The sequence below is a fragment of the Holdemanella sp. MSK.7.32 genome (assembly GCF_024460475.1).
In the GTDB taxonomy this organism is placed as follows: domain Bacteria; phylum Bacillota_I; class Bacilli_A; order Erysipelotrichales; family Erysipelotrichaceae; genus Holdemanella.
This window is the reverse complement of record NZ_JANFYN010000013.1, coordinates 1-53,088: the sequence shown is the minus strand read 5'-3', so window position 1 is coordinate 53,088 and position 53,088 is coordinate 1. Positions and strand designations below refer to the sequence as shown.

46 protein-coding genes are annotated in these 53,088 nt (G+C 30.5%); 44 read left to right on the top strand and 2 right to left on the bottom strand.

Features of this window, described 5'->3' with window-relative positions:
• From NE544_RS04810 to NE544_RS04800, 3 genes are all read left to right on the top strand, one after another.
• The coding region (locus NE544_RS04810) for a hypothetical protein (protein ID WP_256268529.1) at positions 1-1,165 on the top strand (1,165 nt) is incomplete at its 5' end.
• Positions 1,158-1,442 (top strand): hypothetical protein, encoded by a 285-nt coding sequence (locus NE544_RS04805; protein ID WP_256268528.1) that lies wholly within the window; start codon positions 1,158-1,160, stop codon positions 1,440-1,442. The genes NE544_RS04810 and NE544_RS04805, both read left to right, overlap by 8 nt.
• A 14-nt stretch (positions 1,443-1,456) precedes the next feature.
• Entirely contained in the window at positions 1,457-2,014 is a 558-nt protein-coding gene (locus NE544_RS04800) for a hypothetical protein (protein WP_256268527.1), read from the top strand.
• 199 nt (positions 2,015-2,213) lie between these two features.
• Here NE544_RS04800 and NE544_RS04795 read toward each other — a convergent pair whose 3' ends face one another.
• Positions 2,214-3,701, bottom strand: a complete 1,488-nt coding sequence (locus tag NE544_RS04795) for a hypothetical protein (RefSeq protein WP_256268526.1) — start codon at positions 3,699-3,701, stop codon at positions 2,214-2,216.
• A gap of 126 nt (positions 3,702-3,827) precedes the next feature.
• Between NE544_RS04795 and rfbA the strand changes: the two genes are divergently transcribed.
• The 28 genes from rfbA to NE544_RS04655 all read left to right on the top strand — a co-directional run bounded on the left by rfbA (position 3,828) and on the right by NE544_RS04655 (position 38,622).
• The gene (rfbA, locus tag NE544_RS04790) at positions 3,828-4,706 is read left to right on the top strand and encodes a glucose-1-phosphate thymidylyltransferase RfbA (protein WP_256268525.1); all 879 of its coding nucleotides are present in this window, start codon (positions 3,828-3,830) and stop codon (positions 4,704-4,706) included.
• A 15-nt stretch (positions 4,707-4,721) separates the two neighbouring features.
• A complete protein-coding gene (rfbC, locus tag NE544_RS04785; protein ID WP_117924449.1) occupies positions 4,722-5,294 on the top strand; it encodes a dTDP-4-dehydrorhamnose 3,5-epimerase in 573 nt (190 codons plus the stop codon).
• A 4-nt stretch (positions 5,295-5,298) separates the two neighbouring features.
• Positions 5,299-6,333: a dTDP-glucose 4,6-dehydratase gene (gene rfbB / locus NE544_RS04780; RefSeq protein WP_117571150.1), complete on the top strand. Its 1,035-nt coding sequence runs from the start codon at positions 5,299-5,301 to the stop codon at positions 6,331-6,333.
• Positions 6,334-6,372: 39 nt separating this feature from the next.
• Complete coding sequence (gene rfbD / locus NE544_RS04775; RefSeq protein ID WP_256268524.1) at positions 6,373-7,287, top strand: dTDP-4-dehydrorhamnose reductase; 915 nt, start codon at positions 6,373-6,375, stop codon at positions 7,285-7,287.
• Between the two features lie 2 nt (positions 7,288-7,289).
• Entirely contained in the window at positions 7,290-8,366 is a 1,077-nt protein-coding gene (locus NE544_RS04770) for an acyltransferase (RefSeq protein WP_256268523.1), read from the top strand.
• A 69-nt stretch (positions 8,367-8,435) separates the two neighbouring features.
• A complete protein-coding gene (locus NE544_RS04765; RefSeq protein WP_256268522.1) occupies positions 8,436-9,950 on the top strand; it encodes an LTA synthase family protein in 1,515 nt (504 codons plus the stop codon).
• A gap of 2 nt (positions 9,951-9,952) precedes the next feature.
• The gene (locus tag NE544_RS04760) at positions 9,953-10,849 is read left to right on the top strand and encodes a diacylglycerol kinase family protein (RefSeq protein WP_256268521.1); all 897 of its coding nucleotides are present in this window, start codon (positions 9,953-9,955) and stop codon (positions 10,847-10,849) included.
• 88 nt (positions 10,850-10,937) lie between these two features.
• On the top strand, positions 10,938-13,943 hold the full coding sequence (locus NE544_RS04755; protein ID WP_256268520.1) for an RICIN domain-containing protein: 3,006 nt from the start codon (positions 10,938-10,940) through the stop codon (positions 13,941-13,943).
• A gap of 98 nt (positions 13,944-14,041) precedes the next feature.
• A complete protein-coding gene (locus tag NE544_RS04750; RefSeq protein ID WP_256268519.1) occupies positions 14,042-17,446 on the top strand; it encodes an RICIN domain-containing protein in 3,405 nt (1,134 codons plus the stop codon).
• Between the two features lie 222 nt (positions 17,447-17,668).
• Positions 17,669-18,790: a hypothetical protein gene (locus NE544_RS04745; protein WP_256268518.1), complete on the top strand. Its 1,122-nt coding sequence runs from the start codon at positions 17,669-17,671 to the stop codon at positions 18,788-18,790.
• Between the two features lie 950 nt (positions 18,791-19,740).
• A complete protein-coding gene (locus NE544_RS04740; protein ID WP_256268517.1) occupies positions 19,741-21,501 on the top strand; it encodes a phosphotransferase in 1,761 nt (586 codons plus the stop codon).
• Positions 21,489-22,220, top strand: a complete 732-nt coding sequence (locus NE544_RS04735; protein ID WP_256268516.1) for an NTP transferase domain-containing protein — start codon at positions 21,489-21,491, stop codon at positions 22,218-22,220. The genes NE544_RS04740 and NE544_RS04735 overlap by 13 nt, the downstream gene beginning before the upstream one ends.
• Positions 22,210-23,706 carry a BCCT family transporter gene (locus tag NE544_RS04730; RefSeq protein WP_256268515.1) on the top strand — a complete coding sequence of 499 codons (1,497 nt, stop codon included), beginning with the start codon at positions 22,210-22,212 and terminating at the stop codon, positions 23,704-23,706. Before NE544_RS04735 ends, NE544_RS04730 begins: the two co-directional genes overlap by 11 nt.
• A 690-nt stretch (positions 23,707-24,396) precedes the next feature.
• Complete coding sequence (locus NE544_RS04725; RefSeq protein ID WP_256268514.1) at positions 24,397-25,848, top strand: sugar transferase; 1,452 nt, start codon at positions 24,397-24,399, stop codon at positions 25,846-25,848.
• 24 nt (positions 25,849-25,872) lie between these two features.
• Positions 25,873-26,337 carry a PssD/Cps14F family polysaccharide biosynthesis glycosyltransferase gene (gene pssD / locus NE544_RS04720; RefSeq protein WP_256268513.1) on the top strand — a complete coding sequence of 155 codons (465 nt, stop codon included), beginning with the start codon at positions 25,873-25,875 and terminating at the stop codon, positions 26,335-26,337.
• Positions 26,338-26,348: 11 nt separating this feature from the next.
• Positions 26,349-26,843, top strand: a complete 495-nt coding sequence (locus NE544_RS04715; RefSeq protein WP_256268512.1) for a glycosyltransferase — start codon at positions 26,349-26,351, stop codon at positions 26,841-26,843.
• A gap of 9 nt (positions 26,844-26,852) precedes the next feature.
• A complete protein-coding gene (locus NE544_RS04710; RefSeq protein WP_256268511.1) occupies positions 26,853-27,938 on the top strand; it encodes a glycosyltransferase family 1 protein in 1,086 nt (361 codons plus the stop codon).
• A 4-nt stretch (positions 27,939-27,942) separates the two neighbouring features.
• Complete coding sequence (locus NE544_RS04705; RefSeq protein WP_256268510.1) at positions 27,943-29,049, top strand: glycosyltransferase family 4 protein; 1,107 nt, start codon at positions 27,943-27,945, stop codon at positions 29,047-29,049.
• A gap of 1 nt (position 29,050) precedes the next feature.
• Entirely contained in the window at positions 29,051-29,620 is a 570-nt protein-coding gene (locus NE544_RS04700) for a serine O-acetyltransferase (protein ID WP_256268509.1), read from the top strand.
• A gap of 18 nt (positions 29,621-29,638) precedes the next feature.
• Positions 29,639-30,823 (top strand): O-antigen ligase family protein, encoded by a 1,185-nt coding sequence (locus NE544_RS12305; RefSeq protein ID WP_256268508.1) that lies wholly within the window; start codon positions 29,639-29,641, stop codon positions 30,821-30,823.
• The gene (locus tag NE544_RS04690; RefSeq protein WP_256268507.1) at positions 30,823-31,650 is read left to right on the top strand and encodes a phosphorylcholine transferase LicD; all 828 of its coding nucleotides are present in this window, start codon (positions 30,823-30,825) and stop codon (positions 31,648-31,650) included. Before NE544_RS12305 ends, NE544_RS04690 begins: the two co-directional genes overlap by 1 nt.
• Positions 31,651-31,653: 3 nt before the next feature.
• Entirely contained in the window at positions 31,654-32,157 is a 504-nt protein-coding gene (locus NE544_RS04685; RefSeq protein WP_256268506.1) for an acyltransferase, read from the top strand.
• A 6-nt stretch (positions 32,158-32,163) separates the two neighbouring features.
• A complete protein-coding gene (locus NE544_RS04680; RefSeq protein ID WP_256268505.1) occupies positions 32,164-33,621 on the top strand; it encodes a lipopolysaccharide biosynthesis protein in 1,458 nt (485 codons plus the stop codon).
• Between the two features lie 27 nt (positions 33,622-33,648).
• On the top strand, positions 33,649-34,854 hold the full coding sequence (locus NE544_RS04675; RefSeq protein WP_256268504.1) for a CDP-glycerol glycerophosphotransferase family protein: 1,206 nt from the start codon (positions 33,649-33,651) through the stop codon (positions 34,852-34,854).
• A 103-nt stretch (positions 34,855-34,957) separates the two neighbouring features.
• Positions 34,958-36,031 (top strand): alanine--glyoxylate aminotransferase family protein, encoded by a 1,074-nt coding sequence (locus NE544_RS04670; RefSeq protein WP_256268503.1) that lies wholly within the window; start codon positions 34,958-34,960, stop codon positions 36,029-36,031.
• Between the two features lie 26 nt (positions 36,032-36,057).
• Entirely contained in the window at positions 36,058-37,344 is a 1,287-nt protein-coding gene (locus NE544_RS04665) for an adenylyltransferase/cytidyltransferase family protein (protein WP_256268502.1), read from the top strand.
• Positions 37,337-38,197, top strand: coding sequence for a phosphorylcholine transferase LicD (locus NE544_RS04660; RefSeq protein WP_256268501.1), 861 nt, complete (start codon positions 37,337-37,339; stop codon positions 38,195-38,197). Before NE544_RS04665 ends, NE544_RS04660 begins: the two co-directional genes overlap by 8 nt.
• Entirely contained in the window at positions 38,194-38,622 is a 429-nt protein-coding gene (locus NE544_RS04655) for a GNAT family N-acetyltransferase (RefSeq protein ID WP_256268500.1), read from the top strand. Before NE544_RS04660 ends, NE544_RS04655 begins: the two co-directional genes overlap by 4 nt.
• Before the next feature lie 290 nt (positions 38,623-38,912).
• On the opposite strand, the gene NE544_RS04650 is transcribed toward NE544_RS04655, so the two are convergent.
• The gene (locus NE544_RS04650) at positions 38,913-39,257 is read right to left on the bottom strand and encodes a hypothetical protein (protein ID WP_256268499.1); all 345 of its coding nucleotides are present in this window, start codon (positions 39,255-39,257) and stop codon (positions 38,913-38,915) included.
• A 307-nt stretch (positions 39,258-39,564) separates the two neighbouring features.
• Here NE544_RS04650 and NE544_RS12300 point away from each other — a divergent pair, with 307 nt between their 5' ends.
• From NE544_RS12300 to NE544_RS04590, 13 genes are all read left to right on the top strand, one after another.
• Positions 39,565-39,744, top strand: coding sequence for an RES family NAD+ phosphorylase (locus NE544_RS12300; protein ID WP_370866042.1), 180 nt, complete (start codon positions 39,565-39,567; stop codon positions 39,742-39,744).
• A gap of 141 nt (positions 39,745-39,885) precedes the next feature.
• A complete protein-coding gene (locus NE544_RS04645; RefSeq protein WP_256268498.1) occupies positions 39,886-40,593 on the top strand; it encodes a YveK family protein in 708 nt (235 codons plus the stop codon).
• Complete coding sequence (locus NE544_RS04640; RefSeq protein ID WP_256268497.1) at positions 40,593-41,369, top strand: tyrosine-protein phosphatase; 777 nt, start codon at positions 40,593-40,595, stop codon at positions 41,367-41,369. The genes NE544_RS04645 and NE544_RS04640 overlap by 1 nt, the downstream gene beginning before the upstream one ends.
• 2 nt (positions 41,370-41,371) lie before the next feature.
• Positions 41,372-42,079: a CpsD/CapB family tyrosine-protein kinase gene (locus NE544_RS04635; RefSeq protein ID WP_256268496.1), complete on the top strand. Its 708-nt coding sequence runs from the start codon at positions 41,372-41,374 to the stop codon at positions 42,077-42,079.
• A complete protein-coding gene (locus NE544_RS04630; protein ID WP_256268495.1) occupies positions 42,066-42,623 on the top strand; it encodes a hypothetical protein in 558 nt (185 codons plus the stop codon). The genes NE544_RS04635 and NE544_RS04630 overlap by 14 nt, the downstream gene beginning before the upstream one ends.
• Positions 42,624-42,698: 75 nt before the next feature.
• A complete protein-coding gene (locus tag NE544_RS04625) occupies positions 42,699-44,090 on the top strand; it encodes an exopolysaccharide biosynthesis polyprenyl glycosylphosphotransferase (protein ID WP_370866041.1) in 1,392 nt (463 codons plus the stop codon).
• A 14-nt stretch (positions 44,091-44,104) separates the two neighbouring features.
• Complete coding sequence (locus NE544_RS04620) at positions 44,105-44,743, top strand: YveK family protein (RefSeq protein WP_256268493.1); 639 nt, start codon at positions 44,105-44,107, stop codon at positions 44,741-44,743.
• Positions 44,744-44,752: 9 nt separating this feature from the next.
• A complete protein-coding gene (locus NE544_RS04615) occupies positions 44,753-45,373 on the top strand; it encodes a CpsD/CapB family tyrosine-protein kinase (RefSeq protein ID WP_256268492.1) in 621 nt (206 codons plus the stop codon).
• 74 nt (positions 45,374-45,447) lie between these two features.
• Positions 45,448-46,953: an LCP family protein gene (locus tag NE544_RS04610; RefSeq protein WP_256268491.1), complete on the top strand. Its 1,506-nt coding sequence runs from the start codon at positions 45,448-45,450 to the stop codon at positions 46,951-46,953.
• A 65-nt stretch (positions 46,954-47,018) separates the two neighbouring features.
• Positions 47,019-47,327: an intracellular growth attenuator family protein gene (locus NE544_RS04605; protein WP_256268490.1), complete on the top strand. Its 309-nt coding sequence runs from the start codon at positions 47,019-47,021 to the stop codon at positions 47,325-47,327.
• 163 nt (positions 47,328-47,490) lie between these two features.
• Positions 47,491-49,266, top strand: a complete 1,776-nt coding sequence (locus NE544_RS04600; RefSeq protein WP_256268489.1) for an LCP family protein — start codon at positions 47,491-47,493, stop codon at positions 49,264-49,266.
• A 9-nt stretch (positions 49,267-49,275) separates the two neighbouring features.
• On the top strand, positions 49,276-50,973 hold the full coding sequence (locus tag NE544_RS04595; protein WP_256268488.1) for an LCP family protein: 1,698 nt from the start codon (positions 49,276-49,278) through the stop codon (positions 50,971-50,973).
• Between the two features lie 78 nt (positions 50,974-51,051).
• Positions 51,052-52,896 (top strand): nucleoside-diphosphate sugar epimerase/dehydratase, encoded by a 1,845-nt coding sequence (locus NE544_RS04590; RefSeq protein WP_256268487.1) that lies wholly within the window; start codon positions 51,052-51,054, stop codon positions 52,894-52,896.
• Positions 52,897-53,088: the final 192 nt, after the last annotated feature.

Genomic DNA, 53,088 nt, shown 5'->3' with positions numbered 1-53,088 from the left:
TATCAACTGGACTTATTTTACCGTATTGGATGGGCTTGCCCATCCGTTATATTCAAAAAAGTACGGAAATCTATATAAAATAAAAATTAAAGGGGATTCTCTAGATGCACAGGCAATGAATGATTTAGCAATGCCTGTGAAGTATATTATTAGTCATGAAATAAATGGAAAAATAAGAATTGAAATAAAAGCAAAAATAATCAAAGATTTAGCAACTATTGTTGTTTTTGAATATATTATATATCTTCTTTTAAAATATAGTGATTGTTCAGTATCTATTAGATTTAGACCTAGTGTTATAAAATACTCTCAAAGTTATATAGATGGATCCATAGTTGGTGACTTTATAAATTCAAATCAAAGTTTTATTTTGAAACGTAAAGATTACATACATAATTTTGAATCAGAAGCTCCTTATACGAATCTTCATAGATATAGAAAGTTGATTAAAAATGATAAGAATGTAAATAAAAAAATAAACAATGTTTCAACTGATGCTTATAATTTTTTACAAAGTCAATTGAAAGATGAAGTGTATATAGAAGACTGTGTAGAAGTAATTGGAGAATTATGCTCTAATGCTACAGAACATACAAAAGAAGATTGCATTTTAACTATAGAATGTGGCTATGGACTAGATAAAAAAAGACAAAAGAAAAACATTTTATCAATTGTGGTTTCAAATGTATCTGTAAATTTGTTTTATCAGAATATTTTACAGGCTAGTCAGCAAGGAAGGATTAAAGTTAAATATTTGGATAAAGCAAAACAAAATCATAAAAACCATTTTGGGGAAATTGTATCTGACAAGTATTTTATAAGATATGATGAAGAATATTTTTATATGGTTTCTGCGTTTCAGAAGGGTGTATCATCAAGACTAGATCAATCGGATACAGGAGGAACTGGGCTGTTAAAAATAATTTATAACATTTTAGGTAAGACAGAAAATAATTTTTGTTATATACTAACAGGTAATAAAGTGTTGTTTTTAATAGAAAAATTTATTCAACCAAAAGACGAAACTTTTATCGGATTTAATGAAGAAAATGATTATTTATCTGCAATCCCTGCTGAAGAGTCGTTAGGAAAATCAGATATGTCGTTTGGAGGAACTATTTTTTCTTTGAATTTAATAACAAGCAAGGAGAAAAATGATGAATAAAATTAATTTATATTTTGATAAATCTCTTTCTCATATAGCAGGAAATCCCTATGGGCAAGAAGTATATTTAAAACAAATAAAAGATCAGTTAAAATTAGATGAAGAGAATGAAATATATTTTCCTATTCAGATAAAAGGCGTTTCAATTTCTTTTATTCAAGGATTGATAAAAGATTTGGTAAATAAATATGGAAAAGAAAAAGTTCTACAACTTATTACTTTGAAGTCTGATAACGAAATGTTACAAGAACGATTAAATAGAAATATTAAATTTTAGAGGATCATTATCGAATGAATTTAATTAAGTTTAAAACGATTGAATATGTGGTGAATACTATTGGCAATACTCAAAAATTTGGTTTAGATTCTATGATTGCTATTATGTCGTTTATTGTTTCTGTGTTTGCTTTGTATACTACAAGAAAAATTTATAGAGTTGATGAAACAAAAAATTTGTATAAGGAAGTATTTGAAGATGATTTATTAAAGCAATTCCCCGAAAAAATATACCATCTTTTAGAAGAATGCTCGTATGATAATTATGATGATTGCATAGATTCTTTATCTCAAGTAAAAGAAAAATTATATTTTTTCCAACTATATAATCCTTCGCTTTATATGGAATTGAAGAATGATATTATAGCTATAAATGAAAATATAGAATTATTAATGCAAAATTGTAATGCTCTAGATGAATTTAGTTACTATAAATCATGTGTTCAATATAAAGTGCATAAATTCTACAATTCAGTATATCAGTTGTCCTTTATTAAAATTTTGTATTATGACTTTTTAAATAAACACTCTTTAAGAAAAGAGAAGAAAAAAATGGAAAAATTAATTAGGTGATGCATGAAGTTTCACTGTTTATCAAAAAAGTGATATGTTGGTATAATCCAAAAGCTTTAGGGAGTCTATGACTTTTTTACTAGAAATCAAATCAATCATAAAATGGCCCTAGACAACAGTTGTCTGGGGCCATAAGCAATTATAAAGCAATCTGCCAAACACTTCACATCGATTTTTTAGAGAACGACTTTGTAAAACACTATTTATGTTTATTGCGTCTTTTTTTATTAAAAGTTTGAATAGGATGAGCTTTGTCATATAGTGTATTACATTTTAATACTAACTCATTCATTTCCCTGTTTTTTTCTGTTACTATCATTTCCATATCCACATAAGTTAGTGGTTGTACGAGGTACTTAATAGAAACATTGTTTGTAATTTTAGAATAAATTGTATAATTTGAATCACTAGTCAGAAAGTAGTCAAATGAGCTATCTTTATGGATACTATTACTAGTTACATTGGCTAAATTTAGTTTCTTGTCATCGACTATGATTTCTACCAGTTTACATTTACAAGGTTTCTTTGCTGGATCAAATCTAAAATATTCATTACTAGAAATATTGAAATGTCTTTCTATTGTGTAGCCATTTGTGATAGGCCAAGAGTAACTGTTATTTTCATTTAATTCATTTGTTTCGTCTGTGTAATAGAATTGTGATTCATTTAGATAGTCTGTATGAATATATGGAGTAAATGGCATCATTTCAGAATAAGTTTGAATTCGAATGTTTTCTAGTTCATTGTATGGCTTTAAAGATTTGAATTCATTACTTGTATGATTTGTAACGATTTGCAACATCGAATTGAATGTTTTGGTTAAAGAAAAGTTTTCTTGGGCATATTCATTCAAGTAAGATAAATTACTTAAATTATTTTCATAATTGTTTATGATATCTTGAAAGATTTCTTGTGTTTGTTTTTTATTAAATCCTCTGCCTGAGAAGTTAAAGTCTTGAGCTTTCTGGATGTTTTCTTTGGTAATATATCCGGGGCCACCAAAGTGATCATATACGTATACTGGAATTCTTGCGGCAAAGCATTGCTGTACAGTTCTACCAATAGTAATGACTAAATCAAATTTGGATAGGATTGTAGGTGTTACTAGCGTAGGTGTGTTACCAGCACCGATAATTTGAACAGTATATTCATTTAATTGTTCTTTTAATGCATATAGTTCTTCTGGAACGTGATTTGAAATAATTGCGATATTTTTTAAAGTATAAGTGTTTCTTTTTGGTAATGAAAAGAAGTTATCAGATACTGAGTTTTTAAAGACGTAGATATTATCCGTAAGATTTGAAATGGATTCTTTACATTCTTGACTGACTACAGAAATTAAGTCTGCTGTTTTATATTCGTCTGGCAGTGTTTCAAAACCGTTAAAAGAAGAAAGTTTTGAAATGATGAGATGTTTATATTGAATATGATAGTGAGTTTTCAAATAGTCTAATGTAGGGTAGTGTTGAATGAATAAAATATCGAATTTTGTATTATCTAGAGATTTGTCTGATAATTCAACAACTTTAAAGTTTTCGCATTCAGCTAATAAGGGATAGCTTTTAGAAAATACAGCTATAGTAACGTCATAATTGTTTTTTTTGAATTCATTGGCTATGTCTATAACGTGAAGTTCAGAACCTGTGTATTTTTGTAAATAAAGATTTGTGATTAGTACCGTTTTCATGTTGTATACCTCGTAATTACATTCTAGCTTAAAACAATTTTTTGTACAATTATTCTTGACCCTGACGTTATGTTAGGGTTTATTTTATATGTGTGATATAATTGATTTAATTATGGAGGATCTATTATGAAAGGTATTATTTTAGCTGGTGGTAGTGGTACTCGTTTGTATCCTTTGACTAAGGTGACTAGTAAACAATTACTTCCTATTTATGACAAGCCTATGATTTATTATCCTATGTCTATTTTAATGCAGGCTGGGATTCGTGAGATTTTAATTATTTCAACTCCGGATGATACACCTCGTTTTAAAGAGCTATTGGGTGATGGTCATCAATTTGGTATTGAGCTTTCTTATAAGGTTCAGCCAAGTCCAGATGGACTTGCCCAAGCGTTTATTTTGGGTGAAGAGTTCATTGGTAATGATAGTTGTGCGATGATTTTGGGTGATAATATTTTCCATGGTCATGGTTTGACGAAACGTCTTCGTGCAGCGGCTGAAAATGAAGTTGGGGCTACCGTATTTGGTTATTATGTAGAGGATCCTGAACGTTTTGGCGTTGTAGAATTTGATTCTGAGGGTAAGGCGATTAGTCTTGAAGAAAAACCTTTACATCCTAAGTCAAATTATGCGGTAACTGGATTGTATTTCTATGATAATAAAGTGGTTGAGTATGCGAAGAATTTAAAGCCGAGTGCTCGTGGTGAATTGGAAATCACAGATTTGAACCGTATTTATTTAGAGAATGGTGAATTGAATGTCACTTTACTTGGCGATGGATTTACTTGGTTGGATACGGGTACGCATGAGTCTTTAGTGGATGCGACAAATTTTGTGAAGACAATTGAGGAGCACCAGCATCGTAAGATTGCGTGTCTTGAAGAGATTGCGTATGACAATGGTTGGATTGGTGATGAAGAATTGGCAGCTACGTATGAAATTTATAAGAAGAATCAGTATGGTGCTTATTTGAAGAAGATCATGGATCGTAAGTATATTAAGTAATTGGGGGGTATAGTGATGAAGGTAACTGAAACAAAGATTCCTGGAGTATTGATTATTGATACGGATGTATTTGGTGATCATAGAGGGTATTTTACGGAGACGTATTCGAAGCCTAAATATGAGAAGATGGGTATTACAGTAGATTTTGTACAGGACAATATGTCTTTTAGTGCTCAAAAGGGTACGCTTCGTGGTTTGCACTGGCAAAATCCGCCTTATGCACAGAGTAAATTGGTTTCTTGTACGAAGGGTACAGTCATTGATGTGGCTGTGGATATTCGTAAGGGAAGTCCAACATTTGGTCAATGGGTAAGTGTTGAATTGAGTGAAGAGAATCATAGACAGTTCTTTATTCCTCAGGGATTTGCGCATGGATTCTTAACTTTAACGGATAATGTTGAGTTTAGATATAAGGTCGATAATGTATACAACAAGGAATCTGAGGGTGGTATGCGTTATGATGATCCGACTTGTAATGTAGATTGGGGTTCATTGTTAAATGGTATTGAGCCTGTATTGAGTGAAAAAGATCAGATTGGTCCTACTTTAGAGGAATCGAATAATCAATTTGTATATGAAGGAGAATAAAAGAATGAAAATTTTAGTAACGGGTGGTGCTGGTTTCATTGGTGGAAACTTTGTACATTATATGGTAAATAAATATCCTGAGGATATGATTGTAAACTTGGATAAATTGACGTATGCAGGTAACTTAGAGACTTGTAAGCCTGTAGAAGATAAGCCTAACTATAAGTTTATCAAGGGTGATATTGCAGATCGTGAATTTATCATGGATTTGTTTGAAAAAGAAAAGTTTGATGTCGTTGTCAACTTTGCGGCTGAAAGTCATGTTGACCGTAGTATTGAAGATCCTGAAATCTTTGTAAAAACGAATGTTATGGGTACAACAACATTATTAGATGCTTGTGTTAAGTATGGTATTCAAAGATATCACCAAGTATCTACAGACGAAGTATATGGTGATTTACCATTAGACCGTCCTGACTTGTTCTTTACTGAAAACACTCCACTTCACACTTCAAGTCCTTATTCAAGTGCGAAGGCAAGTGCTGACTTGTTTGTACTTGCATACCACAGAACGTATGGTTTGCCAGTAACAATTAGTCGTTGTTCAAATAACTATGGTCCTTATCATTTCCCAGAAAAATTAATTCCATTAATTATTTCTCGTGCATTAAATGATGAAACAATTCCAGTATATGGAACTGGTGAAAACGTACGTGACTGGTTACATGTATATGATCACTGTGTAGCTATCGACTTAATTGTTCGTAAGGGACGTGTTGGTGAAGTTTATAATGTAGGTGGCCACAACGAAAGAACAAACTTAGAAGTTGTGAAGACTGTATTACATGCATTAAACAAACCTGAAAGCTTAATTACTTATGTTACAGATAGAAAAGGTCATGACATGCGTTATGCGATTGATCCTACGAAGTTGGAAACAGAACTTGGATGGAAACCAAAATATACATTTGATACAGGTATTCCAATGACAATCCAATGGTATTTAGACAATAAAGAATGGTGGGAAAACATCATTAGTGGTGAATACCAAAACTATTTTGAAAAGATGTATGTAGAAAAAGGAAGAGCTAAGGAATAATCTTTAGCTTTTCTTCTTAAATGAAAGGAAGGTTTTCTTATGAAGATTTTTGTGACAGGTGTGGCTGGACAATTAGGTCATGATGTAATGAATGAATTGGCTTCTAGAGGATATGTTGGTGTAGGTACAGACTTAGCTGAAAGCTATAGTGGTATTCAGGATGGTTCTTATGTAACTACAGCTGAATATGTATCTTTGGATATCACAAACAAAGAAGCTGTAATGAATACAATTAAAACAGTGAATCCAGATGTCGTTGTGCACTGTGCAGCATGGACTGCGGTAGATTTAGCAGAGGATGAAGATAAACAGGCTAAGGTAAAAGCTATTAATGTGGATGGAACACAAAATATTGCGGATGCTTGTAAAGAAGTAGATGCGAAGATGGTCTATATTTCTACTGATTATGTATTTGATGGACAAGGAACAGAGCCTTGGCAACCGGATTGTAAGGATTATAAACCGTTGAATGTATATGGTCAGACTAAGCTTGGTGGAGAACTAGCTGTTTCAAATACGTTATCTAAGTATTTTATTGTTCGTATTGCGTGGGTATTTGGAAAGAATGGAAATAACTTTATTAAGACCATGTTAAATGTGGGAAAGAAATTTGATACATTACGAGTTGTAAATGATCAAATTGGAACTCCAACTTATACATTTGACTTAGCCAGATTATTAGTAGACATGATTGAAACCGATAAATATGGCTACTATCATGCGACTAATGAAGGTGGATATATAAGCTGGTATGATTTTGCGTGTGAAATCTTTAAACAAGCTGGATATACAACGAAAGTAAATCCTGTAACGACAGAAGAGTATGGTTTATCAAAGGCTGCAAGACCATTTAATTCTCGTTTGGAGAAATCTAAACTCGTAGAAAATGGATTTAAAGCATTACCTACTTGGCAGGATGCATTGGCACGTTATTTGAAAGAAATTGATGGATAACAATGAACAAACAATTTTTGTCTAGAGATGATGTGACTTTTTTAAAAGCAGTTGCGATTGTTTTAATGGTGTTTCATCATTTCTGGGCTTTCCCTATATGGTTTGCAGGAAAGAGCGACATTCATTATTGGATAATAAATAATTGGAATGTTTGTGAATCTTTTGGGCAATTTGCCAAAATTTGTGTTTCAATTTTTGCGTTTATTACAGGTTATACTATGTATTACAACTCAGATAAATATAAGAGTATAAAGTATCGTTTTGATAAAGTAAAAAATTTGTTTATAAACTATTGGATCATAGCATTGTTGTTTTTAATTGTTGGATTTGTATTAAATGAGTTACCTCCATACAGACAAATATTATTTAACATGTTTGGCCTACATTTGACTATGATGGATGGTAAAGTTTGCGTTAGTTTTGCATGGTATGTATTTTTCTATTTTATCATTATGGCACTAGCGGGTTTGATTATTAAAATAAAAAAATCAAAATTATGGCTTTTTCAAATTATATTCATTTTTTTAGTTTCAGGTTATTTATATAATAAAAATTTAGATTTGCTTCTACGAACAGGAAGAGAAATATTTATTATTATTAACAACTGTGATTTATTTTTCTATGTTGGTGTTGTATTAGTTGGTTACATTATTGCAGTAAATCATGTGTTTGAAAAACTAGAAACAAGTTTATCTGCATATAATAAATACATAATTAATTTTATAGTAGCTTTAGTATTAGTCTTAATAATCATTATTCGTTCTAAATATGGATGGTATAGAGGATATTTCCTTGAAACATTAATGATTTCAGTGTTTATATTCAGTTTGATTTATATAACACGAAAAGTAAATAAAAAAGCAAAGACAATTTCAATACTTTCAAAACACAGTATGAACATTTGGTTTTTACATTCTATGTTTTTTACTGGAGAATGTCGATTACAATGGATAGCGTGTTTACCAAAGAATGCTTTATTGATTGTTATATGGACTTTATGCCTTTGTACAATCTTAAGCGTGCTTTTTGAAAAAGCTAAATTAATTTTTATACAAAAAATAAATTTTGTTCAAAAGTAAGCCTTATTTTAAGGCTTTTTTATGTTATACTTTACAAGTGTAAAATTTAAGTTAAAGGATGGTCAAACTATGAAAAGACGAAGAATAATTTCCGTATTAACAGTTTTACTAGTGTTTCTAGGCTTATTGTTAGTTAAAGTTGCTGAATGGGTACCTTTAACTTTTGGGGATATTCCTTTTGAACAAGTATTATTCCATATGATGGTGCCTATGCAAGGCACAGACACTTCTTTTTTGTCTAGTTTTATAGATTATTGTTTACCTATTCCGAGTATTGTATCAGGCATTTTATTAATTTGTTGCATTATTAAAGATTGGAAAATTAGTAGTGATATAAAACATGGAGAATTTAAACATGTACGTAATAACGTTTTAATAATTATTACGACAGTAGCTTGTTTATTTATATATGGATTTGGAATAACAGATTGTATCTATGCTGTTGGTATAGATCAATATTGGTATAATGTTTCCCACCCATCTAAATTATATGAAGAATATTATGTGAATCCAGAAAATGTTAAGTATACATTTCCTGAACAAAAAAGAAATTTAATTTATATTTTCATGGAATCCATGGAAACAACTTATGAAGATTTGGAACATGGTGGAGCGTTTGAAGAATCAAGGATTCCTGAGCTTACAGAATTAGCTGACAATAATTTAACGTTCGCAAATGGAAACAATGATAACAATGGCTTCTTGGTACCTTCAATGTCTGGATGGACAGTTGCAGCTATGGTTGGACAAACAAGTGGTGTGCCATTAAATATTCCAGTGGAAGGTAATGAATATATTAGTGATAAAAGTTTTTTACCGGGAACTTACTCTATAGGTCAAATACTTGAAAAAAATGGATATAAGAATGAGTTGTTACTTGGCTCAGATGCTGCTTTTGGTGGTAGAAAGTATTATTTTGAACAGCATGGTAATTACAATATTGTCGATTACAATACGGCTATTGAAAAAGGCTGGATTGATAAAGATTATAGAGAATGGTGGGGTTTTGAAGACATTAAGCTGTTTGAATACGCTAAGAATGAGTTAACTGAACTTGCATCATCCAATCAACCATTTAATTTCACTATGTTGACTGCTGATACGCATTTTATTGCAGGATATGAATGTAGTGAATGCATAGATTTATATGGAGATAGATATTCTAATGTAATCCGTTGTTCTAGTAAACATGTTACTGAATTAGTACAATGGATACAAGAACAGCCTTGGTATGAAAATACGACAATAGTATTGGCTGGAGATCATAAGAGTATGGATCCAGATTGGTTTAAGGATATTGAAGAGTCTGGATATAATCGTAAGTGTTATTATGCAATTATTAATTCGGCTGCAACGCCAACAACACAAAATTCACGTAAAATTACGACATATGATTTATTCCCAACTACATTGGCAAGTCTTGGTGTTACGTTTAACTCGGATAGACTTGGATTAGGTACAAATCTATATACTGAAACTCCAACTTTAGTTGAAAAGCTTGGTTTCAAAAAGTTTGATAAGGAATTGACTCGTCATTCGAATTATTATGATAAATATATTTTATATGGAAAGGGGAAGGATTAGTGGTGAGAAAGAAAGTATTGCTATTAATCAATCCAAATTCTGGCAAGAAAAACTCGAAGGGTCAATTGTTAGATGTGTTAAATGAATTCTCATCTCATAATTATCAAATGGAAGTATATGTATCTCAAAAACAGATGGATATTTGTCACTTTATTGAAGAGTATGGTGAAAAGTATGATGTTGTAGCTGTATTTGGTGGGGATGGTACATTGAATGAGGCTACAAATGGTTTGATGAAGTTAGAACATAAGCCAATCATTTCTTACTTTCCCACGGGTACTATGAATGATTTTGGAACAAACTTTGGTCTTACTAATGATATGTTGCAATGCGCAAAGATTGCTTGTAAAGAAAATGTAGAGTCTTTTGATGTGGGTAAGATGAATTCTCGTTACTTTAATTATGTGGCTGGTTTTGGAGCGTTTTGTAATGTGAGTTATGAAACAAAGCAGGAATTAAAGAAGCAATTAGGGAATATGGCTTATATAATTAAGGCTTTGCATGAAATACCGAACTTACATCCGTATCATGTAAAGATGAATATGGATGGCAAGAAATTTGAAAAGGATTTAATGTTTGGATTGATCATTAATGGGAATCGTGTTGCTGGATTTGAAATGGTTCAGCAAGATGATAATACATTTAAGGATGGTGTATTTGATATTATATTGGTAGAACATACGCCTAATTTATTAGAGTTATATAATTATCCTTTAGGAGTATTGCATCCTGAATTAAACATGAAGTATGTAGAGAGATATAGAGCTAAATCCATTACGATTGAATCCACTGAAAAATTGGCTTGGACGTTAGATGGTGAAGAAGGAGAGTCAACATTAGTTGCTCATATAGACAATTATCCAAGAACTTTACAGATATATGCAAACGAAAGAGACTGATTTCTCTTTCTTTTTATTTTTGTAACAAAAGATAATTGTAACGCTTCCAATATCGGTATAAAATATAACTCATGGAGGGTTATACATAATGAATAATAGAGATATTGCTAAGGTTGGTTTTGCCGTTCTTGCAGCGGTTATGAGTTATAATTTTGCAGATACTATCGTTCATGCTGAAGAAACAAGTGTTGAGCCTGTAAAAGAGACTGCACCTGTAGAAAATCAGGATGGTTTAACAAATGTTATTGATGCAGTAGTTGAAGATACAAATGTTCCTGAAAACACTGAAGAAACAAATGTTCCTGAAAACACGGAAGAAACAGATGTTCCAAAAGAAGATGAAAATGAAACTACGACAGTTGGTGGTGGTAGTGATACCAGTGCTAAATTAACTGAGGGTTGGTCAAGTGATTCTTTACAGTATGTTAAAGATGGGGCTTATGTTACGAATAGTTTTGCAGAGATTGATGGTCAAAAATATTATTTTGATGAGAATGGTAATAAGGTAACTGGTTTTAAAACAATTGGTACAGATTCTTATTACTTTAATGAATCTGGTATGATGCAGACGGGTTTACAAGTTCTTCATGATCAAGAAACGGGTATTGCCGTATATTCTTTAAGAAAAGAAGATGGTAAATTACACTACTACTTAGAGAATGGGGCTGCCTATAGTGGAATGATAAATTTAAAAGGGAAAGTTTATTATTTCGATAAAGGATTGCAGAGTGTTGGCGAAAAGCAGGCAAATGGATATTGGTACAACTTCAAAGAAGATGGTAGTTTATCTGTTGGTTTTGTGAATATGGGGAATAGTGCTAAGTACTATGATAATCTTGGAAGAAGACAAACAGGTACTTTCAAAATTGATAAAGTAACTTATAACACAGATAGCAATGGCTTTATTACTAAAGCGAGTTGGGAAGGTGTTTCTTACTATTGTCAAAATGATGGCAGATGGGCTTGGAATGTCGTTGGTAATTATTATTTTGGTGGTTCAGGATGTGTTCCTACTACAGTGACTATGATTGTAAATACAATCAATGGTACAAACTATACGCCTAATCAAGTGGGTCAAATTTTACATAATGCTGGTTACTTCAACACAAGTTCCATTGGTACTGGTGGAGAGTCTTGGCAGTTTGTTGCGAATAAATTTGGCTTGAGTTATAAGAATAATTTAAATGTAGAATCAGCTAAACAAGAATTATTAAAGGGGAATATGATTGCGGCTGCTGTTGGTGGCGGAAAATTCTGTCCATGGAATGGTGTAACGCATGAAATATTATTATTCGGTTTAGATGCACAGGGCTATACAACAGTATATGATCCATATACAAGTTCACGTAATGGTCGTGTACATATTAGTGAGGTCTTCAATCATCCATCATGGGATAGTAGTGATAGAAAGAATGGTGGTCCATTCTTCTCGTTAGGTAAACTTAGAGATCAAAATTTATATCTAGATGTATCTAAGGGAAATGCTCATGTAGGAAATGTATATTATACAGGTAAGAACGTTGAACCAGAAGTAAATCTTTCATTGAAAAATACAGCGTTGGTTCAAGGTAGAGATTATAAAGTTGTTTATTCAAATAATGTAAAACTTGGTAAAGGTACAGCTACGATTATTGGTATTAATGCCTTTACTGGTAAATTGAATGTTTCTTTTGACATTATTAAGGATGAAATGGTAAATGGAACTTATGAAATTATTTCATCTAAAAACAACAATAAAGTATTAGATGTAAAAGATGGTTCTAAATCAAATGGCGCTGGTATTCAAATTTGGGATTGGAATGCGACTGCTGCTCAACAATATGAAATTACTAAAAATCAAAATGGATACTATACAATTAAAAATGTAGGTTCTGGTTTATATTTAGGTATTACAACAAATTGGAATTCAATGTCAAACTTTAATCGCTTAGTCCAAGGTGTAAGTTCAAATTCAAAAGCAGGGCAATTTATTTTCACAAAAAACAAGAATGGTAATTGGGTGATTTCATCTGCGTGGGATCATAATTTTGTAGTTGATATGAACAATGCATCAACTGATAATGGTACTCCTATTCAAATTTTTACAAATAACGGTTCAGCAGCTCAGTCTTGGAAGTTATTAAAAATTAAGAATACTCGTGCAGAAATGGATCAAATGGCAAAAGATTATGCTGGCCTATTATCTGATGGTACATATTATATTAGTTCTTCATTGAATTCATCTTATGTATTGGATGTTAGTAATGCTGCCAAGAATGATTTTGCTAATATTCAACTATATCAATATAATGGTACAAGTGCACAAGGTTGGAAAGTCAGTCATGATTCTAAGGGATATGTAACATTTATGAATGTTGGTTCAAATAAAGTGATTGATTTATATAATGGGGTTGCCCAAAGTGGACAAAACATCAGTCAATATAGTTCTAATAATTCATATGCACAAAAATGGATTGTTTTAAAAACAAGCAATGGATTTAAAATTATGTCTGCTTTAAATACGAATTATGTATTGGATCTAAGTGGAGGTACAGTTCGTAATAGTTCTAATATTCAGGCTTATATTTCTAATGATACAAAAGCACAACGTTGGAATTTTACAAAATATGAATCTCCAAGACAAAAATTAGATAACATGGCCAAACAATATAATGCAAGTATTGAAGAAACAACGTATGTCATTTCTAATTATAAGAGTCCAAGTTATACAATTGATGTAAGTTATGGTTCTAAATCAAATGGAGCTAATGTATGGACACATCAATCAAACAACACAAATGCTCAAAAATGGAAAGTAAAGAAAGATTCAGTAGGTTATATTACGTTTATTAATATTGGATCTAACAAAGCACTTGACGTTTCAAATGCGAGTGTGAATAATGGTGCTAATATTTGGCAATATGAAGTTAACAATACATATGCCCAGAAATGGATTGCGAAAAAGAATACAGATGGTTGTTTAACTTTTATTTCTGCATTGAATTCAAACTATGTATTAGATATTAGTACTGGTGTTGTAAAAAATACACAAAATATACAGTTATACCAAAGCAACGGCACAAATGCTCAGAAATTTAAACTAACAAAAATCTAATTTTATAACCAGGCACAAAAGTGTCTGGTTATTTTTTGGTTAGATTGAAATATTTTAAATATTCATTTAAAATAGATTTATTAGAAGAGGGATAGAAAATGGATAAAAGATTAAAACCACTTTTGGCTCTCGTATTAAGTGTATTTATGTCTGTATCAACTATGACTAATATATATACAGTTCGTGCAGATGATGAAGTAACTCAAGAAGAGCCTATTGCAGAAGAAACGCAAACAGAAGAAAATGAAGATATAACTGATGATTACACAGATGAAACTTCAAATGTAGAAAACATTACTTCAGATGAAGTGCCTGCAGAAGAGGAGAAAGTTCCTGTTGAAAAGGAAGAGCCAGTTGTGGAAGAGGAGCAATTGGGTGATTCTAATATGATGGAATATTTCTTAGTCGATAATCCCGTATTATCGAATGGAGAAACAGAAAACTTTGTTCTTCCATTAAATAATGCAGAGGGGTATTCTGATTTTAGATTGACAATTCAAAAAGAGGATGGAACGACTTTTGATTTAGAAAGTACAGAACAAGTTGATAATTTAGTTAAATTTTCTAGAGTGTTTAGTGAAGAAGAAAAAGGACAATATAGTGTTACCACACTTCATTATGTATATAATGGACAAGCTTATTATTTAAACTTTAGTGATTTAGAAATGGATGTTAAATTTGGTGTGGATCAAGAATATGATGGATATGATGCTACACTACCGGATTTAACAGAGGATTCAATTAGTTCAGAAGGTATTATTGAAGTAACGGATGTAAATAAAGCTGAAGAAGAGATTGTGAATGGCGTTGCGAGTCAACCGGCTACAATGTCAGTAGATGAGTTTTCAAGACATGCGACTGGTGGAATGACAATTTGTTTGGATCCAGGACATGGTGGTAGTGATTCGGGTGCCACTGCATTTGGGGCAAAGGAATCGGATTTAACTTTAAAGATTGCTCAATATTGTAAGGAAGAATTATCTAAATATGATGTAAATGTAGTTATGACAAGAACTACAGATACTCGTTTGAGTGAAGAAGCTGCCATGGATTTGAAAAATCGTGTGGAAGTAGCTAAAAAAGCAGGTGCTTCTTACTTTATTAGTATTCATATTAATTCGGCTACAAATAGTGCTGCAAAAGGTGCAGAAGTTTATTATCCAAATACGAGTGGGAATAAGAACCTTTCTAGTAATGGACAGAATCTAGCTAAGGCGATTCAAAGTCAATTAGCTGCATTAGGTTTATATGATCGTGGTATTAAGATTCGTAACTATACGGATGGTACTACTTCTTATGATCCGACTAGTAGTGATAAGGACTATTATGGTGTTATTCGTTATGCCAAAGAAGCTGGTATTACAGGTTTGATTGTTGAACATTGTTTTATTAGTAATAAAGAAGAGTTTGATAAGTATTTAGGTTCAAATGCTAAGTTACAACAACTTGGTATTGCGGATGCGAAAGGTATTGTAAGTGCTCTTGGTTTACAACTTAAAAATCAGTCATTAGATACATTAGCTAAAGATAATCGTAATGTTTTAGTAGATGGTACATATAACATTTCATCTTTAGTTAATTCAAATCATGTTTTAGATGTAAGTAATGCTTCTACTAGCAGCGGTGCAAATGTTCAATTATGGACAAACAATAATACGCAAGCACAACAATTCAAAGTAAGTCATGACTCTCAAGGGTATGTTACTTTTACAAACACAAAATCTGGCAAGGTTTTAGATGTAAGTAATGGTATTGCAAAAAACGGAGGTAATGTTTGGCAATATACATCTAATGGTTCACGAGCTCAGAAGTGGATTGTTAAAAAAGATGGAAATGGCTATGTGATTATCTCTGCTTTAAATGAGAATTATGTGTTAGATTTAGCAAATGCTTCTACAAAGGATGGAAGCAATATTCAGGTGTATTCTTATAGAGGAACTAATTCACAGAAGTGGAAGTTCAGTAAGTTTGTTACAAAAGAACAAAAATTAGATGAATTGGCAAGTAATAATACATCTACTTTAAAAGATGGAATATATGAAATTCGTACATCAAAGAATTCGAATTATACATTAGATATTAGTAATGCTGCAACTCATAGTGGAGCTAATGTTCAGCTATGGGCATCTAATGGTACACAAGCTCAGGTATTCAAGGTTAGTCATGATTCAAAAGGGTATGTTACATTTACAAATGTTAAATCAGGAAAAGTATTAGACGTTAGTAACGGAACGGTGCGTTCAGGCCAAAATGTATGGCAATATGCTTCTAATGGAACACGAGCGCAGAAATGGATTGTTCAAAAGAGTGGTTCAGCTTATATAATAACTTCAGCATTAAATTCAAATTATGTATTGGATTTAAGTAATGGTACCGTTCGATCAGGCGGAAACATTCAAATCTATCAAAGTAATGGAACAAATGCACAAAAATGGTATTTTGAGAAACAAGTAAGTGATCGTGAAAAATGTGATTCTCTTGCGAGTACATATAAAAATTTATTGAGTGATGGTACATATTATATAAAAAATAAGAATGTAAATTATGCGGTAGACGTTTCTAATGGAAGTTTATATTCAGGTGCAAATGTTCAATTGTATTCTTTAAATCGAACAAATGCTCAAAAATGGATTGTAACTCATGATTCCCAAGGCTATGTTTCGTTTAAGAATGCTGGTTCTGGAATGTATTTAACGGCAACTGGAAGTGGAAATGGAGCAAATATCAATCAACAGAAACAATCAAGTAACTATAATCAAAAATGGATAATAGCCTATGATTCGTATGGAAATTTAAAGATTGTATCTGCATTAAATTCACGTTCAGCATTAGATGTTAGCGGTGGACATATACGTAACAGTTCAAATTTACAAGTCTATGAATCCAATAATACAAATGCACAAAAATGGGTGTTTGAATATATTAAGACAAATGCAACTGGTAGTTTAATGCAGATCATGGGTACAAGTCAGACTACAGTGGCTCAAATGGTTCGTTACTATAATGCAAATGCGAATGGTTATGACAAGTTTAATGCAAAATATAAGAATAAATATGATGGCTGTTTAGCTAAAGGTGGAGCTAGTACAATCAACCAATTTGCACAAATTTTCTATGAAGAAGCCACAGCAGAAGGTGTAAGAGCAGAAGTAGCATTTACTCAATGTATGAAAGAAACAGGTTTCTTGAAATATGGTGGAGATGTACTTCCAAACCAATATAATTTTGCGGGTATTGGTGCCACTGGTGCTGTACATGGAGCAAGTTTTAGTAATGTCAGAATGGGTATTCGTGCTCAGATTCAACATTTAAAAGCCTATGGTTCAGTATCCCCATTAACAAACCAATGTGTGGATCCAAGATTCAATCTAGTGAAACGTGGTAGTGCTCAATATGTTGAATGGTTAGGAATAAAAGAAAATCCTAATGGATATGGTTGGGCTACTTTAAAAAGCTATGGTCATGATATTGTGAACATGGTAAATGTATTATTGAAGAAATAGTAAGTTAGAGTTCAGTGATTGCTGAACTCTAATTTTGGTTATAGAAATACTTGAAAAAGAAATATTAAAATACTGTATATAAAACATAATATGATCATACAGTTATAAAAAGTTTGCACAAATCAATCGTTTGTTTGCATTTATTAACAATTTGAATCAATTACCAAATGTTCCATGATATAGTAAGTATAAAGTATTACCTATAGAAAGGAACAAAAGGGTATGAAAAAATTATTAGGTGTATTATTGGCGTTTTTTATGTGTTGTGTACCAATTGGTATACAAGCAGACGAGGAGGTGTTATCGTTTGAATATACGGGTCAAAGGATAGAGATTAAGGGAGCGTTTGTATATTACCTACTTGATGATGGTATATATGTATCTGAAGCTCCAATGGATTGTGGAAGGTATCGAGCTATTTATTCGGATGGAAGTTATATTGATTATGAAATAACTCCAAAAATAGTTCACGTGAATGTGCGATATAACAAGGATTGGAGACAGGGTGATCCAGAATTAAATCGATATTTATGTGAGTATGATGGTGACTATGAATTCATATTAAATTCTTATGTAAATGGTGACTTTAAAACAGATTATAATGATAACTACGAATTTGAATTCGAGCCAAAGAATAAGAAGGATGTAGAAATAGTTAAAACAACAATAACTCATCCAGATGTTGAATATGTTTATACAGGTTCTGATATCGTGATTGATAGTAAAGTGGATTCTATTAGTCCAATTGTATTAAAGAATGCTGGAGAATATATTGTTAGTTTTAGTGTAGATTCTAATTATTATGAATCCATTCCATTTAAAGTAACAATTCTTCCTAAAACAGTACAACTTAGATTAAATAAGTATCAAAAGTATTTTGGAGAAAAGAATCCAGTATTGGAAACAGATGATTACATATTAACAAGAGAAGTTGGCGAAGATGTTGGCAATTATAAACTTACCGCAAAAAGTAAATCAAGAAATTATAAGTATGAAATTATTGAGAATGATATGTTCACTATTTTAGAAAACAAGGCACAACAAATAAAACCAGAAGCAACTAATCATCCAAGCAATGATGAAAAGAAAGAACCATTACAATCAGTTAATGCTTCGAATAAAGATAAAAACAAATATGCAGAAGCCTCTGATAAGAATATAAATATAAACACTGAAACAAAAGTAGATAAAGAATCTGCGAAAACAGAAACAAAAGTTGTAACAGGTGTATCGAATCTTACACCAATGTATTTGTCTTTTATGACTATAAGTTTAGTAGTGATTATTAATATGTTAATTAAGAAAATAAATAAGTATATAGGAGGAGCAAACTATACAATTTAAATGCTTATAATACATATGACGAAAAAATGGGTGCTCTAAAATAATATAGGGTTATATGAAAAAACCGCTTTAATTTATTGTAGGGTTTCCGTATTAAGAAAAAAAGAATTAAATTTATGCAATGTCATTAAATTAAGTAATATCTAAAATTTATGAGTCTTACCAATAATAGGTGAGGCTCTTTTTTGTAAACGTCAAATTTGAAGGTGGCACAAAGTTAACTACAAAACAGCATGTCTTCTACAAACAAAAGCAAGAATATTAATGAAGAACTTGAATTCAAAGAAGTCTCTGGATTCGAGCATTTTACGAATCGGATGTAGCCTACACTGGTGCACCATCTCATAATGAAAAAAGAGGATTAGGTACAGATAAGCAACAGAGCAAGAAAATAAATATCCACTTTATATCAAACTACATGAAGTATCTTCTGATTCAGAAAATATAATTCAAGCATTTTTCGATCAATATGTAAAATTGTCTAACGAAAGAAAATTGAATACGTACGGAAAGACAACTTATAATATCCTTAAAACCAGACTACAAGTGATAAATGAGAAAATCGATTATGCCAAAGAAGATCATCGTTTGTATTTTTTGAATAAGATTATATCTAATTTGAATCAGTATTTATTACATGTATATCATGGAGTATCAAAAAGAATGTTGACTCTGTATTATTGCGAATACAAGTAGAGATTTAATCACAGAAAGTACAGATCCATCATGGATAAAATCAAGAATAATATTACACAGTCAGGAGTAGTCACTCGAATAATGATTCGTGATTCCATGGACCAATATGCCATGGCTAGAGGACTTGAAATTTCCTAGACGTTATCAGATGGGTACTTACAATATTTATTAGTTATACAAATTCTGCAAAGTTAAGGTTGCATAAATAAAATGAACCATCTATAATGTTCACGTAACAGAAAAGAGATAATTATATGAACATTATAGATAAACGAGTTTTAAAGAAAATAAAACAGTATGGAAAGATAAGTCAAAGACAATTGTCTGATGTTTGTGGCTTTTCATTGGGTAAAGTAAATCAGTCGATTCAGTTTCTTCAGAAAGAAGAATATATGGATGAAGAATGGAATTTAACAGAGAAGAGTACGAAATTAATCGACTTATATAAACCGAAAAAGGCAATCATCTTAGCTGCTGGTTTAGGAATGCGAATGGTTCCCATCAATACTGAGGTACCAAAGGCCTTATTAACAGTAAAAGGTGAGACATTAATTGAACGATTGATTCATCAGCTTCATGAAGTCAATGTGTATGATATTACGGTTGTGGTTGGGTTTATGAAAGAAGAATTTGAATTCTTAATTGATGAATATAAAGTGAAATTGGTTTGTAATATGGACTATGCGAAAAAGAATAATTTGCATTCTTTGGCAAAAGTTGGGTCGGATTTAATTAATACTTATATTATTCCTTGTGATATTTGGTGTGAAACCAATCCTTTTAATGCATGTGAATTATATTCTTGGTATATGGTTAAGAATCAGGAAACAGATAATACTTCAGTTCGTTTAAATAAAAAGTATGAATTAGTTAAGACAAAGCTAAATGAAGTGGGGGATACAATGATTGGTATTTCTTACATATCATTAGATGATGCTGGTTTTGTTGCTAAACGAATCTATAGTATGTCTTCACAAAGAGAGTATGAACATTGTTTCTGGGAAGATGTGTTATATGTAAAAGATAAAATGATTGTTTCTCCATATGTATTTAATGATGCGTATGAAATTAATACGTATGAACAATTAAGAGATTTGGATGAGGATAATGAAATTTTAAATTCAGATCTTATGAATATTATTAAAGATACAATTGGTTGTGAGATTTCAAAGATTGTGAATATTCAACCATTAAAAAAAGGAATGACAAACCGTTCTTTTAGTTTTGAAGTGAATTCAAAACGATATATTATGCGTGTTCCTGGTGAGGGAACAGAGAAGTTGATCAATCGTAAACATGAATATGATGTGTATCAAGCTATTAAAGATGAAAATATTTGTGATCCTGTAATCTATATGAATCCAGAAAATGGATATAAGATTACAGAATATATTCATAATGCACATGCATGTGATTCAACGGATTTTAATGATGTATCAAAGTGTATGAATAAACTTCATGCATTTCATGATAAAAAATTAAAAGTAAATCATACGTTTGAAGTGTTTGAGGAATTAGAAAAGTATGAATCATATTGGCAGGGAATACCTAGTATTTATCGGGATTATAAAACTACAAAAGCTCATATTTATGAATTAAAAGAATTTGTGGATGCACAACCAAAAGAATGGGGTTTATCTCATATTGATTCAGTTCCTGATAATTTCTTATTCTCTGATGATGAACTGTATTTAATTGATTGGGAATATGCCGGTATGCAAGATCAGCATATTGATATTGCGATGTTTGCGATTTATTCACTATATGACAGAGAAGATGTTGAAAAACTAATTGATGCATACTTTGATGGTCAATGTAAAGATTTAGTTCGTATTAAAATTTATGCTTATATTGCTATCTGCGGCTTATTGTGGAGCAATTGGTGTGAATATAAGCGTAATTTAGGAGTTGAATTTGGAGAATATTCATTAAAACAGTATCGTTATGCCAAAGAGTATTATCGTATTGTAAAAGAAGCGTTAGAAGAAAGAGGAATGAAGTTATGTACAAAGTAGAAAGAGCGATTATTATGGCAGCTGGATTTGGCTCTCGAATGAGTCCATTGACTTTAGAAACGCCAAAGCCACTAGTCAAAGTAAATGGTACGCGAATGATTGATACCGTGATTCGTGGTTTACATGAGAATGGCATTTGTGAAATCTATGTGGTTGCAGGATATTTAAAAGAACAGTTTTATAGTTTGGAGAAGGAGTATGAAGGTTTAAAAGTTATTGAGAATCCATATTATGATACATGTAATAACATTTCTTCTTTGTATGTCGCAAGAGAATATTTGGATAACACAATTATTTTAGATGGGGATCAAATGATTTTTAATACCGATATCTTGAAACCAGAGTTTGAGCGTTCGGGCTACAACAGTGTGTATGTTGAAAATGGAACGAATGAATGGCTTCAACAAGTAGAAAATGGGATTGTGACTTCTTGTAGTCGTACGGGAGGTCAAAAAGGTTGGCAACTTTATAGTATTTCTAGATGGAATACAGAAGATGGCCAACAATTGAAAAAGGATTTGGAAGAAGAATTTGATGTGAAACAAAATCGACAAATCTATTGGGATGATGTGGCAATGTTCTGTCATCCAGATCACTACCAATTGGGTGTTATGCCCATGAAGGCGAGTGATGTTGTAGAAATTGATGGATTGGATGAATTAGTTCAGATGGATCCTTCATATAGTAAGTATTTGAAAGGAGTTCAAAATGAAAAATAAAATCGATTGGATGATTACATTATTACCACTATGTATTATTGTTGCATTGTGTGTTGTATTCTTTATTGCTCCAGAACAGTCAAATGTTGTATTAAGTCAAATTCGATTCTTCTTTGGAGATACATTTGGAAGTTACTATTTAGTTATTGGACTAGGCATTTTTATTCTATCCATCTATATTGCCTTTTCTAAATATGGTGATATTGTTTTAGGAAATAAAGGCGAAAAGCCAAAATATTCATTCTTTGCCTGGGGATCTATGATGTTTACTTGTGGATTGGCTGCAGACATTCTTTTCTATTCATTTTCTGAATGGGTGATGTATGCATCAGATCCACATATTAAAGAAATGGGTTCAATTCAAGAATGGGCTGGGGTATACCCATTATTTCACTGGAGTTTAATTCCATGGAGTTTCTATTTGGTATTAGCTGTAGCCTTTGGATTTATGCTTCATGTTCGTAAGAGAAATCGTCAAAAGTATTCTGAGGCATGTCGACCAATTCTTGGAAAATATACAGACAAATGGCCAGGAAGAATCATTGACTTATTAGCCGTATTTGCACTTCTTGCAGGAACTGCCACAACATTTAGTGTTGCGACACCATTAATGGCTACAATTATTCAAGATCTATTTCATTTAACAATTAGTCGTACAGCTATCAATATTGTGATTTTAATCATTACTTGTATTGTGTATACATATTCATTATTACATGGATTTAAAGGAATTAGTCGTTTGGCAAACCTATGTATCTATCTTTTCTTTGGACTATTAGCCTTTGTCTTATTATTCGGTGGACAGACCCGTTATATTATTGAATCTGGATTGACTTCTTTGGGTACAATGGTTGAAAACTTTATTGGCTTATGTACATTTACAGATCCATTACGCTCAACAAATTTCCCACAAAACTGGACAATTTACTATTGGGCATATTGGATGGTATGGTGTGTTGCTGCTCCATTCTTTATTGGAAGTATTTCTAGAGGAAGAACTGTAAGACAAACGATTCTAGGTGGTTATGTATTTGGTGTTGGCTCTACATTGATTAGTTTTATTGTATTAGGTAACTATTCTATGGGACTACAAATGCAAGGTATGGCCGATTTTATGGCGCAATATGCACAAAATGGTGACTTATACGGCATGATTGTCAATATTATTAAAACACTACCTTGCGCACCAGTCGTTATGGTTGTAGTTTTACTTACAATGATTGCCTTCTATGCCACTTCATTTGATTCTATCGCATTAACAGCTTCTTGCTATTGCTATCACGAATTAGAAGAAGATGCACAACCAAATTGGATCATTCAATTAATGTGGTGTATCCTATTAATTCTACTTCCAATCGCGTTGTTGTTTGCACAAAGTTCGATGAACAATCTTCAAAGTGTGAGTATTATTGCAGCCTTCCCGATTGGTATTGTTATTGTAATGATTGCACTTAGCTTCTTAAAGGATGCAAAGCCAAAAGAATAATGTAATAAAAAAACATAGTTAAATGAATATGCATTGTTATTGTTGTATGACATAGATAACTTTTTATATTAATGTATTGACAAAGATAGATTGTTAAATTAAAAAATAATTTTGTAAATACATAGTCTTACATTTAAAATATAGTGTACATATGACGGAAAAGGAGCTGAACGCCATAAGTAATAAAATTTACTTATTCGTTACAACCCCTTTTGTATTATAAAGAAGTCATTAAGATGTCTGTATGCGTTTATATTTAGTTGGTTATAAAAATAGTGATCTGTATTTTCTAAAATATTCTATATGTAAAGCAAATTTTATACAATTTATTTTGTTTCTTAATATTTTTAATATTTGGCTTAAGTAAAGTATATCTTTGATTTTTTAAGCTTATTGTTTCAAATTTTAATTGTTAAATGGTAATTGACATATTATATATATAGGATAAAATTATTAAGCAATAGTTTTATTGTGGAATAAGTATGACTGTTGTAAGGTAATAGGAATAAAAATGATATATTTAGATGATATTAGAAATAGCTGGCTTACCGCATTTTTGATTGATTCGTTCATCTTCTACTAATTTATGGGTAGGGAGTAGTGTATCTAAAATTTAATATTTCATTGCTTATTAAGACTTGTTAAATTCGAATAAGCTTTTTTTTATGTTTATAGGAATGGGAGAGTATTATGTATAGAAAGAATGCAAATGGGTGGTTGAAGCATATCGATTTTATCATTCTGGATATGATATGTTTACAAATTGCATTTATGATGGCATATTTTATTAAGAATGGAAATATACATCTATATAATAATTTCTTATATAGGAATATGGCTATCATATTAGAAGTAGCTGATTTAATGGTTTTACTGATTTTTGGTACATTAAAGGGTGTATTAAAAAGAGGGCATTATCAAGAGTTTGTAAAAACATTAAAACATGGTTTTATTGTTTGCTTATTGGCTGTTTTATATTTATTTACTGTTCAAAAAGGAGTTTTCTTTTCGAGATTTATTTTATTCTTAACAATTGGTATTTATTTTATATTGATTTATATAGTAAGAGAACTGTGGAAGAGTCATATAAAAAAAGGTGTTAATAGTGGTAAAAGAAGAAAATTATTAATGGTTACATCTACTACTATTGCTGATAAAGTAATTGAGAATGTTGAGAAGAATAATTATTCTCGTTATTACATTGTTGGTGTTGCTTTATTGGATAAGGATTTAATTGGAAATCAAATTAATAATGTTTCTGTCGTAGCTAATAATGAAACAGTAGCTATGTATGCTTGTAAAGAATGGGTAGATGAAGTATTAATTGTTTTACCTAAAGAGATTGCATATCCAAATACTTTGATTGAACAATTAACATTGGCTGGTATTACAGTCCATATGAATTTAGCTAAGGTTGTGAATTCACCTGGTAAGAAACAGTTTGTTGAAAAAATCGGTGATTACACGGTTCTTACTACAAGTATAAATTATGCTTCTTTGAATGAATTATTCTTAAAAAGGGTATTTGACATTATCTGTGGTTTATTAGGATGTATATTAACACTAGGTATCTGTATCTTTATTGGACCTGCAATCTATATTGCTAGTCCAGGACCCATCTTCTTTTCACAAGAAAGAGTTGGTAAGAATGGTAAGAAATTTAAGATGTATAAATTTCGAAGTATGTATTTAGATGCAGAAGAAAGAAAAGCAGAATTAATGAAAGACAATAAGCTTGGAGATGGGAAAATGTTTAAACTTGATTTTGATCCTCGAGTTATTGGAAATAAAGTAATGCCTGATGGATCACATAAAACAGGTATTGGTGAATTCATTCGTAAAACGAGTTTGGATGAATTTCCACAATTTTTTAATGTATTAAAAGGAGATATGTCTATAGTAGGAACTAGACCTCCTCTAATATCAGAAACAAATCTATATGAATATCAACACTTTGCAAGACTTGCTATAAAACCAGGAATCACAGGTATGTGGCAAGTGAGTGGAAGAAGTGAAATTATAGATTTTGATGAAGTAGTTAAACTAGATAAATATTATATAGAGAATTGGAATCTTGGTTTAGATATTAAGATTCTATTAAAAACAGTACTAGTTGTAGTATGTAAAAAGGGTGCTGTTTAAATTTATGATTGAAAGGAATATAAAATGGAACAAAAAGAAATGAAGGTTTGTCTTGTTGGGTCTTCAGGTGGTCACTTGACACATTTATATATGTTGAAACCATTTTGGAAGGATAAGAATCGTTTTTGGGTTACATTTGATAAAGAGGATGCTAAAAGTGTATTAGAAGGTGAAAAGATGTATCCTTGTTATTATCCAACAAATAGAAGTATAAAAGCTTTAATTAAAAATACACGTATTGCGTGGAAGGTATTACGTAAAGAAAAACCAGATTTAATTATCTCTTCAGGTGCTGCCGTAGCCGTACCGTTTTTTTATTTAGGTAAAATGATGGGAGCTAAGTTAATTTATATAGAAGTGTTCGACAGAATTGATAAACCAACAATGACAGGTAAGATGGTATATCCAATTGTAGATAAGTTTATTGTTCAATGGGATGAACAAAAAAAGGTATATCCAAAAGCAATAAACCTTGGAAGTATTTTCTAGTGAGGTAAATCATGATATTTGTAACAGTAGGAACGCATGAGCAACCATTTAATAGACTTGTGCAAGAAATAGATAATCTAAAAAGAGATGGTGTGATTACTGAGAATGTTATTATACAAACTGGTTATAGCACATATGAACCAAAGTATTGTCAATGGGATAAATTTATTCCATATAAACAAATGATTAAAAATGTAGAGGATGCTCGTATTGTGATAACTCATGGAGGACCAGCAAGTTTTATAATGCCTCTTCAGATAGGTAAAACACCAATTGTTGTGCCAAGACAAAAGAAATTTGATGAACATGTTAATGATCATCAAGTTGAATTTGCTAGAAACGTGGCTCAAAGAATGGGAACTATTATTCCAGTAGAAGATATTAATGAATTGGGTGGAATAATTAAGAATTATGATGAAATTTGTGCAAACATGGGGAACAGTATGTTCAATAACAATGAATTGTTTTGTGAGAATTTAAAAAAAATAGTTGATAGTATGTTTTAGAGGGATATATTGAAAAAGAATATGAAAAAAATACTAATTATTAGTACAGTTGGATTAATATATGATGGAATAACTAGTGTGATTACATCTTACCTTGAAGCAATGGATAAATCTGGATTGGATATATATGTTGTTTCAACTATTAAATCTGAAGCTAAAATAGAAGAAAAGTTGAATTGCATGGGTTGTAAAGTAGTTTATATGCCATCTAGAAAAGAAAATACAATCAAATATTTTTTGTCTCTTATAGCGTTTATACGTAAAAATAACATTGATGTAGTACATGCGCATGGTAATAGTGGAACATTAGCTGTTGAAATGGTTGCAGCATGGTTGGGTGGATCTAAAAAGCGAATCGCTCATTCACATAACACTAAATGTAACCAGGTAAAAGCAGATAAAATTTTAAGACCCATATTTAATATGTTTTACACAGATGGCTTGGCATGTGGAGAAGATGCGGGTAAATGGTTATTTGGAAATAAAAAGTTCGAAGTTTTAACAAATGGACGTGATATTGATGTATATAGATTTAATGTAAATAAAAGAAATTGCATACGTTCTTTATATAACATTGATAAAGAGATTGTTATTGGGCATGTTGGTGGTTTTTTTGAACAAAAAAATCATAAGTTTTTAACTGCAATTTATAAAGAAATCAGAAAAATTGAACCAACATGTAAATTATTTATGATTGGCGACGGTCCTTTAAAAAATGAAATTGAAACAGAATGCAAAGGCTTAAATGTTATATTTACTGGGGCTATTGATAATGTTGCAGATTATTTAAATGCTATGGATGGTATGCTGTTACCTTCACTATTCGAGGGATTACCATTAGTAGCAATAGAATGGCAGATTAATGGATTGCCCTGTATTTTTTCTGATGCAATCACAAAAGAATGTATTTTAACAAATAATGTTGAAAGTTATTCTTTGGATTGTTCTCCAAAAATTTGGGCTCAACATATAATTGAAATGTGTAAGTCGAATAATAGAGAAAAAGCTTCAAATACTTCTTATGCAAAATTAATTGATTCAAAATACAATTTAAACAAGAATGTAGGTAGATTAAAACAAATATATATAGGGTGATAGAATGAAAGTATTAAATTTATTATCTGCTGGTGGTGTTGGTGGAATTGAACAGTTGTGTACAAATATAGCTAAGTATGCTAAATATGAAAATATATTTTGTTTTTTATTTGAAGAAGGCGAAATATATAATGAAATGAAGGATAAAGGATATAGTGTCATTTCGTTGGTAGATTGTTCAGCGAATAAATATTCAAAAAAACGATGGGATAAGTTATGTGAATTAGTGCATGAGGCAGATATTATTGTTACCCACCATTGTACGATTGCATTGCATGCGTATTATATAGCTTTGGCAAAGAAATTTCATACAAAAAAATTTGTTATGACGATACATTCTTGTTTCGATAAAGAAACTAATTATAGTTATGGATCTAATCTTAAAAATTTATTTGCAAAAATATGTATAAAATATTCTTTAAAAGAATCGGATAAAGTTATTTTTGTTTCGGAAGCTGGAAGAAATTCTTATTTAGAAGAATTTGATATTGATGTTTATAAAACTACTGTAGTTTATAACGGTGTTGAGTTAATAGATACTGGTATTAATACCAAGATATTTGAAAATAATGATTGTATACAAATCACTTATATTGGTAGATTAGAAAAAATAAAAGGCGTCGATTTATTAATTCACGCTGCACAAAAATTAAAAGATAATAATATAAAATTTAAAATTTGGATTATTGGTGATGGCAGCTATAGAGATGATCTCGAAAAGGTGAGCAAAAAACTGAATTTAGTAAATGAGATTGAATTTATGGGAATCAAAAGAAATATTGGTGATTATTTAATAGATACCGATATATTTGTTTATCCTTCAGTATGTCAAGAAGTCTTCGGAATATCAATTGTAGAGGCAATGTCTTACGGTGTTCCTTGTATAGCTAATAACGTAGGAGGTATTCCTGAAATTATAAAAAACGACATTAATGGATATGTATCTGATGAAAAAAATTCAGAGCAAATCTATAAATGTATATGTAAATACATTGATCTTAGTAGGGATTCTAAAGTTAGAATGAAAAATAATTGTATTGAAACAGCAAATAGATTTAGTATTCAAAATACTATTTATAATTTAGAAAGGGAACTAAAAGAATTGATGTAATATGATTAAAAGTAAGTATGAGTTAAAAGAATACATGGATCAAGATAAATTACAACTTGGTATTACTAGAAAGTATCCACGACCATTCACTGATGAAATTTGGAAATATGAGCGAGCGTTAAGAAAATATGAGTATTGGTTAAATAATTCAAATCATAATATTTGTGTAAAAATAATAGGATTATTTTTTTCTAAATTAAAGTGGCACAGACTAGGAGTAAAGTTGGGAATATCCATTGGACCAAATGTTTGTGGAAAAGGATTGAGTATAGCTCATATTAATTGTATTAATATTAATCAAAATGCTGTTATAGGTGAGAATTGTCGAATACATGAAGGTGTTACAATAGGTGCATCAGGTGGAAGTGAAGCACCTAAAATAGGAGATAATGTTTTTTTTGCTTCTGGTTGTAAAGTCATGGGTGATGTAGTTATTGCGAATAAATGTGTTGTTGGTGCAAATGCTGTTGTGGTTAAATCCGTATATGAAGAAGGTATAACACTTGGTGGAATACCAGCAAAAAAAATTAGTAACAATAATTCAGAAAAATTTGTTTATTGGTATAAGTAAAAAATAGGAGGATTTGGTGTGAAAAAATTAAAAATTAATTTAAAAGATTGTTTAATATATTTTCTAATTATACCATTTGTTTATCCTAAGGGTTTTTCTGAATACTTTCATATATATAAAACATTTTTTACTATATGGTTATATATTTCTATAATAATAATTTATTTAATTTGTATAGTCGAATGTATAAAATTTAAAAAGAAAATATATAATTATACTTTTTTAGGAAGTTTTATCTTATATTTTCTTGTATTGTTTGTTATTACGCTTTTTTGTAGAAATACATTTACTGATACGTTACAAAAGATATTTGTTCCACCAGCATTATGCTTTTTATGTTATAAATATTTTACTTCAAGCCCATATAGATTAATAAAAATTACAAACAATGTTTTGTCGTTATTGTTTTTTTTGAATTTAACCTTTTTTAATCCTTTATTTTGTAGAAATTATTTTGCTCCAATTACTAATCATTTAACTTTTTTAGGACATGTACAAACAGGTGCACAACTTGGAATGTTACTTATTATATTATCATATATAGAATATAAGTATTTTAATAAATGTAGAAGTAAATTTATAAGGCAAATACTACTGTCATTCGGTACTATGTTATTATCATTTACGAGTGCATCTTATATTTCTATTATTTTAATTGTAATATTTTTTATTATATATAAGTTTAAATTATATGATTTATTAAATATTAATAGTATTATTTACATTATTATATATCTATTAATTAATTTCGTCATGTTGTTTTACATTAAAAATAATGTTAGTGCTTTCGAAATATTTGGTTTTTCTTTAAATGGTAGAGGTTTTATATGGAAAGAGGCTATGAATACTATTTCCAATAATTTCATTTATGGTTATGGTTCTCACGGAGTACTAATAAAAGTTTTTTGGAGTGCATGGACCGGAGATGGTTTAGGAATGAATTATATGCACAACCAGATACTCCAGGTTTTATTAGATGGCGGTATGATTTTATTTATACCTTTTATTTTTCTTTTATGTAGTTCATTTAATAGCGTTAATAAAGTTAAAGATAGAAAAAATCGTTATTGGCTTACATGCTTTATTTTAGTAAATTTATTAGTAATGACATTTGAAAGCACAATGGAATATTTTTATATTTTTTATATTTTTTGCATTTATGCTTACATGCCATATATAGTGAAATTGCGAGGTAATAATTAATGAATAATTTTGATAAGAATAAAGTAAAATTACAGAATGTAATTCTAATGATTGCAAAAGAAATTGTAAAATTGTGTGATGAAAATAATATTCCTTATTTTATAAATGGTGGCACACAATTAGGGGCAATCCGGCATAAAGGCTTTATTCCTTGGGACGATGATTTTGATATTGGAATGCTTAGAGCAGATTATGAAAAGTTTTTAAAAGTCTGTGAAGAACAATTAGATTATAATAAATATTTTTTACAAACAGAAGATACAGAAAAGTATTATGCTTTTAATTTTGCTAAAATACAATTAAAAGGGACTTGTATAATTGAGGATTTTTCAAAGAATGTACAAATAGAACATGGAATATTCGTCGACATTTTTCCGTATGATAATATACCAGATAAGGCGATGAAAAGACGTTTTTTCTTTATGTATAATCATATCTTAAAAAATTTGTTATGGATTAAATGTGGATATGGAGATGATACACAAAAAAATGCTATTTCTTATAAATGTATGTTATTTATTTCTCATTTCTTTTCTATAGAAAGATTAAAAAAAAGGCGTAAACAATTAATGAATCAGTATAATAATCAAATAACAAAGAATTGTATAACAAGTGATTATCCAGGCGATATTTTAAAAAATGAATGGTTCGAAGATTTTGTTAAATACAAATTTGAAGATGTAGAATTTTTAGGCTTTAAAAAATATGATGAATATCTAAAAAATCTTTATGGAGATTACATGAAAATACCCAAAGAGTCTGATAGAGTGACACATTCGAATTATGATATTGATTTTGGTGTTTATGATTCGTTATTGGAGGAATAATTTATGGGTTTAGTATCAAATTTAAAGAATAAGTTTTGTCAAAAGTATTATCATCTAAAAATTAAAAAAAAAGCTGCAGCCTGTGGTGAACGTTTATATGTAGGTGGTAAATCTTTTGTAAATTCGAAAACATATTTAGGTGAACATGTATGTTTTAATGGAATGTCTATATTAGGAAACGGAAAAGTTGAAATAGGAAATTATTTTCATTCAGGATCTGGATGTGAAATTATTACATCATTTCACAATTATGAAGGTAATAAAATACCTTACGATGATACATTTATTGATAAAGACGTAATAATTGGAGATTGTGTTTGGCTAGGAAATAATGTAACTATATTAGGTGGCGTTAAAATTGGGCAAGGCGCAATTATTCAAGCTGGATCTGTAGTATGTAAGGACATTCCTGCTTATTCAATAGCTGGTGGACATCCTGCTCTGCCTTTTAAAACAAGAAATATTGAACACTATTTGTCACTAAAGAAAGAAGGAAGTTTTCATTAGTTGCTTATGAATAATCTTTTAAAAAAATATAATGAGTTGTCTGAACCAGTAAAGGCTTCATTTTGGTATACAATATGTAATATTATAAACAAAGGAATAGCATTACTATCAACACCTATTTTTACTAGAGTAATGACGGAAAGCCAGTATGGTACATTTGCCATTTTCCAATCATGGTATAGTATTATAATTATTTTTACATCGTTAAATATATTTATGAGTAGTTATCAAAAGGGCTTACTTCTTTATAAGAATGATAAAGCAAGTTTCACATCTACACAGCTAGGTTTAACTACTACAATAACTTTATTTTTTATTTTAATTTATATGTTCAATCCACAGTTGTGGTCTTCAATATTTGAATTGCAACCTGTTTTAATGTTTGCTATGGGGTTAGAACTATTATTTATGCCAGCCTTAGAGTTTTGGTCAACTAAACAAAGATTTGACTTTAAATACAAGAAATATGTTGCCGTTTCTATTTTGATGACAATAATTAGCTTGGGTGGTGGAGTTTTAGCTGTTTTAAGTACTAGCTATAAAGTTGAAGCACGTGTATATACTGATGTATTATCTAAGGTGTTGTTTTCTGCTTTTTTCTTTTGTTTAATATTTAAAAGCGGTAAAAAGTTTTATTCGTTAGAATATTGGAAATACGCATTAGCTTTTAACTTGCCATTAATTCCACATTATTTATCAAATTATGTTTTAAGTCAATCAGATCGAATTATGATTGGGAAAATGATTGGAACTGATAAGGCCGCTTTTTATAGTGTAGCATATACTATTTCTATGATGATGATTTTAATTGTTAATGCAATTAATGGTTCGTTGGTTCCTTATTTATATAAAAAAATCGATGAATTTGAAAATGATTCAAATTATAATTTTGCAACTAAGAATGATGTAAAAAAAGTAACAACTTCTTTGATTTTAATTATTGCAGCACTTTGTTTTATAGCAATGTTATTTGCACCAGAAGTTATTCGAATTTTTGCTGGGAATAATTACTATGAGTCAATCTATGTTGTTCCGCCTGTTGCATTATCAGTGTTTTTTATTTTTATTTATAGCCTGTTTAGTAATGTTGAATACTATTTTCAAGAAACTAAATTAATTGCACTGGCAACGTTCATATGTGCCTTATTAAATCTTGTCTTAAATTTTATCTTTATAAAGATATTTGGATATATGGCTGCTGGTTATACAACATTGGTAAGCTATGTAGCTTTATCAATTTTACATTATTTATTTTATAAGAAAATATTAATGGATAAAAAAATTAATGTTTTATACAACGACAAATTGATATTGTTAATTTCAATCGCTTTAATTGTTCTAATGGTAATTGTGGCTGTTTCGTACAAATTAACTATGATAAGATACATAATGATTGTATGTATTGTTTTAGCCATTATATATTTTAGAAAGAATATTGTACTAGCTATTAAAAATTTAAAATAGTTTTATAGAAAGGTTGTGTCTAAATATATGAATTTGATTGGATATTTACGAGAAAAAGGAATTAGGCATGCATTTGACACCCTTGTTAATTACAAGCTAAATGATGCAATAGAAAATGTTTTGTTATGTTTTTACAAAAACAAACCATTGAAGGACATTATTATCATTGAAAGTCATAATGATTTTGACTCTAATGGCGGAGCGTTATATGACTATTTGATAAGTAATGAGTATAATAAAAAATATAGAATTATTTGGTTTTTAAGAAATAAGTGTCCTAAAGATTTACCTGAAAATGTTGAAGGTTATGAGTACACAGGTTTAAACTTAAAAAGAGCAAAGTATCATTGTACAGCAAAATATATTTTTAGTGAACATCATGTAATTCCAGCTGTAAGAGATGATCAAATTGCTGTATTTATGCGTCATGGCGCGGGTGGATTAAAAAATGCTGCAAATGTAATGACACTACCTCATGGATTTAAATATATACTTGGAATGTCTAAATCATATGCTCACATTGAGAAATTAGAGAGACTATTTTCTGATGATGATTATAAAATTTTATATTTAGGATTTCCGTCACATGATAGTCTATTTAAAAATAATTCGAGTGAACTAAAAAAAGTTACATCTCAAGAGTTTAACAAAGTACTATTATGGATGCCAACATTTAGAAAAAATGTATCTGGTCGAAATGATAGTACTCTTGAATCTCCTTTGGGAATTCCATTAATAAATACGATGGAAGAATATGAAAAACTAAACCTTCTTCTTAAAGATAAGAATTGTTTATTAGTAATAAAAATTCATCCTATGCAGGATTTAGAATGTTTGAAAATCAGTGATCAAAGCAATATTAGAGTATTGACTGGTCCGAATGTAAAAGAATTAAATGTTGATAATTATAGATTAATGTCGTGTTGTGATGCGATGATTAGTGACTATTCCGGAGCAGCTTATGATTTTTTGCAGTTAGATAGACCAATCGCATACGTTTTATCTGATATGGATCAATATAAAGTTGGATTTGTAGTTGATAATATACATGAATTAATTGCGGGTAAAGAAATTTATAGTCTTACTGATTTTTTTGATTTTATTAACTCGGTTGCTTCAAATAAAGATGAATTTAAAGAAAAAAGAGAAAAAATTAGAGATTTTATATATAATTATCATGATGGTGATAATTCTAGTCGATTAATTAGTTATTTGGGAATTACTAAGAATTAATTACAAAACCGATATGGACAAATAAGTATATCAAATGGTCGTAGATATACTTTTTAATTCGATTTATAAAGAATACTCTAAAAAAAGAGTGGGAGGAAAATATATGTTAAATTTTACAGTAGGTCCAGTAATGTCATCAAAGGAAGTATGTTCTATTGGTGCAGAGCAAGTTCCTTATTTTAGAACAGAAGAATTTTCATCTGTAATGTTAGAGAATGAGAAGTATATGTTGGAATATACTAAAGCTTCTGCTAACTCAAGAGCTATATTTATGACATGTTCAAGTACAGGTTCTATGGAAGCTGTTGTGATGAATTGTTTTACAAAGAATGATAAAGTACTTGTTATTAATGGTGGTAGTTTTGGAAAGAGATTTGTGGATCTTTGTATCATTCATGAAATACCTCATGTCTCATTAAATCTTGAACATGGAAAAAAATTAACTAAAGAAAGATTATATGAGTATGATAATCAAGGGTTTACAGGCTTACTTGTTAATGTAGATGAAACTTCAACTGCAGTATTATATGATGTTATGATGATTGGTGAATTCTGCAAAAAGAATAATTTATTCTTTGTTTGTGACTGTGTTTCTTCATTTTTAGCTGATCCATTTAATATGAGTGAATGTGGAGCTGATGTTATGATTACTGGATCACAAAAAGTTTTAGCATGTCCTCCAGGTATATCTATTATTGTTTTAGCTCCAAAGGGAATTGAGAGAATTGAATCTTCTGAAGCAAAAACTATGTATTTTGATTTGAAGAATGCTTTAAAAAATCAAGAGAGAGGACAAACTCCATTTACACCAGCTGTAGGTATACTTTTACAAATCCACGAAAGATTAAAAGAAATTGAGAATAAAGGAGGAGCCGATGCTGAAGTTGCTAGAGTGGCTGCTCAAGCTAAAGATTTTAGGGAAAAAATTAAAGATATGCCTTTTGAATTGGTTTCTGAAAGTCCAGCAAATGGAGTAACTTCTGTTCATCCTACAACAGCTAATGCTTATGAGATTTTCCTAAAATTAAAAGATGAATATGGTATTTGGATTTGTCCTAATGGTGGTGACATGAAGGATACTATTTTTAGAGTAGGACATATTGGAGCATTAACTCATGAAGATAATACAACTTTAGTAAATGCATTTAAAGATTTACAAGCTCGTGGTATTTTATAATTAATAGGGAGGATTGTAATAAGCCAATGATTAAAGTAATTACTTATGGAACGTATGATCTTTTACATTATGGTCATATTCGATTGTTAGAAAGAGCAAAAGCATTAGGTGATTATCTTATAGTAGGTGTTACAGCTGATGATTTTGATAAGACTCGTGGAAAGATAAACGTACAACAAACCTTGATGGAACGTATCGAAGCTGTAAGAGCAACAGGCATCGCAGATGAGATAATTGTTGAAGAGTATGAAGGACAAAAGATTGATGATATCATAAAATATAATGTCGATATTTTTACAGTTGGATCTGACTGGAAAGGAAAGTTTGATTACCTTAATGAATACTGTAAAGTAGTTTATTTAGATAGAACAGAAGGAATTTCTAGTACTGAAATTAGAGCAAAAAATAGAAAATTACGTATTGGAACGATTGGTAATGAAGGTTTATGCGAAAAGTTTCGTAAGGAAATAGCTTTTGTTAATGGTGTTGAATATTCTGAATTTAGTGGTGACATGTCAAACGTTGATGCTCTTTACATAGCGTCTTTACCAGAGAATCATTACAATGATGTAAAGAATGCTATTTTACATAAAAAACATGTCATTTGTGAGTCTCCAATTGCTACAAAAAAAGAACAATGTGAAGAACTTATAAAACTTGCAGAAGATAACAACATTATTTTAATTGATGGGATAAAAACGGCCTATTCAACAGCTTATAAAAGATTAATAATGTTGGCTAAAAGTGGATCAATTGGAGAAATTGTATCCATTGATTCAGTTTGTACTAGTAAACGTATAAATCCTGGTGATAATTTGGATAATGAGCAAAATAGTATATGTGCTTGGGGACCAACGGCCATGCTTCCAATTTTTCAACTTGCAGGTGTAAATCTAGAAAATATAGAAATAACGACTAAATTGATTGATTCAAATAAAAATTTTGATGGTTTCACAAGAATATCTTTTAGATTTTTAGATTCAGTGGCTTCTATTAAAATTGCTAAGGCTGCTAAATCCGAAGGGGAATTGATTATTACAGGAACAAAAGGATATATATACGTTCCAGCTCCATGGTGGAAGACTGATTATTTTGAGATTCGTTATGAGAATCAAAATGAAAATAAGAAATACTTCTATCAACTTGATGGAGAAGGTATACGATATGAAATTGTAGCTTTTGCTCGAGCAGTTGAACATAAAAAGAAAAATTATTATATAAGTGATGATATATCAATCGCTATCGCAGGTGTTATTGGAAAATTCAATAATAAAGAATATATACGACTAGGAAAAGGTGATATTAATGAATAAAGCGAAGGAACTTACACCTACGCAATTTAGAAAAATGCAATTGACAGAATTAGATATGTTAATTGAATTTGACCGTGTTTGTCGAGAAAATAATATTAATTATGTGTTGTTTGGAGGAAGCTTGTTAGGTGCAGTCAGACACAAAGGATATATACCATGGGATGATGATGCAGATATAGGTATGCTAAGAGAAGATTATAATGCATTTAAAAAAGTTGCACATCAAATGGATCAGTCCATATGTTATTTTCAAGATCATGATACAGACTCTGAATATAGATGGGGTTATGGTAAATTAAGAAGAACAAATACAGTATATGTAAGAGTTGGCCAGGAACATTTAAAATGTAAAACTGGTATTTTTGTTGATGTATTTCCTATGGATGATGTTCCAAAAAGTGTCATTGGACAAATTATTCAAGATAGAAGAGTGTATTGTTTAAGAAAAATACTTTGGTCTGAAGTTGCTAAAAAACAGACAACCGGCGTTAAAAAGGCTTGGTTTACATTGTTATCTAAAATTCCAGTAGATGGAGTGTTTAATAAATTTAATAAAATTGCACAAAAAAGTAAAAATTCATCACCTAATAGGGTAAGATGTATGTCGTTTCCTGCGACTGGTACGTTGTATAAGAAAAATCCTATTTCTGAAAGATATAGTATGCCAAAAAGTTGGTTTTTAGATCGAAGTGAATATGAATTTGAAGGCATTAATTTATATAGTTCTAAGGATTATGATACGGTTTTAAATTATATTTATGGAGATTACATGAAACTACCTCCTGAAGATAAAAGAGGTCAGCACTCACCATTCTCCAAAATCAAATTTCAAGATGAGGATCAAATATTATGAGTTTACAAATAATCGAGTATTCAAGTAATTATTATTTTGAATTATTTAAAATTTTAAAGGATAATTATAATACGAATATAACTCAACACGAGTTAGAATGTAATTATGTTACTGATAATAAAAGTATTTATCTTGCATTATTAGATAAAAAGATTGTTGGTTGTGCTTTTCTTGAAATAAAAAATGATTACGTTAGATTATATAAGTATGGTTTTATATCTTATGTGGCTGTTGATATTGAATACCGTCATAGAGGCATAGGAAAAAAATTGATTGAAACTCTTATTCATATTTCAAAAAATATAGGATGTACTGCTGTTGAACTTACAAGTGCGAATTATAGATTGAATGCACATAAGTTTTACGAAACATTAGGCTTTACTAAAAAGAAAACAAGTGTTTTTATTAAAGAATTATATTCGTAATTCGCATGACTCGTGATTATGAATTAATCATTGTAATTTGCTCAAATATTCATAGAGAGAGCCACTTCAGCTTAATGACATTTTTATTATTTGATTTTTGAATAATCCTCTCGAAGAGATTTGCCTTTTAAAAGAATTGTATAAGATGAGTTTCTAATACGATCTAGAATGGCATAAGCGAGTGGCCCATCGCCTAATTTGCCTAGCCAGCCTTCAGAAGCTCATTGACTGCAATCGTGTATTTTTAAATCTTCTTCCAGTCATATTGAAGCTGTTCACCTGGTTCAGTCTCATAATAGACATGCAGAGTTTGATCTGCAGGAGTACATTTTTGCTTTGAAACTGTTGTAGTTGCCGGGAAGATTTCCATTATATTCATAATTTAACACTTGGAATATACTCATCAGGTAAGATTCTGTGACATCCGCCAAAGAAATAATCACATCGTATAAAGGATCCCATTTAGATACTTTTTTAAACTTTTTCCGCTCAGGTATGCCACCATTTTCGTAATACTTTTTAATAGTATGACAATCGATTCTGTACACACGCTCTAGTTCACTAAAATTTGGCTTCATATTAAAATCTTTCATTATACTTAAAACACCTATCACCTTTTTTAATTTCTTTTTCATTTGGTTCACCTCCTTTCAAAGAAAGTGTAACCAAAAACAAAAAAAAGATAACTCAATTCAAATCGTAAATTCACCATTTTTGGTGAAAATTAAACGATCCAAATTGGTTATCTTTAAATTACCACTATCACAGAGTTTAGATTGTTAAGAGATATAAAAGTACTAGATTTATGTTCAATTACACACAGTATGCCATTTTATACGAATACAAATAAAGTTGATTATTTTGTTAATGAGAGAATATTAAGTGTGATATAGAAGAATTTGGCAAAGCCTATGAGCCGTTGGGGGTAGTGATTTAGATTATTTGCCTACGCAATATATTAGTGATTTTGCCAGATTTTGTGGATATGATGGTATTAGGTATTTTAGCACTTTTGATAAAGAAGCATACAATCTGGTATTATTTGATTCATCCACACGTGAATGTTTAGGTTGTAAAAATCATCTAATAGGAAATTTAGATTACAATTTATCGGATGTGTAATTCTAATAATACTTAAACGTTAAAGAAATTTTTTGTTATAACATATTGATATGTGATATTTCATAACTAAAGGATTTTTCCTTTAGCTTTTTTTATGATATATTTATAGAGTATGTTTAATAGTGAGAAAGGGAGGATTTTATGGTAAACAGTAGAATGGATGATCGTACGCAGAGTGATGTACGTGAAATGGAAGAGATTGATTTATTAGAATTATTTAGGGCTATATTAAAACATATTAAGTTGATTGTTGTTTTATGTATTTTATTTGGTGTGGGTGGTTTCTTTGGAACAAAGTTATTGATTGCTCCAACGTATACAGCTTCAACATCAATTTATTTAACACCACAAATAAGTGATAGTGGTTCTTTGGATTATAATTCGCAGATGGCCAATAGTAAATTGGTTACGAATGCGGTGAATTTATTAACTCAAAATAACATTATGTCTGAGGTAGCTAAGGATGTTGGATTAGAGAGTGCTGATAGTGTTAAAAAGCTTGTTAGTGTTAGTAATGAATCTAATACAGAAATTATTACGATTTCTGTTACAACAACAGATCCTAAATTATCTAAGGATATCGCAAATGATACAGTAAGTACGTTTATTCGTACAATGCAGAAGAATTTGAATGTTCGTAATATTGAAGTGGTAGATAAGGCAAAGTTGTCTTATATTCCTAGTGGACCAAATGTAAAGAAGAATACATTATTAGCGACTATGGTTGGTTTTGTACTTGGTTTTGGTTATGCAACATTGAGATTCTTGTTTGATAATCGTTTACGTACGAAGGAAGAGGCAGAAAAGTATTTGGGTATTCCAGTATTCTGCGAGATTCCTGAACTATAATGGCTAAGTATATTGATTTGCATTCTCATATTGCTTGGGGTATTGATGATGGTATGCCTTCAATCGAGGATGCAGTGAGTTCATTAGAGTCTGCTAAAAAGGATGGTATTGTAGGTATTTGTAGTACACCTCATTTCATTCCTGGTCAATTAGATGTTCATATCTACAATGAAATGGTGACTCGTCAATTAGAGCTAAGAAAGATGAGTCCTATCCCTATTTATTTTGGTGGGGAAGTGATGATGAATAGTGAATTTATTGAAGGATTAGAATTAGATTTGTATCCAACATTAAATAGTTCACGTTATATGCTTGTAGAATATAATGTTCTTCGTGATATTCATTCGATTGATTATAGAGATGAATGTTTATATGAATTGAAGATGAAGGGCTTTGTTCCTGTATTGGCTCATATTGAAAGATATTTCCATGATGGATTAGATTATGACATTATTGATCATTGGGTAGATATGGGTTGTATACTACAAATGAATCGTACTTCGATTCTTGGTGTAAATGGTAAGAAAATACAAGCCAATGCATTAGAATTATTGGACAATGGATATTGTGATGTAATTTGTACAGATACGCATAGAGCGAGTGGAAATCGTATTGAACAATTAAGTGATGTATATTCATTTGTAGGTAAGCGTATTGGGCTTGATAATGCGGATATCTTATTTTATGAGAATCCAAAGTTATTATTGAGTAATAAAGAGATATTAAATATTGAGGTTGAAAAGAAAAAGAAACTGTTTGGTTTCTTTGGGAGTTAGAAATGGCAAGAAAGAAAAGAAATCAATTTGATGTGGATGAAATCTATCGTGGATTACGTACAAATATTGAATTTAGTCAAATGGATGATGCAATTCAAGTAATCAACGTAGTAAGTACAATTCCGAATGAAGGTAAGAGTACAATAGCTTGTAATTTAGCTCGTATTATGGCAGCTAAATATAAAAATGTATTATTAATTGACTGTGATTTGAGAAATGCTTCAGTTCATAAAACATTAGGAATTTCAAATAGATGTGGATTAACAAACATTATTTCTGAATTTAGAGAAGGTACAAGTATCCAGTCTTATGAAGGAGTACAAAATGTACAATATGATGGAGGTTATACTTTATCAGTCATTACTGCAGGTCATAGAGTACCTAATCCTAGTGAAGTATTAGGGTCTAAAAGATTAGCTAAGTTCTTAGATCAAGCACGTAAAGAATTTGGATATATTATTATTGACTGTCCACCAATGGCTGTCGCAAGTGATGCTATTCCATTATGTAACGTAAGTGATGGAGTACTATATGTAGTTGATTCAAAATCTTCTGACAAACGTAAAGTTAAAACAGCCATTAATGACGTAGAACGAAATGGTGCTCACGTCATGGGTGTTGTATTAAATAAAGTAGAATCTGCAAGCGATAGTAATTATGGCTATGGCTACGGATACGGTTACGGAGGAGAAGGCAATGGTAAAAAGTAGAAAAAGAAATAGTTTTATTATCTTAGCTTCAACTCTATTATTAACTGGATGTGGCAATAGTAATTTAGAAATCACTCAAAATGATATTTTAGAAGTCGCAAGAGATGATGCGAATGCCACTAAAAAAGAATGTTCGAATGTATCAATTCAAGAAGAAAAGAAATACTACATTGTAAGCTTTGATACAAATATAGGATCTTATGAATATAAGATTGGTAAAGATGGTATTATACAAGAAAGAAATTATAAAAGAAGCAATAGCGATGAAGAAGTTTCTTCAACTGAACTTGTAGAAGAGAAGAAGAAAGAAACTGAAACAAAGAAAGAAAAAAAAGAAACAACTTCTTTTGATGAAAATCAACAACAAGCAATCAATGCAGCTCTTGCTAATGCAGGTCTTGGACAAGAAGATGTAACAGACATTGGTTGTACTTTAGATGAAGCTACACAACAATATACAGTTACATTTACATTCCAAGGTACAAATAATACTTCAACAGTTGATGCGCAAAGTTTTGTCGTTTTATCAACAATTATGGGCTAAATATTTAATAAGAAAAGGATGCTTTATGATTAACGCTTACATAAAGATTTGTCCTTTTCTTTTTTTTTTAGTATAATGAGTAGGTCATATGGAGTTGATGATTTAATGTCAAAAATAGGGAGTTTAAAAATAACAATTGAATTTGTTTTTTTTATGTTTATAATACAATTTTCTGGATACGATTTGGAAACGTGTTGGAAATTATGTATATTATATTTTTTAATGCAATTATTAATTGGAAGATATCAAGGAAAAGTTTTATTAATGTATGATGAAATACGATTAATCATATTAAGTCATATTGGTTTTTTTATAGGTAGTTTTCTTGTTTTTCCAATTAGTACTTGGACTATAAAGAAATTCTTTGGATTTGTTTTATTAACTTGTGTTTTATTTGTATTTGCAGGATGTAATTCTAGATATTCTCATAAAATATTTAGAAAATGGTATAAACATAATACTTTAATTGTTGGTGTTGGTTATACAGCAAAAAAATTAGGAATGGTGTGTTATGGAAATGGATACTCACTTTTAGATGTAGTAGGTTATGTAAATTGTAATGATTCTAAAAATATAAAGTATATTCAACAAGATCAGATTGTAGATTCAACAAGAACATTTGAATTAGATAAAATTTGTTCTGTTATTAAAGAAAAAAATATTGATACAGTATTGATTGCGATTCCTGAAATGGATAGTGAAGATTTAAATGCAGTATTTGAAGTATTTAAAAATAAGGTTAGTGTCATTAAATATTTACCTCAAGTAAATGGTTTGGTAACATTTGATACAAAAGTAGAAGATTTTGATGGAATCTTAATGATTTCTAATTCTCGTGGATTAGAACATTGTTTATCTCATGCATTAAAACGCATTATGGATATATGTGCTGGACTATGTGGTTTGTTACTTTTAATACCATTAACAATCTTTGTGTTCATTAAGAATCGTAAAGAAGGAGATACAGGTCCTATTTTCTTTACGCAGAATCGAATAGGAAAAAACGGGAAAGAATTCAAAATGTTTAAATATCGCACTATGGTAATCGGTGCAGATAAGATTCTAGAAGAGTTAATGGAAAAAGATCCAGCCATTCGCGAAGAATATACTAAGAATAAAAAATTAGTAAATGATCCACGGATCACAAGTGCAGGTAAATTTTTGCGTGAAAAGAGTTTAGATGAATTTCCACAATTCATTAATGTGTTATTAGGTCAAATGTCTTTAATTGGTCCACGACCATATTTACCTAGAGAAAAAGAGGATATGGGAGATTATTATTATGATGTTATTGCATGTAAACCTGGTATAACGGGTATGTGGCAAAGCCATGGAAGGAGTGATGTCGATTTCGAACATCGATTATTGTTGGATGAATATTATTATAGAAACTGGTCATTCTGGTTGGATGTGATATTGTTATTTAAAACTATTAAACAAGTGCTATATGGTAGAGGAGCAGTATAGAAAGGAAATAATTTATGAATAACGATTATATGAATGATGAAATGGAAATTGATTTGATAGAGTTAATGAAAGATATAATAAAAAATATAAAGTTTATTGTAAAAATAACATTATTGTGTGGAGTGGTTGTGTTTGGCGTTTCACAATTCATTTTACCTAAAAGTTATACATCAAGTACAGATATTACAATTGTATCGGCAGGAACTTCTTTGGATTATACTTCCTATTTAACTGGAAGTAAGGTGCTAGATAAAGTGAGCAATGCGGTTGGTGTTGAAAACTCAAGGCTAGTAGAGAGTATTGAAGTAACAAGAGATTCAAATAATACGTATAATTACAATATTAAGGCTACTACAAATAATCCTAAATTATCATATTGTATTGTCAAAAATGTTGTAAATGAATTCAAAAAGTCAATGGTGTCTGAATTAAACTTAAGTAGTGTGACTACAATGAATGAGCCACAAATTAATACTACACCAGTGAGTCCGAATGTTAAAAAGAACACATTGATTGGTACTTTCATTGGTTTGGTTATTAGTGTGGGTATTGTAGTTTTACGTTTCTTATTTGATAAACACTTAAGAAATGCAGAGGAAGCTGAGATGTTTTTAGGGGTAGATGTTTTAGCTGAAATACCATTCAAGAAATAGGAGAAAATAATGGAACATAATATATCGAGTAGTTCGGCATATCGTAGACTACGTACAAACATTGAATATAATGAAAAACATCCGCATATTCATAGTGTATGTTTAACTGGTGCAGACCATGGGGCAGGGGCTACAACAGTTTCAGTTAATTTGGCATATTGTTATGTGGCAAACACACCAAAAGTGTTATTGTTGGATTGTAATATAAATGATCCACACATTCATGAATGTTTTAATATAAAAAATGATTTTGGTTTAACAGATATTTTAGAGGATAATGATTATACAAATTATTTGAAATACACTAAAGTAATTAAAGATAGCTATTCAGACAATGAATTACATGTTATTACAGCGGGTAATGAAAGAAAACATCCAATCGACTTATTGAGTGGACAAAAATTTAAGGAATTTATGCAGTTAATGAAATCTGAATATGATTTTATTATTGTGGATTGTCCTAGTTTAGAAAGCTGTAGTGATGTAATTCCAGTAAGTCATTTGGTGGATGGAACAATACTTGTTGTATCATTACCTGAAACAGATAAAAATATGGCTAAAAAGTCTATAGAACGTTTAAAAAGAAATGGTGCTGAAGTATTAGGTACTGTATTAAATAAAGTGGAATAGGCATATATCCTATTCCTTTTTTGTAAATATAATTATTTTGTAGTAAAATAAAAGAGCATGAGGAGATTTTTGTTATGAAAAAGAATAAGAAACAAAATAAAGTCGGTAAGGTATTTGGAATTATTTTCTCTATCTTACTGGTTGCTGCAACAATGTATTTGTTGTTTAACATTATTAAATTGAATGTATTGCCTACAAAACTATTGTTTTTAATGACAATTGTATTTGTATTATTAGATTTGATATTTATCTTAATGTTGTGTTTCTCAACAAAAGGATTTGTATCTAAATTGATTTGTATTATTTTTACTATTGCACTTTCATTAGGATCTTGTTTAGGTGGCTTCTATTTATCAAAAACAGGTGGATTGCTTTCTAATATTACTAATGTTGCTAAACATTCTAAAAATACTGTGAGTATAGTCGTTAAAGAATCAAGTGATATGAAAAAGAAAACAGATCTTGCTGGTCATAGTGTTGGTACTTTAGCGAATATTAATACACAAGGTTCTAAAAAGATTTTAAAAGAACTAAATAAATCGGGTATCCAAATGGAAAAAAGAGAATATGGCAGTTTAACTGAAATGCTAGAATCTTTCTATAATGGAGAAGTGGATTCAATTGTTATTAATGAATCAAGTCGTAGTCAGATTACAGATATTGATGCATATAAGGATTTTGACAACAATACGCGTGTTGTATACCAAACTTCATATAAAGTAGAAAATACAGATAAGGCCAATGCGGTAAGTAATATTACGACAACACCATTTAATGTTTTGATTTCTGGATCAGATACTCGTGGTGGATTTGATGAAAATGGTCGTAGTGACGTAATTATGGTGGCTACAGTAAATCCTAAAACAGGAACAATTTTATTAACATCAGTTCCACGTGATTTCTATGTAACGACAGCTTGTGATGCAGGTGATGGTTGTATGGAAGGTCAATTGGATAAAATTACGCATACAGGTATTCATGGAACAAATACGACTAAGCGTACTGTAGAAAAACTTTTAGGTATTGAAATCAACTATACATTTAAAGTAGGTTTTGATACAGTAACAGATATTGTTGACGCTGTTGGTGGTATTGATGTAAATGTTGAACCAGGCTATGAATGCAATAACTTCTTACATGCTCCAGGACTAAGTGTACATGCAGGTGTGAACCACTTAAATGGTGAACAAGCATTAGGATATGCTCGTGAGCGTTATGCATATAGTGAAGGGGATCGTCAGCGTACAAAGAACCAACAACAGGTTCTGATGGGTATTGTTGATAAGGTTACAAGCCCTGCAATTGTAACAAATTATGCTTCTATTATGGATAGTATGGCAAATACATTCTCAACAACTATGTCAAATGATGAAATTTCATCATTGATTAAATATCAATTAAATAAGAATCCTAAATGGAAAATGGAACAGTATATGGTTAATGGTACTGGAGATACATTAATGTGTGCTGAACTTGGTGACGCTGCTTCTGTAATGGTACCAGATCAAAGTACAGTAACAACGGCTAAGAATAAAATTAATGCGGTTCTTGCTGGTAAATCAGCGGATGATGTAGAGTAAGGATATGTTCCTTGCTCTTTTTTTGTTTTGTAGGTGTATAATTTCATTGTGAGGTGTTGTTTATTATGGAAACTACAGATTATATACAAAATAGAATTCATACAAATATTCGTAGGTTTGAAGAACTAAGCAAGAAGTATCATAGATGTCATATTGGTTTGTTAACTGCTTTCTTTAGTTGCTTTACTGTTGTTCTAATTTTAAATGTTATTTATTTAATTGTTCCAGTTGTTTGGTTAATACTTGCTTCGTGTGTATTGGTATTAGCAGGAATATTTTTATTATTCTTTGACGTGTTAAATGATTATTCATCAAAGTCATTAGAGTATAAGTATAAGGCTAATCTATTAAGCTATGAAAAGAATAAGCTATGAAAAGAACTTATATGAAGCAAAACAGAGTGGATTTAAAGGCTTTGCGTTTCGATGTGAAAGATTTATGTAATCCCGTACTCTTTGTGTGAATTTGCCAACTCATGGTCATTTATTATATAATATGTAATTGTGAACTACAAAAGAGTTTATAGGAGATTTTAATATGTCTAAAAAAGATGTAAAACTTTCACAGAATGTTAAAAAGAAAAAGAAGAAAAATAAGCGACGCTTAGCTAAATTAATGACTGTGTTTATATTTGCTACATTGGCATTACTTATTTTTCAAATGAAATATTTAGATTTATTACCAATGAAATTGATTGTATTAATTTCTGCTGTGTTATTAATCATAGCTTTAATTATTACCTTAATAATGAATTTTAAAGTTAGAAGGTTTATTCCACGTTTATTGGTTGGTTTAATATCTTTATGTATGTGCTTAGGATTAGCGTATGGGAATTACTTTATTCATAAAACAAAGGATACTTTTGAGGTTGTAACAAGTCTTGCCGATAAGAAAGCAATAACAACATCGATTATTTCAATGAAGGATTCTGGAATTACTAAGGAAACGGATTTGAAAAAGAAAAAGATTGGTACCATTTTAGAGATGGACAAAGAGGCTACTCAGCGTACTTTAAAGGCTTTGAAAGAAGAGGGTATCAAATATTCAACTGAAGATTACAGTTCGTTAGAAGATTTGGTATATGCTTTATATGACAGTAAAGTGGATGCGATTTGTTTAAATGAAAAGTATCGTGATATTTTACATGAAACGGAAGCTTTCTTTGCATTTAATACTTCAACTAAGGTTGTTTATCAAAATGTACATTATGTTGAAAGAGAAGCTAGCGATAATGAGAGTGATCCGGTAAATGATATCACAAAAGATGCATTTACTATTTTAGTAAGTGGGAATGATTCATATGGAAGCTTACAAGATGCAAATACTCGTAGTGATGCAAATATGTTGTTGACGGTAAATCCTAAAACGGGAACTATATTAATGACAAGTATTCCTCGTGATTATTATGTTGATTTAATTTGTCCTGGTGAGGGAGAAATGGCTTGTCCTGAAGGAAGCAAGGATAAGTTAACTCATTCTGGATTATTAGGCATCAAGAGTACAGAAAAATCCATAGAAAATGCATTGGGTATTAAAATTAATTATAATATTCGAATTAATTTTTCTAGTGTTGTGAATTTAGTTGATGCCTTGGATGGTATTGATTTGGATATCAAAGAAGGCGAACAATGTGATATTTTATATGCGAATATGCAGCCTGGATTAAGTGTCGGTAAGCATCATGTGGATGGTGAAACAGCACTTGCATTTGCACGTGAAAGACATGCATATGTTAATGGTGATAATCAACGTGTAAAGAATCAGCAGAAGGTGTTTAAGGCTATATTCAAGCGTATTGTGTCTCCTAAGATGATAACGAACTATGGAAAGTTTATGGATGCTTTGGCTGTAGCATTTGATACGAATATTTCAGGGGATGAAATTAGTGATTTCATTAAATATGAATTGAATAATATGCCTAAATGGAAATTTGAATCATATACGATTTATGGGGAATCGGCAAATGATTTCTGTTATGAGGCACAGTCGTATGCTTCAGTAACTTATCAAAATGATTTAATGAACGAAATTGCACGAAATAAAATTAAGGCAGTTTTAAAAGGTAAAAGTTCGAATACTGTTGAAGATACTTCGGGATATTCACAAGAGCCTAGTGCAGATAATGTAATTCATCAAACTGATGAGGCTGATTCTTATGGTGATTCAGAGTATTATGATCCATCTCAGACTTATGATTATGAAAATCAATATTCAGATGAGAATTATGACATTAGTCAAGATGATTTGTACTCAAATGGGGAGATAGACTATAGTGAAGAACCGTCTTATGATAACTATGATGAAGGGCAATAAGGAGGAAAAATGAAAAATAAAGGTATTTATAAAATTATTTCTTTAATACTTTCCATTGTTATGGTGGTATTTGCTGTATTAATTGTTCTTCAATTATTAAAGATGGATATTTTGCCACATAACTTGTTTATTCCAGTTATATTAATTTTTGTGTTAGTTAGTTTGATTCTAATCTTATGGATTAACTTTATCGCACATGGAACTGTTAGCCGTGTGTTCGCAATGATTTTTGTGCTTATATATACAGTATCAATGGGAATTGGAAATTATTATGTATATAAGACAGATGGCTTTATGCAAAAGGTCACTGACCATAAAGTAGGGGATGTAAAGAATACTGTATCTATCATTGTGCGTGAGGATAGTAAATTCAAAGATTTATCTTCATTAAAAGGAAAAAAAGTTGGTAGATTAAATAATGTGGATAAGGTTGGAACAGGCAAATTATTAAAAGCTATAAAAAAAGAGAAGGGTGATGATTATTTCAATATAAAGAAATATGATGGTGCTCTTAGTGAAGTAGAAGCTTTATATAATGGTGAAATTGATGCGATGATTTTAAATGAATCGTATCGTGGTAATATTACAAGTGTTGAAGAATATGAACATTTCTCAACAGAAACACGTGTTATTTATACAACGACTTATTATACAACTAAGAAAAACGATTCTTTAGTTGTATCAGATATTACTAAAAATCCTTTTACTATTTTAATTAGTGGTAATGATACAACTGGTGATGTTAGTGAATTAAGTCGTAGTGATGTGAATATGCTTGTTACTATAAATCCAAAAACTTCAACAATTTTATTGACAAGTATGTCTCGTGATACATATGTTGAAACGGTTTGTGATGCTGATGGTGATGTTGCATGTCCAAATGGTCAAATGGATAAAATTACACATACGGGCATTTATGGTTTGAATACAACTAGAGAAACCGTTGAAAACTTTTATGATTTAAAAGTTAATTATTCTTACCGCGTTAACTTTACAAGTGTAATTGATGTTGTAGATGCATTAGATGGAATTGATTTAAATGTTGAAGAAGGGGAGCAATGTGATTTGTTCTGGGCTAACATGAAGCCAGGACTTCCTGTAGGACAGCATCATGTTGATGGCGAAACTGCTCTTGCATTTGCTCGTGAGAGAAAAGCTTATGTAGATGGTGATTATCAGCGTGTGCGTAATCAACAAAAAGTTTTACAAGCTATTATTAATCGGGCTATTAGTAGTAGTGTATTAGTTAATTACACAAGCTTCATTAATTCGTTACAAAGTGCATTTGAAACAAATATGACTTATGATGAAATTACGGATTTAATTAAATATGAGTTACAGACAAAACCTGAATGGAAGTTTGAAACATATCAAATCTCAGGTATTGGTGATGAATTGATGTGTGCATCTTTAGGTCAATCTGCAAGTGTTCAAATTCCGGATTTAAATACTGTTCGAATTGCTAGAGAAAAAATTCAAGCTGTGATGGATGGTAAATCAAGTTACGATGTTGCTGAAGATGGGGCTCCTGAATATAGCTATTATCCAAGTCAAGTTACTACGGATTATCTAAATACGGAAACCGAAACGGTTGATAATGAAGTAAGTTCAGATCAATTAACACAAGACCAGGAAACATATGATCCAAATGCTGGATATGATTCAGAAGCTGGATATGATACAGAAGACAATACAACTGAAGGATAGTACAAAGGGCCTTTAAGGCTCTTTTTACTTTTTATAAGAATTCAGTTATAATAAACGTATTGTAAAAGAGGTTTTATTATGAACAATTTATACAAATCAAATATATATCAAAGATATAGAGGTCTAATGATTTCTTTAATTGATGTTTTGATCGTATTTTTCGCATATATTGTAGCATTTTTAATTCAGAATAATTTTCTTATTGCAGGACGAGTTATTACATTAACGAAGTTATTAGGACTAGGTTTATTCTTTTTATTAGCTTTGCACTTTATTGTTTTACGATTATTTAAAACACAAATGTCGCTGTGGACATATACAGGTCCCAATGAAATTATTCGGACATTCTTAAGTTGTTTAGCATGCTTTCTTGTAATGTCATACTTTGTTTTGAAAGTTCATTTATTCAACATTGAGTTAATCGCACTTTCTGAATTATTGTGCTTTGTTTTTTTACTAGGTGCAAGAATGTTGTACCGTATGGCAAGACGTTACATTATGGACTTAGAACGTGTAGACAATTGTTTGATTGTGGGTGCTGGTAATGGCGGATATTTATTGATGAATGAAATTTATCATAATATGGCCTATCCATACAATGTAATTGGATTCTTGGATGACTTTAAGAAAAAGGGGACTATGCTGAGTGGTAAACCAGTACTTGGAACTATTTCTGAAGTAGAGCGTATTTGTCAAGAGAACAATGTTCGTTGTATCTTTATCACCATTTCTTCTGTGAGTGACGAAAGAAAACAAGAAATCTTAGACTTATGTACATCCACTTCTATTCCAACAAAAATCATGCGTATCTTTGTTGGAAATGATGAGAGTAATCATATTTCATTTGAAGATATTGATATTAAGGATTTATTGAACCGTCCTAGTATAGACTTAAAAGTCGATCAGATTGGTTCTTATCTTACAAATAAAGTCGTATGTGTTACCGGAGCCGGTGGATCTATTGGTTCTGAATTGTGTCGTCAAATTATTCAATTTAATCCATCTAAATTGATTATGGTGGATATTAATGAGAATGCACTATATATGCTTAAACAAGAATTCTTAGTTATGAAACGTAAGAAACAAATGAATGATTCAATTCAACTAGAATCTTTAATTGTTTCCATTCGTGAAAGAGAAGAAATCTATAAGCTTATGAGAAACTATAAACCGGATGTAGTTTATCATGCGGCAGCACATAAACACGTACCTTTAATGGAAGACCGTCCTACAGAAGCTATTAGAAATAATATCTTTGGAACAAAGAATGTGATTGATGCTTGTTGTGATTGTGGGATATCTCGTTTTATTATGATTTCAACAGACAAAGCGGTAAATCCAACAAACGTAATGGGTGCTACTAAGCGTATGACAGAAATGTATATGCAATCAAGAAATACTAAGGGTGGTATTCATATGGCTGCTGTACGCTTTGGTAATGTATTAGGATCCAATGGATCTGTTATTCCTATCTTTAAAGAACAAATTAAAAATGGCGGTCCAGTTACTGTAACACACAAAGACATTAAACGTTACTTTATGACCATTCCTGAAGCAGCTCAATTAGTGCTACAAGCAGGATTCTATGCGAATGAAAGAGAAATCTTTGTGTTAGACATGGGAAAACCAGTCAGAATTTGGGATTTAGCTGATAAAATGATTCGATTGGCAGGACTTGTACCAGGAAGAGATATTGAAATTCAAGAAATTGGATTGCGTCCTGGAGAAAAGATGTTTGAAGAATTAGCTTTAGAAATGGAAGAATGTCATAAGACAGACAACAATCTAATCTTTGTACACGAAAAGATGGACATTGATTCAAAAGAAGTAGATTCTAAATTAAATAAGCTAAAAGATTTAATGAATCAAACAGACGACAAACTTCAAATCAAAGAAGTCTTAATGGACATGATCAAAGAATAATTATTCAAGCTGGGGATAATCCTGGCTTGTTTTTGAATCTTAAGTTTTTCTTAAGTGGTTGAGTTAAGAAGACATTCATTTTATAATTGAATCAATTGAGAGCTAACTATATAAAATTCAAGTATTATTTATGAAAAAGTTTGAAAATATAAAATAACTAGATTTTTTAGTTAGTTTTAAATTGATCTTTGA

What these genes read in the sequence shown, in the direction of transcription:
- rfbB (WP_117571150.1), top strand. Translation starts at nt 5,299, where the DNA reads ATGAAAATTTTAGTAACGGGTGGTGCTGGTTTCATTGGTGGAAACTTT.
- NE544_RS04735 (WP_256268516.1), top strand. Translation starts at nt 21,489, where the DNA reads ATGTACAAAGTAGAAAGAGCGATTATTATGGCAGCTGGATTTGGCTCT.
- NE544_RS04590 (WP_256268487.1), top strand. Translation starts at nt 51,052, where the DNA reads ATGAACAATTTATACAAATCAAATATATATCAAAGATATAGAGGTCTA.
- NE544_RS04645 (WP_256268498.1), top strand. Translation starts at nt 39,886, where the DNA reads ATGGTAAACAGTAGAATGGATGATCGTACGCAGAGTGATGTACGTGAA.
- NE544_RS04615 (WP_256268492.1), top strand. Translation starts at nt 44,753, where the DNA reads ATGGAACATAATATATCGAGTAGTTCGGCATATCGTAGACTACGTACA.
- NE544_RS04595 (WP_256268488.1), top strand. Translation starts at nt 49,276, where the DNA reads ATGAAAAATAAAGGTATTTATAAAATTATTTCTTTAATACTTTCCATT.
- NE544_RS04770 (WP_256268523.1), top strand. Translation starts at nt 7,290, where the DNA reads ATGAACAAACAATTTTTGTCTAGAGATGATGTGACTTTTTTAAAAGCA.
- NE544_RS04640 (WP_256268497.1), top strand. Translation starts at nt 40,593, where the DNA reads ATGGCTAAGTATATTGATTTGCATTCTCATATTGCTTGGGGTATTGAT.
- NE544_RS04675 (WP_256268504.1), top strand. Translation starts at nt 33,649, where the DNA reads ATGAATTTGATTGGATATTTACGAGAAAAAGGAATTAGGCATGCATTT.
- pssD (WP_256268513.1), top strand. Translation starts at nt 25,873, where the DNA reads ATGGAACAAAAAGAAATGAAGGTTTGTCTTGTTGGGTCTTCAGGTGGT.
- rfbC (WP_117924449.1), top strand. Translation starts at nt 4,722, where the DNA reads ATGAAGGTAACTGAAACAAAGATTCCTGGAGTATTGATTATTGATACG.
- NE544_RS04715 (WP_256268512.1), top strand. Translation starts at nt 26,349, where the DNA reads ATGATATTTGTAACAGTAGGAACGCATGAGCAACCATTTAATAGACTT.
- NE544_RS04725 (WP_256268514.1), top strand. Translation starts at nt 24,397, where the DNA reads ATGTATAGAAAGAATGCAAATGGGTGGTTGAAGCATATCGATTTTATC.
- NE544_RS04800 (WP_256268527.1), top strand. Translation starts at nt 1,457, where the DNA reads ATGAATTTAATTAAGTTTAAAACGATTGAATATGTGGTGAATACTATT.
- NE544_RS04700 (WP_256268509.1), top strand. Translation starts at nt 29,051, where the DNA reads ATGATTAAAAGTAAGTATGAGTTAAAAGAATACATGGATCAAGATAAA.
- NE544_RS04730 (WP_256268515.1), top strand. Translation starts at nt 22,210, where the DNA reads ATGAAAAATAAAATCGATTGGATGATTACATTATTACCACTATGTATT.
- NE544_RS04620 (WP_256268493.1), top strand. Translation starts at nt 44,105, where the DNA reads ATGAATAACGATTATATGAATGATGAAATGGAAATTGATTTGATAGAG.
- NE544_RS04690 (WP_256268507.1), top strand. Translation starts at nt 30,823, where the DNA reads ATGAATAATTTTGATAAGAATAAAGTAAAATTACAGAATGTAATTCTA.
- NE544_RS04705 (WP_256268510.1), top strand. Translation starts at nt 27,943, where the DNA reads ATGAAAGTATTAAATTTATTATCTGCTGGTGGTGTTGGTGGAATTGAA.
- NE544_RS04670 (WP_256268503.1), top strand. Translation starts at nt 34,958, where the DNA reads ATGTTAAATTTTACAGTAGGTCCAGTAATGTCATCAAAGGAAGTATGT.
- NE544_RS04740 (WP_256268517.1), top strand. Translation starts at nt 19,741, where the DNA reads ATGAACATTATAGATAAACGAGTTTTAAAGAAAATAAAACAGTATGGA.
- rfbA (WP_256268525.1), top strand. Translation starts at nt 3,828, where the DNA reads ATGAAAGGTATTATTTTAGCTGGTGGTAGTGGTACTCGTTTGTATCCT.
- NE544_RS04750 (WP_256268519.1), top strand. Translation starts at nt 14,042, where the DNA reads ATGGATAAAAGATTAAAACCACTTTTGGCTCTCGTATTAAGTGTATTT.
- NE544_RS04600 (WP_256268489.1), top strand. Translation starts at nt 47,491, where the DNA reads ATGTCTAAAAAAGATGTAAAACTTTCACAGAATGTTAAAAAGAAAAAG.
- NE544_RS04630 (WP_256268495.1), top strand. Translation starts at nt 42,066, where the DNA reads ATGGTAAAAAGTAGAAAAAGAAATAGTTTTATTATCTTAGCTTCAACT.
- NE544_RS04605 (WP_256268490.1), top strand. Translation starts at nt 47,019, where the DNA reads ATGGAAACTACAGATTATATACAAAATAGAATTCATACAAATATTCGT.
- NE544_RS04680 (WP_256268505.1), top strand. Translation starts at nt 32,164, where the DNA reads ATGAATAATCTTTTAAAAAAATATAATGAGTTGTCTGAACCAGTAAAG.
- NE544_RS04610 (WP_256268491.1), top strand. Translation starts at nt 45,448, where the DNA reads ATGAAAAAGAATAAGAAACAAAATAAAGTCGGTAAGGTATTTGGAATT.
- NE544_RS04655 (WP_256268500.1), top strand. Translation starts at nt 38,194, where the DNA reads ATGAGTTTACAAATAATCGAGTATTCAAGTAATTATTATTTTGAATTA.
- NE544_RS04625 (WP_370866041.1), top strand. Translation starts at nt 42,699, where the DNA reads ATGAGTAGGTCATATGGAGTTGATGATTTAATGTCAAAAATAGGGAGT.
- NE544_RS04745 (WP_256268518.1), top strand. Translation starts at nt 17,669, where the DNA reads ATGAAAAAATTATTAGGTGTATTATTGGCGTTTTTTATGTGTTGTGTA.
- NE544_RS04685 (WP_256268506.1), top strand. Translation starts at nt 31,654, where the DNA reads ATGGGTTTAGTATCAAATTTAAAGAATAAGTTTTGTCAAAAGTATTAT.
- NE544_RS04765 (WP_256268522.1), top strand. Translation starts at nt 8,436, where the DNA reads ATGAAAAGACGAAGAATAATTTCCGTATTAACAGTTTTACTAGTGTTT.
- NE544_RS04805 (WP_256268528.1), top strand. Translation starts at nt 1,158, where the DNA reads ATGAATAAAATTAATTTATATTTTGATAAATCTCTTTCTCATATAGCA.
- NE544_RS04650 (WP_256268499.1), bottom strand. Translation starts at nt 39,257, where the DNA reads ATGAAAAAGAAATTAAAAAAGGTGATAGGTGTTTTAAGTATAATGAAA.
- NE544_RS04635 (WP_256268496.1), top strand. Translation starts at nt 41,372, where the DNA reads ATGGCAAGAAAGAAAAGAAATCAATTTGATGTGGATGAAATCTATCGT.
- rfbD (WP_256268524.1), top strand. Translation starts at nt 6,373, where the DNA reads ATGAAGATTTTTGTGACAGGTGTGGCTGGACAATTAGGTCATGATGTA.
- NE544_RS04795 (WP_256268526.1), bottom strand. Translation starts at nt 3,701, where the DNA reads ATGAAAACGGTACTAATCACAAATCTTTATTTACAAAAATACACAGGT.
- NE544_RS04755 (WP_256268520.1), top strand. Translation starts at nt 10,938, where the DNA reads ATGAATAATAGAGATATTGCTAAGGTTGGTTTTGCCGTTCTTGCAGCG.
- NE544_RS04665 (WP_256268502.1), top strand. Translation starts at nt 36,058, where the DNA reads ATGATTAAAGTAATTACTTATGGAACGTATGATCTTTTACATTATGGT.
- NE544_RS04660 (WP_256268501.1), top strand. Translation starts at nt 37,337, where the DNA reads ATGAATAAAGCGAAGGAACTTACACCTACGCAATTTAGAAAAATGCAA.